50 protein-coding genes are annotated in these 56,995 nt (G+C 70.8%); 32 read left to right on the top strand and 18 right to left on the bottom strand.

Translation table 11 applies throughout. The features are described 5' to 3' along the window. Positions 1 to 177: 177 nt before the first annotated feature. The 8 genes from ACZ32T_RS30825 (at position 178) to ACZ32T_RS30790 (ending at position 5,888) form a co-directional block, all read left to right on the top strand. Positions 178 to 978, top strand: a complete 801-nt coding sequence (locus ACZ32T_RS30825; RefSeq protein WP_467270497.1) for a helix-turn-helix domain-containing protein — start codon at positions 178 to 180, stop codon at positions 976 to 978. A 156-nt stretch (positions 979 to 1,134) separates the two neighbouring features. Then, positions 1,135 to 2,613, top strand: a complete 1,479-nt coding sequence (gene rimO, locus ACZ32T_RS30820) for a 30S ribosomal protein S12 methylthiotransferase RimO (RefSeq protein ID WP_467270495.1) — start codon at positions 1,135 to 1,137, stop codon at positions 2,611 to 2,613. Beyond that, positions 2,610 to 3,452: a CDP-diacylglycerol--glycerol-3-phosphate 3-phosphatidyltransferase gene (pgsA, locus tag ACZ32T_RS30815; protein WP_467370294.1), complete on the top strand. Its 843-nt coding sequence runs from the start codon at positions 2,610 to 2,612 to the stop codon at positions 3,450 to 3,452. The genes rimO and pgsA overlap by 4 nt, the downstream gene beginning before the upstream one ends. Beyond that, positions 3,449 to 3,961: a CinA family protein gene (locus ACZ32T_RS30810; protein WP_467270492.1), complete on the top strand. Its 513-nt coding sequence runs from the start codon at positions 3,449 to 3,451 to the stop codon at positions 3,959 to 3,961. Before pgsA ends, ACZ32T_RS30810 begins: the two co-directional genes overlap by 4 nt. Positions 3,962 to 4,070: 109 nt before the next feature. Continuing rightward, complete coding sequence (locus ACZ32T_RS30805; RefSeq protein WP_356710124.1) at positions 4,071 to 4,445, top strand: helix-turn-helix domain-containing protein; 375 nt, start codon at positions 4,071 to 4,073, stop codon at positions 4,443 to 4,445. 250 nt (positions 4,446 to 4,695) lie between these two features. Then, on the top strand, positions 4,696 to 5,166 hold the full coding sequence (locus tag ACZ32T_RS30800; protein WP_467270489.1) for a Dps family protein: 471 nt from the start codon (positions 4,696 to 4,698) through the stop codon (positions 5,164 to 5,166). Between the two features lie 25 nt (positions 5,167 to 5,191). Further along, positions 5,192 to 5,383: a CsbD family protein gene (locus ACZ32T_RS30795; protein ID WP_467270487.1), complete on the top strand. Its 192-nt coding sequence runs from the start codon at positions 5,192 to 5,194 to the stop codon at positions 5,381 to 5,383. Between the two features lie 286 nt (positions 5,384 to 5,669). Next, positions 5,670 to 5,888, top strand: a complete 219-nt coding sequence (locus tag ACZ32T_RS30790) for a hypothetical protein (RefSeq protein ID WP_467270485.1) — start codon at positions 5,670 to 5,672, stop codon at positions 5,886 to 5,888. 93 nt (positions 5,889 to 5,981) lie between these two features. Here ACZ32T_RS30790 and ACZ32T_RS30785 read toward each other — a convergent pair whose 3' ends face one another. Together ACZ32T_RS30785 and ACZ32T_RS30780 are read right to left on the bottom strand one after the other, a co-directional pair. Continuing rightward, on the bottom strand, positions 5,982 to 6,788 hold the full coding sequence (locus ACZ32T_RS30785) for an Fpg/Nei family DNA glycosylase (protein ID WP_467370292.1): 807 nt from the start codon (positions 6,786 to 6,788) through the stop codon (positions 5,982 to 5,984). Between the two features lie 58 nt (positions 6,789 to 6,846). Next, positions 6,847 to 11,544 (bottom strand): Lhr family ATP-dependent helicase, encoded by a 4,698-nt coding sequence (locus ACZ32T_RS30780; protein ID WP_467370290.1) that lies wholly within the window; start codon positions 11,542 to 11,544, stop codon positions 6,847 to 6,849. A gap of 102 nt (positions 11,545 to 11,646) precedes the next feature. Between ACZ32T_RS30780 and ACZ32T_RS30775 the strand changes: the two genes are divergently transcribed. The 3 genes from ACZ32T_RS30775 to ACZ32T_RS30765 are packed head-to-tail and all read left to right on the top strand — an operon-like array spanning position 11,647 to position 13,602. Beyond that, positions 11,647 to 12,510, top strand: a complete 864-nt coding sequence (locus ACZ32T_RS30775) for an AraC family transcriptional regulator (RefSeq protein WP_467370288.1) — start codon at positions 11,647 to 11,649, stop codon at positions 12,508 to 12,510. 10 nt (positions 12,511 to 12,520) lie between these two features. Further along, positions 12,521 to 13,300 carry an AzlC family ABC transporter permease gene (locus tag ACZ32T_RS30770; RefSeq protein WP_467370284.1) on the top strand — a complete coding sequence of 260 codons (780 nt, stop codon included), beginning with the start codon at positions 12,521 to 12,523 and terminating at the stop codon, positions 13,298 to 13,300. After that, a complete protein-coding gene (locus tag ACZ32T_RS30765; protein ID WP_467270475.1) occupies positions 13,297 to 13,602 on the top strand; it encodes an AzlD domain-containing protein in 306 nt (101 codons plus the stop codon). The genes ACZ32T_RS30770 and ACZ32T_RS30765 overlap by 4 nt, the downstream gene beginning before the upstream one ends. A gap of 11 nt (positions 13,603 to 13,613) precedes the next feature. Here the strand turns inward: ACZ32T_RS30765 and ACZ32T_RS30760 are convergent, their stop codons facing one another. Continuing rightward, entirely contained in the window at positions 13,614 to 14,528 is a 915-nt protein-coding gene (locus ACZ32T_RS30760) for a hypothetical protein (protein WP_467370282.1), read from the bottom strand. 80 nt (positions 14,529 to 14,608) lie between these two features. On the opposite strand from ACZ32T_RS30760, the gene ACZ32T_RS30755 reads away from it, so the two are divergent. The 4 genes from ACZ32T_RS30755 (at position 14,609) to recX (ending at position 18,272) form a co-directional block, all read left to right on the top strand. Beyond that, positions 14,609 to 14,803, top strand: coding sequence for a DUF3046 domain-containing protein (locus ACZ32T_RS30755; protein ID WP_104789542.1), 195 nt, complete (start codon positions 14,609 to 14,611; stop codon positions 14,801 to 14,803). A 188-nt stretch (positions 14,804 to 14,991) separates the two neighbouring features. Next, positions 14,992 to 16,137: an AI-2E family transporter gene (locus ACZ32T_RS30750; RefSeq protein ID WP_467370306.1), complete on the top strand. Its 1,146-nt coding sequence runs from the start codon at positions 14,992 to 14,994 to the stop codon at positions 16,135 to 16,137. Between the two features lie 308 nt (positions 16,138 to 16,445). Then, positions 16,446 to 17,576 (top strand): recombinase RecA, encoded by a 1,131-nt coding sequence (gene recA / locus ACZ32T_RS30745; protein WP_467270470.1) that lies wholly within the window; start codon positions 16,446 to 16,448, stop codon positions 17,574 to 17,576. A 3-nt stretch (positions 17,577 to 17,579) separates the two neighbouring features. After that, complete coding sequence (gene recX, locus ACZ32T_RS30740) at positions 17,580 to 18,272, top strand: recombination regulator RecX (protein ID WP_467370280.1); 693 nt, start codon at positions 17,580 to 17,582, stop codon at positions 18,270 to 18,272. A gap of 190 nt (positions 18,273 to 18,462) precedes the next feature. Here recX and ACZ32T_RS30735 read toward each other — a convergent pair whose 3' ends face one another. The 9 genes from ACZ32T_RS30735 to ACZ32T_RS30695 form a co-directional block, all read right to left on the bottom strand. After that, positions 18,463 to 19,101 (bottom strand): DUF6197 family protein, encoded by a 639-nt coding sequence (locus tag ACZ32T_RS30735; protein ID WP_467370277.1) that lies wholly within the window; start codon positions 19,099 to 19,101, stop codon positions 18,463 to 18,465. A 293-nt stretch (positions 19,102 to 19,394) separates the two neighbouring features. Beyond that, positions 19,395 to 19,802: a rhodanese-like domain-containing protein gene (locus tag ACZ32T_RS30730; RefSeq protein WP_467270464.1), complete on the bottom strand. Its 408-nt coding sequence runs from the start codon at positions 19,800 to 19,802 to the stop codon at positions 19,395 to 19,397. Beyond that, positions 19,799 to 20,317: a cupin domain-containing protein gene (locus tag ACZ32T_RS30725; RefSeq protein ID WP_467270512.1), complete on the bottom strand. Its 519-nt coding sequence runs from the start codon at positions 20,315 to 20,317 to the stop codon at positions 19,799 to 19,801. The genes ACZ32T_RS30730 and ACZ32T_RS30725 overlap by 4 nt, the downstream gene beginning before the upstream one ends. A gap of 163 nt (positions 20,318 to 20,480) precedes the next feature. Then, positions 20,481 to 20,567: a putative leader peptide gene (locus ACZ32T_RS30720; protein ID WP_311605579.1), complete on the bottom strand. Its 87-nt coding sequence runs from the start codon at positions 20,565 to 20,567 to the stop codon at positions 20,481 to 20,483. Between the two features lie 32 nt (positions 20,568 to 20,599). After that, the gene (locus tag ACZ32T_RS30715) at positions 20,600 to 22,234 is read right to left on the bottom strand and encodes an FAD-dependent monooxygenase (RefSeq protein ID WP_467370275.1); all 1,635 of its coding nucleotides are present in this window, start codon (positions 22,232 to 22,234) and stop codon (positions 20,600 to 20,602) included. 301 nt (positions 22,235 to 22,535) lie between these two features. Continuing rightward, complete coding sequence (locus ACZ32T_RS30710; RefSeq protein WP_467270460.1) at positions 22,536 to 23,453, bottom strand: amino acid ABC transporter permease; 918 nt, start codon at positions 23,451 to 23,453, stop codon at positions 22,536 to 22,538. Continuing rightward, positions 23,450 to 24,097 carry an amino acid ABC transporter permease gene (locus ACZ32T_RS30705; protein WP_403998127.1) on the bottom strand — a complete coding sequence of 216 codons (648 nt, stop codon included), beginning with the start codon at positions 24,095 to 24,097 and terminating at the stop codon, positions 23,450 to 23,452. Before ACZ32T_RS30705 ends, ACZ32T_RS30710 begins: the two co-directional genes overlap by 4 nt. Positions 24,098 to 24,238: 141 nt before the next feature. Continuing rightward, a complete protein-coding gene (locus ACZ32T_RS30700; RefSeq protein WP_467270456.1) occupies positions 24,239 to 25,162 on the bottom strand; it encodes a glutamate ABC transporter substrate-binding protein in 924 nt (307 codons plus the stop codon). Between the two features lie 32 nt (positions 25,163 to 25,194). Beyond that, positions 25,195 to 25,980 (bottom strand): amino acid ABC transporter ATP-binding protein, encoded by a 786-nt coding sequence (locus ACZ32T_RS30695; protein WP_356710160.1) that lies wholly within the window; start codon positions 25,978 to 25,980, stop codon positions 25,195 to 25,197. A gap of 422 nt (positions 25,981 to 26,402) precedes the next feature. Between ACZ32T_RS30695 and ACZ32T_RS30690 the strand changes: the two genes are divergently transcribed. Together ACZ32T_RS30690 and ACZ32T_RS30685 are read left to right on the top strand one after the other, a co-directional pair. After that, positions 26,403 to 27,095 (top strand): response regulator transcription factor, encoded by a 693-nt coding sequence (locus ACZ32T_RS30690; RefSeq protein ID WP_393761949.1) that lies wholly within the window; start codon positions 26,403 to 26,405, stop codon positions 27,093 to 27,095. Positions 27,096 to 27,111: 16 nt separating this feature from the next. Continuing rightward, complete coding sequence (locus ACZ32T_RS30685; RefSeq protein WP_467270454.1) at positions 27,112 to 28,506, top strand: sensor histidine kinase; 1,395 nt, start codon at positions 27,112 to 27,114, stop codon at positions 28,504 to 28,506. A gap of 16 nt (positions 28,507 to 28,522) precedes the next feature. Here ACZ32T_RS30685 and ACZ32T_RS30680 read toward each other — a convergent pair whose 3' ends face one another. Together ACZ32T_RS30680 and ACZ32T_RS30675 are read right to left on the bottom strand one after the other, a co-directional pair. Continuing rightward, entirely contained in the window at positions 28,523 to 29,521 is a 999-nt protein-coding gene (locus ACZ32T_RS30680; RefSeq protein WP_467370271.1) for a TAXI family TRAP transporter solute-binding subunit, read from the bottom strand. A 130-nt stretch (positions 29,522 to 29,651) separates the two neighbouring features. Beyond that, positions 29,652 to 30,563, bottom strand: coding sequence for a YceI family protein (locus ACZ32T_RS30675; protein WP_467270450.1), 912 nt, complete (start codon positions 30,561 to 30,563; stop codon positions 29,652 to 29,654). 164 nt (positions 30,564 to 30,727) lie between these two features. Between ACZ32T_RS30675 and miaB the strand changes: the two genes are divergently transcribed. Together miaB and ACZ32T_RS30665 are read left to right on the top strand one after the other, a co-directional pair. Then, the gene (gene miaB / locus ACZ32T_RS30670; protein ID WP_467270448.1) at positions 30,728 to 32,248 is read left to right on the top strand and encodes a tRNA (N6-isopentenyl adenosine(37)-C2)-methylthiotransferase MiaB; all 1,521 of its coding nucleotides are present in this window, start codon (positions 30,728 to 30,730) and stop codon (positions 32,246 to 32,248) included. Positions 32,249 to 32,277: 29 nt separating this feature from the next. Then, the gene (locus ACZ32T_RS30665; protein WP_467370268.1) at positions 32,278 to 32,997 is read left to right on the top strand and encodes a class III extradiol dioxygenase subunit B-like domain-containing protein; all 720 of its coding nucleotides are present in this window, start codon (positions 32,278 to 32,280) and stop codon (positions 32,995 to 32,997) included. 85 nt (positions 32,998 to 33,082) lie between these two features. Here ACZ32T_RS30665 and ACZ32T_RS30660 read toward each other — a convergent pair whose 3' ends face one another. Further along, entirely contained in the window at positions 33,083 to 33,331 is a 249-nt protein-coding gene (locus ACZ32T_RS30660) for an antitoxin (protein ID WP_467270445.1), read from the bottom strand. Between the two features lie 132 nt (positions 33,332 to 33,463). Here ACZ32T_RS30660 and miaA point away from each other — a divergent pair, with 132 nt between their 5' ends. The 6 genes from miaA to hflX all read left to right on the top strand — a co-directional run bounded on the left by miaA (position 33,464) and on the right by hflX (position 41,451). After that, positions 33,464 to 34,402 (top strand): tRNA (adenosine(37)-N6)-dimethylallyltransferase MiaA, encoded by a 939-nt coding sequence (gene miaA / locus ACZ32T_RS30655; protein ID WP_467270443.1) that lies wholly within the window; start codon positions 33,464 to 33,466, stop codon positions 34,400 to 34,402. A 107-nt stretch (positions 34,403 to 34,509) separates the two neighbouring features. Then, complete coding sequence (locus ACZ32T_RS30650) at positions 34,510 to 34,947, top strand: hypothetical protein (RefSeq protein WP_467270510.1); 438 nt, start codon at positions 34,510 to 34,512, stop codon at positions 34,945 to 34,947. A 96-nt stretch (positions 34,948 to 35,043) separates the two neighbouring features. Continuing rightward, positions 35,044 to 35,916 carry a diaminopimelate epimerase gene (dapF, locus tag ACZ32T_RS30645; protein ID WP_467270442.1) on the top strand — a complete coding sequence of 291 codons (873 nt, stop codon included), beginning with the start codon at positions 35,044 to 35,046 and terminating at the stop codon, positions 35,914 to 35,916. Between the two features lie 136 nt (positions 35,917 to 36,052). Further along, positions 36,053 to 38,200, top strand: coding sequence for a RelA/SpoT family protein (locus ACZ32T_RS30640; protein WP_467370266.1), 2,148 nt, complete (start codon positions 36,053 to 36,055; stop codon positions 38,198 to 38,200). 106 nt (positions 38,201 to 38,306) lie between these two features. Then, the gene (locus ACZ32T_RS30635; protein WP_467370264.1) at positions 38,307 to 39,797 is read left to right on the top strand and encodes a M1 family metallopeptidase; all 1,491 of its coding nucleotides are present in this window, start codon (positions 38,307 to 38,309) and stop codon (positions 39,795 to 39,797) included. A 133-nt stretch (positions 39,798 to 39,930) separates the two neighbouring features. After that, the gene (gene hflX, locus ACZ32T_RS30630) at positions 39,931 to 41,451 is read left to right on the top strand and encodes a GTPase HflX (protein ID WP_467270436.1); all 1,521 of its coding nucleotides are present in this window, start codon (positions 39,931 to 39,933) and stop codon (positions 41,449 to 41,451) included. A 98-nt stretch (positions 41,452 to 41,549) separates the two neighbouring features. Here the strand turns inward: hflX and ACZ32T_RS30625 are convergent, their stop codons facing one another. Then, complete coding sequence (locus ACZ32T_RS30625) at positions 41,550 to 42,761, bottom strand: trypsin-like serine peptidase (RefSeq protein WP_467270435.1); 1,212 nt, start codon at positions 42,759 to 42,761, stop codon at positions 41,550 to 41,552. A gap of 338 nt (positions 42,762 to 43,099) precedes the next feature. Between ACZ32T_RS30625 and ACZ32T_RS30620 the strand changes: the two genes are divergently transcribed. Genes ACZ32T_RS30620 through ACZ32T_RS30600 form a run of 5 tightly spaced genes read left to right on the top strand, consistent with a single transcriptional unit; the run spans position 43,100 to position 51,131 of the window. Continuing rightward, positions 43,100 to 44,491 carry a diaminobutyrate--2-oxoglutarate transaminase family protein gene (locus ACZ32T_RS30620; RefSeq protein ID WP_467370262.1) on the top strand — a complete coding sequence of 464 codons (1,392 nt, stop codon included), beginning with the start codon at positions 43,100 to 43,102 and terminating at the stop codon, positions 44,489 to 44,491. Between the two features lie 28 nt (positions 44,492 to 44,519). Then, positions 44,520 to 46,442 (top strand): IucA/IucC family protein, encoded by a 1,923-nt coding sequence (locus tag ACZ32T_RS30615; protein ID WP_467370260.1) that lies wholly within the window; start codon positions 44,520 to 44,522, stop codon positions 46,440 to 46,442. Between the two features lie 31 nt (positions 46,443 to 46,473). Beyond that, positions 46,474 to 47,193, top strand: a complete 720-nt coding sequence (locus ACZ32T_RS30610) for a GNAT family N-acetyltransferase (protein WP_467270430.1) — start codon at positions 46,474 to 46,476, stop codon at positions 47,191 to 47,193. A 60-nt stretch (positions 47,194 to 47,253) separates the two neighbouring features. Further along, the gene (locus ACZ32T_RS30605; protein ID WP_467370257.1) at positions 47,254 to 49,113 is read left to right on the top strand and encodes an IucA/IucC family protein; all 1,860 of its coding nucleotides are present in this window, start codon (positions 47,254 to 47,256) and stop codon (positions 49,111 to 49,113) included. A gap of 50 nt (positions 49,114 to 49,163) precedes the next feature. After that, a complete protein-coding gene (locus ACZ32T_RS30600) occupies positions 49,164 to 51,131 on the top strand; it encodes an ATP-dependent DNA helicase (RefSeq protein ID WP_467270427.1) in 1,968 nt (655 codons plus the stop codon). Positions 51,132 to 51,200: 69 nt separating this feature from the next. On the opposite strand, the gene lexA is transcribed toward ACZ32T_RS30600, so the two are convergent. Further along, a complete protein-coding gene (gene lexA / locus ACZ32T_RS30595; RefSeq protein WP_104789571.1) occupies positions 51,201 to 51,998 on the bottom strand; it encodes a transcriptional repressor LexA in 798 nt (265 codons plus the stop codon). A gap of 534 nt (positions 51,999 to 52,532) precedes the next feature. On the opposite strand from lexA, the gene nrdR reads away from it, so the two are divergent. Both nrdR and ACZ32T_RS30585 read left to right on the top strand, forming a co-directional pair. Then, entirely contained in the window at positions 52,533 to 53,048 is a 516-nt protein-coding gene (gene nrdR / locus ACZ32T_RS30590) for a transcriptional regulator NrdR (protein ID WP_467270424.1), read from the top strand. Between the two features lie 157 nt (positions 53,049 to 53,205). Then, positions 53,206 to 56,115 (top strand): vitamin B12-dependent ribonucleotide reductase, encoded by a 2,910-nt coding sequence (locus ACZ32T_RS30585; protein WP_467270423.1) that lies wholly within the window; start codon positions 53,206 to 53,208, stop codon positions 56,113 to 56,115. Between the two features lie 145 nt (positions 56,116 to 56,260). Here the strand turns inward: ACZ32T_RS30585 and ACZ32T_RS30580 are convergent, their stop codons facing one another. Further along, complete coding sequence (locus ACZ32T_RS30580; protein WP_467270421.1) at positions 56,261 to 56,794, bottom strand: TerD family protein; 534 nt, start codon at positions 56,792 to 56,794, stop codon at positions 56,261 to 56,263. Between the last annotated feature and the right edge of the window lie 201 nt (positions 56,795 to 56,995).

Raw genomic sequence — 56,995 nt, 5'->3', positions numbered from 1 at the left:
CAAGTTGAAGAAAGGAGCAGCGGGATGGTCCGTCCGGTGCTCCGCCCTCCGCCCTGCCCGAGGGGCTCCCCGGCGAACCCGATGGCGTACAAAGTCGTCGCTCCCGGTTGCCCCACCCTTTCGTACCACCCCTAGACTGAACGTCCAGCAGGTGGCTCACGCTCGAAAGGCGCCCCCGTGTCCATCGGCAACTCCCCCGAAGACGACCGCCCTTCGATCGGTCGCGCGCTTCAGCAGGCTCGCATCGCCGCAGGTCTGACGGTCGAGGAAGTCAGCAGCTCCACCCGGGTGCGCATCCCCATCGTGCACGCGATCGAGGAGGACGACTTCTCCCGCTGCGGCGGTGACGTGTACGCCCGCGGCCACATCCGCATGCTCGCCCGTGCCGTCCGGGTCGACCCCGATCCACTGATCGCGGAGTTCGACGCCGAGCACGGCGGCCGCCCCGCCCCCACGCCCGCCGCGCCACTGTTCGAGGCGGAGCGGATCCGCTCCGAACCCCGTCGGCCCAACTGGACCGCGGCCATGGTCGCCGCGATCGTCGCCGTGGTCGGCTTCGTCGGCTTCACGCTCTTCAGCGGCGAGGACGAGGGTTCGGGTTCGGCACAGGTGGCCGAGGGCTCGACTCCCGACAAGACGACTCCCGAGCCCACCACGACCAAGCCCGCCGACCCCAAGCCCGTCCCCTCCGAAAGCGCCATCGCCGCGGCCCCGCGGGACAAGGTGACCGTGAGGCTGAGTGCCGCCGAGGGCAAGAGCTGGATCTCCGCCAAGGATCACAACGGGCGGCTGCTCTTCGACGGCCTGCTCGCCCAGGGCGACACCAAGACCTTCCAGGACAAGGAGCGGGTCGACCTCGTCCTCGGAGACGCCGGAGCGATCGATCTCTTCGTGAACGGCAAGAAGGTCGACGACCAGTTCGAATCGGGACAGGTCGAACGGCTTTCGTACACCAAGGGTGACCCCGAGGTCGGCTGACCTCTCTCCACCCGTGTCTTCCCGACGGTGAGTGCCCGGCAGGAACCGGCACTCACCGTCGTGCTTTCCCTCGTCTTCACCGGCTGTTCGGTCACTCCCCGTAGCGGTCAACCCTGCTCGGCAAGGTGAGTGCCGGGACAAAGTAGTCTTGAGCCCATGCCCGAACGCCGTACCGTCGCCCTTGTCACTCTTGGCTGCGCCCGTAACGAGGTGGACTCGGAGGAGCTCGCAGGCCGCTTGGCAGCGGACGGCTGGGAGCTCGTCGAGAACGCCACGGACGCGGATGTCGCCGTCGTCAACACCTGTGGGTTCGTGGAGGCCGCCAAGAAGGACTCCGTCGATGCCCTGCTCGAAGCCAACGATCTGAAGGATCACGGCAGAACCCAGGCCGTCGTGGCCGTCGGCTGCATGGCCGAGCGCTACGGCAAGGACCTAGCCGAGGCGCTCCCGGAAGCGGACGGAGTCCTCGGATTCGACGACTACGCCGACATCTCCGACCGCCTGCAGACCATCCTCAACGGTGGCATCCACGCCTCCCACACCCCGCGTGACCGGCGCAAGCTGCTGCCGATCAGCCCGGCCGAGCGTCAGGACGCCGCCGTCGCGCTGCCCGGGCACGCCCAGGAGATCGCACCGGCTCCCGCGGACCTCCCGGAAGGTGTCGCGCCGGTCTCCGGACCGCGGGCACCGCTGCGCAGGAGGCTGGGGACCAGCCCGGTCGCCTCGGTGAAGCTCGCCTCGGGCTGCGACCGGCGCTGCTCGTTCTGTGCCATTCCGTCCTTCCGCGGCTCGTTCATCTCCCGGCGCCCCTCCGACGTCCTCGGCGAGACCCGCTGGCTCGCCGAGCAGGGCGTCAAGGAGGTCATGCTCGTCTCCGAGAACAACACCTCGTACGGCAAGGACCTCGGGGACATCAGGCTGCTGGAGACCCTGCTGCCCGAGCTCGCCGACGTCGACGGGATCGAGCGCATCCGCGTCAGCTATCTGCAGCCCGCGGAGATGCGGCCGGGGCTGATCGACGTACTCACCTCGACGCCCAAGGTCGCCCCCTACTTCGACCTCTCGTTCCAGCACTCCGCCCCCGGGGTCCTGCGCGCGATGCGTCGCTTCGGCGACACGGACCGCTTCCTCGAACTCCTGGACACCATTCGGTCGAAGGCGCCGCAGGCCGGTGCGCGTTCCAACTTCATCGTGGGGTTCCCCGGTGAGACGGAGGCCGACCTCGCCGAGCTGGAACGCTTCCTCTCCGGCGCACGCCTGGACGCCATCGGAGTCTTCGGCTACTCCGACGAGGAGGGCACCGAGGCCGTCGGTTACGAGAACAAGCTGGACGCCGACGTCATCGCGGAGCGTCTCGCCCACATCTCGCAGCTCGCCGAGGAGCTGACCTCGCAGCGGGCCGAGGAGCGGATCGGGGAAACCCTCCAGGTCCTCGTCGAGTCCGTGGAGTCCGAGGAGGACGGGCCCGTGGCGGTGGGCCGGGCGGCCCACCAGGCGCCGGAAACGGACGGACAGGTCGTCTTCACCGCACGCGAAGGGCTCGTGCCGGGCCGTATGGTCGAAGCGAAGGCAGTGGGCACCGAGGGAGTGGACCTCGTGGCCGAACACCACGAGCTTGCGGAGGCGGCCAGATGACGGGAGCCCCGGCATCCGCGGCAGGCGGCTCCGGCGCGACGCCGGCGACCCGGGGCGGCAATCTGGGCGGGGCGGCCGTCAACCAGGCGGGGCTGTGGAACATCGCGAACATCCTCACGATGGTGCGGCTGCTGCTCGTCCCGGGCTTCGTCATGCTGCTCCTGCACGACGGTGGCTACGACCCCGTCTGGCGGTCGTTCGCCTGGGCGGCCTTCGCGATCGCCATGATCACCGACATCTTCGACGGTCATCTGGCACGCGCGTACAACCTGGTCACCGACTTCGGCAAGATCGCCGACCCGATCGCGGACAAGGCGATCATGGGCGCGGCACTGATCGGTCTGTCCTCGCTCGGTGATCTGCCCTGGTGGGTCACGGGCGTGATCCTCTTCCGTGAGCTCGGCATCACACTCATGCGTTTCTGGGTCATCCGGCACTCGGTGATCCCCGCCAGCCGCGGCGGGAAGGTGAAGACCCTCGCGCAGGGCATCGCCGTGGGGATGTATGTCCTGGCGCTGACCGGCCCCCTGGCGACTCTGCGCTTCTGGGTGATGATGGTCGCCGTCGTCCTGACGGTCGTCACCGGCCTCGATTACGTGCGCCAGGCCGTCGTGCTGCGCCGCCGCGGGCTCGCCGCCGAGCGGGCCGCCGCCATGGAGGCGGTCGCGGCGGCAGCGGACACGAGGGCTCCCGCCGGGACGCGGATCGCGACCGACGGCGTCGGCGGAACGCCTGACGCCCCGGCGCAGCCCGGCCTGGAGCCGGCGGCGGAGTCCGCCGGAGAACCGGTCGCGGAACGCGTGGCAGGCAGCCGGGGCGCCGCGGAGGCGGAGCGGTGACCTCCGCAGCGGCCCAGGTGCTGCGACGGCTTCAGGAGCGCGGTGAGACGCTCGGGGCCGCCGAGTCCCTCACGGGCGGTCTGGTGGCCGCCGAGCTCACCTCCGTACCGGGAGCCTCGCGGAGCTTCCGCGGGTCCGTCACGGCGTACGCCACGCCCCTGAAGCGTGACCTCCTGGGCGTCGACGGCCTGCTCCTGGACGAGCGCGGCGCAGTGGACCCAGACGTCGCCCGGGCGATGGCCGCCGGCGCGCGCCGGGTTCTCGGAGCGGACTGGGGCGTTTCGACCACGGGTGTCGCCGGTCCCGAGCCGCAGGACGGCAAACCTGTCGGAACGGTCTACATAGCCGTTTCCGGGCCGGGTGGCGTGCAGAAAGTCGCCGAGCTGAGGTTGAACGGCGGGAGGGCGGACATCCGTAAGGAGAGTGTACGGAGCCTGCTCGAACTGCTCTCCGGCGAACTCGGCGAAAATGCGAGGGCACAGGATACGGAACAGAACGGGGGGAATTGATGTTTGCAGCCCTGAGTGAACACGACATCGCTCCCCGCACGGCCGCGGCGCAAGGCGGTACGGTGGGGCGTGAAGGATGCGGCTACGCGGTCCGAGGAGGGAGCCACCGATGATTCTGCTCCGTCGCCTGCTTGGTGACGTGCTGCGTCGGCAGCGCCAGCGCCAAGGCCGTACTCTGCGCGAAGTCTCCTCGTCCGCCCGAGTCTCGCTCGGCTATCTCTCCGAGGTGGAGCGGGGGCAGAAGGAGGCATCCTCCGAACTGCTCTCCGCCATTTGCGACGCGCTGGACGTACGGATGTCCGAGCTCATGCGTGAAGTGAGCGATGAACTGTCCCTGGCCGAGCTGGCCGCTTCGGCAGCAGCCAGTGATGCGGTGCCTGTGCCAGTACGCCCGATGCTCAATTCCGTCTCTGTCGCCGGTGTGCCGACGGGACGGGTGACCATCAAGGCGCCCGCAGAAGCGGTGGATGTCGTCGCCGCCTGACCGCACGGTTCATGGTGAACGAAAGCCCCGGCTGCCCTTCGAAGGGCAGCCGGGGCTTTCGCATGCCCGGTGTGTGCCGGGCACGTTCGCGGGGCAGGCGCGCAGTGAGGCCGAAGGGTGTTTCTCCGGGCCTCCGGCTCCGGACCGTCGGCGTCGGATCCCCGGAACAACCACCCGGATGCCCCTTTCGACCCATATGTGACATCGTGGACCAATGGTAGGTCGAACAGCTATCTGAACGGAGAAGTGCATGTCCGTCGTGAAGAGCGCCCTGTCCGAAGGCGACCTCAAGGTAGTGGGGGACGCGTTGCAAGGCGCGCTGGTCGACCTGGTCGACCTCTCCCTGGTGGCCAAGCAGGTCCACTGGAACGTTGTCGGCCCGCGCTTCCGCTCCGTACACCTGCAGCTCGACGAGGTCGTCGACACCGCGAGGCAGCACTCGGACACGGTCGCGGAGCGAGCCTCCGCGATCGGCGTCAACCCGGACGGGCGGTCCCGGACCCTCGCGAAGACCACCGCGATCGATGCCGTGCCCGACGGCTGGATCAAGGACGTCGACGCGGTGCGTGTGCTCGTCGACGCTCTGCGCGTGGTCATCGACCGCATGCGTGAACGGATCGAGGCGACCGACGATCCGGATCCCATCAGCCAGGACATCCTGATCACGCTCACCGCGGATCTCGAGAAGCACGCATGGATGTTCCAGGCGGAGAGTGCCTGAACCCGAACTCGAGGAAGGAATCGCCGTGACGGACAAGAAGGCCATGGACAAGCTCAAGGGCAAGGCCAAGGAAGCGACCGGCAAGGTCACCGGAGACCGTCGCAAGGAAGCCGAAGGCAAGTCCGACCAGGCCAAGGCCAAGACGGAGGGCGCCCTGGGCGCCACGGGCGACCGCGCCAAGGGCGTCAAGGATTCCCTCACCGACGACGACAGGTAGGAGCAGCGGCCCCCCGGTGTGCCCCCGCGGATCACGGTCCCGGGGGCACCGGCATGCCCGGGCGCACCGGCATGGCCGGAGCACCGGTATGCCCGGGGCCGTGGGATGCAGTCGGCGCCGACCCGGGGGAAACTGCGGGGGAGAGCCGGGCCACATCTCTCCCGTCATCGGCCCGAGGAGAGAGCGCACACTGTCGTTCCGCTCGCGCCGTGCACGCCGGCAGTGCACCGATGCGCTCTCCCGCCAGGAGATCGTGCCGTACTAGCGTCGGCCGGAGGAGGCAGCCATGGTGCGGCGATGGGTGCCGGTGCTCGTCCTCGGTGGTGTGTGGTGGTGGGCGGTGCTGCGGCTGCTCCTGGAGCCACAGCACACCGGAGTGGTGGAGGGGGCGGTGGCGGCCGGCGGTTGGGGGCTGAGTCTGCTGCCGGTTCATGTGGCGTCCTCGGGGCGGCCGGAGAAGGCTGCCGATGAGCCTGCGGTGGACCGGAGGGACATACCCTCCTAGTTCCTCCCTCGGCAGAGAGCGGCCGTCCCGTCGGGTATTGCCTGATGGCATCTGTCTCCCCGTGCGTGCGGGGGCGCCGCCCAGGCACGGATCTCAGCCGGTGGGCCCGGACTGGCAGTGCGGACACCAGTAGGTGGGGCGGTTGTCACGGTCCGCGACGCGGATGGGCGTACGGCAGCGAAGACAGGGCCGGCCGGCCCGCCCGTAGACGAAGAGACGCTCCCGTGTACGACTGCGGGACATGGCCGCCGTCGCCCTGGTCGTGGTCCGCACAGGCCGGTCGCGATTGGCCTCCAGCAGCTGTCCGGCCGTACTGACCAGACGGGTGACGACGGGCAGGGGGAGCTCGCCCACCGGGAGCCACGGCGTCGCGCGGGCCATGAAGCAGAGCTCGCACATGTAGACATTGCCGATACCGGCCAGGTTGCGCTGGTCCAGAAGCGCGTCCCCGATCCGGCGTCCGGGGTCGGCGAGCAGATTGCGCAGCGCGGTGTCCGCATCCCAGTCCGGCCCCAGCAGATCGGGTCCCAGATGGCCTACCACCTGAGCCTCGTCCTCGGTGCGGAGGAGTTCGAGGACTGGCAGGCGGTAACCGACGGCGGTGTGCTCCGCGGTGGCGAGCACGGCCCGGATCTGATGGGCGGGGCCGCCTCGCCAGCGCTCGCCGGGGTCGTACACGCGCCAGGAACCCTCCATGCGCAGATGGCTGTGAAGGGTGAGTCCGCCCTGGAACCGGGTGAGCAGGTGCTTACCGCGCGCCGTGACGTCCAGGACGGTCCGGCCGGTCAGGTCCGCTGTGGCGAACCGGGGGACCCGCAGGTCGGAGACCGTCAGGGTCTGGCCGGCGAGTGCCGCGTCGAGCCGCCGGGCGGTCTGTAGGACGGTGTCACCTTCGGGCATGTGTCCATGATGCGCGGACGGAGCGGCGCGCGGTTCCCCGGCCGCGCCGAAGCCGTCCTCAGGCGCGCAGCCGCAGACCCCGTGGCGTGGCGAGGAAGCCTGCGGCCTCCAGGGTGCGGCCCAGCGGGGAGGTGAGGGAGGAGGCGCCGTTGGTGCGCTCCACCGTGACCGTGCCGAGCGTCCCCGCGCGGGCGGCCGATGCGAGCGCCTCCGCGGCGGCCCGGAGCGCCGGGTCGTCCGGATCGGTGGGCCATGCGAGGAGGGACTTGCCGCCGCGCTCCATGTAGAGCGTCAGCTCGCCGTCCACGAGCACCACCAGCGACCCCGCCTTGCGGCCGGGCTTGTGCCCCGCCCCGTCCGGAGACTCGGGCCAGGGCAGGGCGGCACCGTACGCGTTGGCGGGATCGGCCGCCGCGAGGACCAGGGCACGGGGGGCCGACCCGGGGTCCGCGCGGTCGCGTGCGGTGGAGGCTGCCCTGAGCCGGTCCACGGCGCCGTCCATGGCGAACTGAGCCGCCCCCAGCCCCTCGACGACGTACCCACGGCGGGCCTGCCCGCTGTCCTCGAAGGCGGCAAGGATGCGGTAGACCGCCGAGAAGCCGCCCTCGACGCCCTCGGCCTGCACCGCGCCGCGGGTCACCACGCCGTGGCGGTCGAGGAGCGTCCGGGCGAGGGCGTGTGCGCGATGGGTCGGCTCGGGCTCGGCCGGGGGCAGCAGCGACCAGCGTCCCGACACGGTCGGCGGTCCGGTCCGGGACGCGGGACGGGCTGCCGCGGTCAGCGACCCGTAACGGCCGCGCGGCACATTGCGCCGCGCGCGGTGCGCGGTGGAGCCCGCCGTGCGCCCCGAACCGAGGAGCGAACGCAGGGGCGCAAATGTGTCGTTGGTGAGACGGCCGGACCAGACCAGGTCCCAGAGTGTGTCGGCCAGCTGGGGATCGGTGCAGTCCGGGTGCGTGGTGGCCCGCACCTCATCGGCGATCTGCCGGAAGAAGAGCCCGAACCCGCCGGAGAGCACGGTGAGAACCGACTCGTGCAACGCGGTCTCCTCCAGCGGAAGAGGCGGCGGCAGGAGCAGCGGAGCGCTGTCGGCCAGGTAGACCGAGAGCCAGCCGTCCTTCCCGGGGAGGGCCCCCGCGCCTGCCCAGACGACCTCGCCCGTGGTCGTGAGCTCGTCGAGCATGGCAGGGGTGTAGCCCGCCACTCGGCTCGGCAGGATCAGCTTCTCCAGGGCGGACGCCGGAACCGGGGCGCCCTGCAACTGCTCGATGGCACGGGCCAGTCCGTCGATCCCCCGCAGGCTGCTGTCGCCGAGATGCTGCCACTGGGGGAGGAAGCCGGCCAGCGCGGCGGGTGGCACAGGCTCCAGCTCCTGGCGGAGCGCGGCGAGCGAACGGCGGCGCAGCCGCCGCAGGACCGTGGCATCGCACCACTCCTGGCCGATGCCCGCGGGGTGGAACTCGCCCTGGACGACACGGCCCGACGCGGCGAGTCGCTGCAGTGCCCCGTCCGTGACGGCGCTGCCGAGCCCGAAACGGCTCGCCGCCTGGGTGGTGGTGAACGGGCCGTGCGTACGGGCGAAGCGCGCGAGGAGGTCGCCGAGCGGGTCCTTGACCGGCTCGGTGAACGCCTCGGGGACCCCCACCGGAAGTGCGGTGCCGAGAGCGTCGCGCAGCCGTCCCGCGTCCTCGACAGCCGCCCAGTGGGAGGATCCACCGATGCGGACCTGGATGGCGCGCCGGGACGTCGCCAGCTCCGGGGCCCACCCGGACTCCGCGCCGCGCTCAGCCAGCTCGGCATCGGTGAGGGGACCGAGCACACGCAGCAGATCGGCGACCCCCTCGACGTCCTTGATCTTCCTGTCGTCGGTCAGCCACTGGAGCTCCCGCTCCAGTTCGCCGAGGACATCGGCGTCGAGCAGCTCCCGCAGCTCCGCCTGGCCGAGCAGCTCGGCCAGGAGATGGGAGTCGAGCGAGAGTGCCGCCGCCCGGCGCTCGGCGAGGGGCGAGTCGCCCTCGTACAGGAACTGCGCGACATAGCCGAAGAGCAGGGAGCGGGCGAACGGCGACGGCTCGGGCGTGGTCACCTCGACCAGGCGGATGCGGCGCGCCTCCAGGTCGCCCATCAGCTCGGTGAGACCGGGGACGTCGAACACGTCCTGAAGGCATTCGCGGACGGCTTCGAGGACGATCGGGAACGAACCGAACTCGGAGGCCACCTGGAGCAGCTGGGACGCGCGCTGACGCTGCTGCCACAGAGGGGTGCGCTTCCCGGGGCTGCGCCGGGGCAACAGCAGGGCACGCGCGGCGCATTCGCGGAACCGCGAGGCGAACAACGCGGATCCGCCGACCTGTTCGGTGACGACCTGGCTGATCTCGCCCTTGTCGAAGACCACGTCGGTGGCCCCGACGGGAGGCTGCTCGCTGTCGAAGCCCTGGGCGGGGAATCCCGGGCCCGCACCGCCCGCTGCCTCGCCGCCCGCACCGGCCTGGACCGGATCGAAGTCGAGGAGGTCGAGGCCCATCAGGTCGGCGTCGGGCAGCCGCAGCACGATGCCGTCGTCCGCGTGCATGACCTGCGCGTCCATGCCGTACCGCTCACCCAGCCGGGCGGACAGGGCGAGTGCCCAGGGGGCGTGGACCTGGGCGCCGAACGGCGAATGCACCACGATCCGCCAGTCGCCCAGCTCGTCCCGGAACCTCTCGACCAGCACCGTCCGGTCGTCGGGGACGTGCCCACAGGCCCGACGCTGCTCGTCGAGGTACGACAGGAGGTTCTCCGCGGCCCAGGCATCGAGCCCGGCGGCGACCAGCCGGAGCCTGGCGTCCTCGGCGGACAGCCCGCCGAGCTCCCGGAGGAACGCGCCCAGGGCGCGGCCCAGCTCCAGCGGGCGGCCCAGCTGGTCGCCCTTCCAGAACGGCAGCCGGCCAGGGACTCCGGGGGCGGGCGAGACGAGGACCCTGTCCCTGGTGATGTCCTCGATCCGCCAGGACGTGGTGCCGAGGGTGAAGACGTCGCCGACCCGGGACTCGTAGACCATCTCCTCGTCCAGCTCGCCGACGCGTCCGCCGCCCTTCTTCGGGTCGGCGCCCGCGAGGAAGACGCCGAAGAGCCCGCGGTCGGGAATGGTGCCGCCCGAGGTGACGGCGAGCCGCTGGGCCCCGGGGCGGCCCGTGACCGTGCCCGTGACGCGGTCCCACACCACACGCGGCCGCAGCTCCGCGAAGGCGTCGGACGGATAGCGCCCGGCGAGCATGTCGAGCACGGCGGTGAACGCGGATTCGGGGAGAGACGCGAAGGGAGCCGCGCGGCGTGCGAGGGCGAGCAGGTCGTCGGCCTGCCAGCTGTCGAGCGCGACCGTGGCGACGATCTGCTGGGCCAGCACGTCCAGGGGGTTTGACGGGATCCGCAGAGCCTCGATGGCACCCTGGCGCATCCGCTCGGTGACGACGGCCGCCTGCACCAGGTCGCCGCGGTACTTGGGGAAGACCACCCCCGTGGACACCGCGCCGACCTGGTGCCCGGCGCGGCCCACCCGCTGCAGGCCGGAGGCCACGGAGGGAGGCGACTCGACCTGGATCACCAGGTCGACCGCGCCCATGTCGATCCCCAGCTCCAGGCTGGAGGTGGCGACCACGGCCGGCAGCCGGCCCGCCTTCAGGTCCTCCTCGACCTGGGAGCGCTGCTCCTTGGACACCGAGCCGTGGTGCGCCCGGGCTAGGACGGCCGGTGCCCCTTTCGCCGCCCCGGACTGGGCCATGATCTCGGCGGGGGAGTGGGCTTCGGGCAGCGGACCGCCCACCCCGGGCCGCTCCTCCGACGCCGCGGCCGCCCGCTCGTGAGCGATCTCGTTCAACCGGTTGCAGAGGCGCTCCGCCAGCCGCCGGGAGTTGGCGAAGACGATCGTGGACCGGTGTGACTGCACGAGGTCGGCGATGCGCTCCTCGACATGGGGCCAGATCGACGGCTTCTCCGCCTGACCGCCCTCGTCACCCGTGGCGGGTGAGCCGCCCAGCTCGCCGAGATCCTCCACCGGAACCACGACGGAGAGGTCGAACTCCTTGGTGGACGGGGGCTGGACGATCTCCACCTTCCGCTGCGGGGAGAGGAACCGCGCGACCTCGTCGACGGGGCGGACCGTCGCCGACAGTCCGATGCGCCGCGCCGGCCGCGGCAGCAGCTCGTCCAGACGCTCCAGGGACACGGCGAGATGGGCACCGCGCTTGGTGCCCGCGACGGCATGCACCTCGTCCACGATCACCGTCTCGACCCCGCCGAGCGCGTCCCTGGCCGAGGACGTGAGCATCAGGAACAGGGACTCGGGAGTGGTGATCAGGATGTCCGGGGGCCTCGTCGCCATCGAACGCCGCTCGGCCGGCGGGGTGTCGCCTGAACGGATCCCCACCCGCACCTCTGGCTCGGGCAGGCCCAGACGGACCGACTCCTGACGGATCCCGGTCAGGGGGGAACGCAGATTCCGCTCCACGTCCACGGCGAGCGCCTTCATCGGCGACACGTACAGCACCCGGCAGCGCTTCTTCGTCTCGGCGGGCGGCGGCAGGGCCGCCAGCCGGTCCAGGGAGGCGAGGAAGGCGGCGAGCGTCTTACCCGATCCGGTCGGTGCGACGACCAGCACGTCCGAACCCTCGCCGATGGCCCGCCAGGCACCTTCCTGCGCGGCGGTGGGCGCGTCGAAGGCGGCGGCGAACCAGCTGCGGGTCGCGGGTGAGAACGAATCGAGTGCGGAACCGGCCATGCCCCCCATCGTGCACCCCGCCACCGACAACGGCCGGTGGACGTGCGCGCCGCTCACCTTCCTGGCCTTCGGCCACCGCCCCGGACCTGCGAGAATGCGAGCATGGCGGAGGTGGACACGACACGGGAATGGGCGAGGTTCTGGCAGTACGCGGAGCTACCCCACCTCGATCTGCTGCGTGCCCGCTACGTCCGCCACACCTTTCCGCGCCACAGCCACGAGGGCTACGTCTTCGGCACGATCACCAGCGGTGTCGAGGACGTCGGCCTCCCCGGCGGCACCGTGCACGCCGGGCCCGGAACCGTGGTCATGATCAACCCTGAGGTGCCGCACACCGCCCGCGCCGGAGTGCCCGAAGGGTGGGTGTACGCCACGCTCTATCCCTCCGCCCAGGTGATCAACGACATCGCGGCCGACCTGACGCACCTGCGCGGCACAGTCGGCTTCACGGAGACCGGCGTGCGGGACCCGCACGCCGCCCGTCTGATCACCGAGGTCCACCGGGCCGCCGAGGAGGGCAACGCCCTGGCCGCCGACAGTGTCCTGCGCGTCCTGGTCGCCCGGCTGCTCGACCGCCACGGCAGCGTGCTGCCGGCCGGAACCCCGCCTCTCGCCGGTGCCCGGGACGCCGTCCGCGCGCGGGCCGTACTGGAGGAACGGATGGAGCGGCCGCCCACCCTGGAAGCGCTCGCGGCCGAGCTGGGCACCAGCCCGTTCGCGCTGCTGAGAGCCTCCAAGAAGCAGTACGGAATGCCCCCGCACACCTGGCTCACCGACGCCCGGGTGCGCCGTGCGCGACGCATGCTCGACGCGGGGACCGCGCCCGCCGAAGCCGCCGCCGCCGTCGGCTTCACCGACCAGCCCCATCTCAACCGTCACTTCACCCGGATCGTCGGGGTGCCCCCGGGCGCCTACCAGCGCGAACGCGCAAGAACGTACAAGACCGGCGGGGGTCCCGCCCCGTAGCGTTCCGGGCGTGGCAGAACAGACAGCACCCCTTCAGAGCTCCGGCGCCCTCGGCGCCCAGGGCACGGATACGGAAAAACCGGACGCCGCCGTCGTCCGGGACGCACTCGGCGTGGGCATAGCCGTGGGCCTCTCCGGGTTCGCCTTCGGTGTGACCTCGGCGGGGTCCGGACTGACCCTTCTCCAGACCTGCGTGCTGAGCCTTCTTGTCTTCACGGGGGCTTCCCAGTTCGCCCTCGTCGGTGCCCTCGCCGCCGGCGGCAACCCCTACACCGCCGCGGCCGGAGCGTTCTTCCTGGGCACCCGCAACGCCTTCTACGGGCTACGTCTGTCGCAGCTCCTCGCTCTGCCGCGCTTCGTGCGCCCCCTCGCCGCCCACTGGGTCATCGACGAGACGACCGCTGTCACGCTGCCCCAGCCCACCCGGCGTGCCGCGCGCATCGGCTTCACCGTCACCGGGCTCACCCTCTACGTCCTGTGGAACCTGACCACGCTGGTGGGCGCGCTCGGGGCGAAGGCGCTCGGTGACACCGCCGCCTGGGGGCTGGACGCGGCAGGCCCCGCCGTGTTCCTCGCGCTGCTCGCGCCGATGCTGAAGAGCACCACGGAGCGCGTCACGGCGGGACTGGCGGTCCTGCTGGTGCTGGGCCTCCTTCCGGTGCTGCCCGCGGGCGCGCCCGTACTGGTGTCCGCGCTGGCCGCTCCGGTCGTCCTGTTCCTGAACGGCCGGGGCACCAAGGGCCCGTACGACCCCGCCACCGAAGGCACGGCGCCCGGGGAGGGCCGATGAACATCTGGATCGCCATCGGACTCACCGCCGTCGGCTGCTATCTCGCGAAGCTCCTGGGGCTCCTGGTCCCCGCGGGAGTCCTGGAACGCCCCCTCGTGCAACGGCTGGCAGCGCTCATGCCGGTGGCACTGCTCGCGGCCCTCACCGCTCAGCAGACCTTCGCCGACGGGCAGCAGCTGGTGCTGGACGCCAGAGCGGCAGGGCTCGCCGCGGCGGCGCTCGCCCTCGTCCTGCGGGCGCCCTTCCTCGTCGTCGTGGCCACCGCCGTCGTGGTCACCGCCGCCGCGCGCGCCCTGTCCTGAAGCGGGACGGATCAGGACAGGGCGCGGCCGTAGGCCCGGAGGGTCTGCAGGGCCTTGAGCGTCACGATCGGGCGGCCCTCCAGGGCCGTCCCAGGGGCCCACTGCCGCCAGGTGACCGGCCAGCCGCCGTCCTCCTCCTGCCCGGCCGCGAGATGGTCCAGAGCGCACTCCAGCTCGCCCTCGCTGAACCAGCGACGGGCGAGCGACCCGGGTGTGCGTGCGTAGTCGTAAGGGAAGTGATGTTCCCCCGGGGCGTAGCCAGGAGCCACCGGGTACTCCGCGCGGCGCCGGGGATCAAGCACCACCAGCCGTTGCTCACGCACCAGTTGCCCAAGCCGGTCGGCGGCCGATTCGGCACGCGCACGGTCGGGAACGCCATCCAGGAAAGCCACGGCGGCCTCGATCTCGTACGGATGGGACTGCTCCAGGGCGTCGACGGCTGCCCAGCAGAAGTCGGTGGCCCGGAACAGCCAGGCGTGCCACACCTGATTGCGGTGCAGTAGTCCGACCACCGGGCCCGTCGCCAGCAGTTCGGCGGGCGGGTCGTCGATGACGGGGATGAAGGGCGCCGCGGGATAGCCACGCTGAGAGGGGTGGAGCGCCGGCAGAGCGCCTTCCTTGGTCGACACGTCCGTCAGATAGCGGCAGATCCGTTCCACGCGCATCCCGCCGCAGCGGCCGATGGAGTCGAGCACGCTCAGTGCGTGAGCGGTGTGGAGCGGCTGACTCACCGGTCCGCGGAGATCGGGTTCGAGCGCGTGACCGTAGCCACCGTCCTCGTTGAGATAGGCGGCGAGCGCGGTTTCGACGGTGTCCGCGCTTCCTCCCAGAAAGAGATGGGCGAACCGCCGCTGTTCGAGGACGCGTGCGGTGAGCCAGATGAACTGCTCGGCGCGGGCGAGGGGATTTGCTCCGGTTCCAGCCATGGAACCGACCGTAGAGGGGAAAACGTCGCCGGCAGGGCCCTCCGGCCCGGCTGCACTCTCAGGAGCGGGATACTGAGGGCATGCGGTTGACGATTTTCTGGGAACGGATGGCGGATCACTTCGGCGAGGCCTACGCCGACTCCTTCGCCCGCGATCACGTCATGGCGGAGCTCGGCGGCCGTACGGTGCACGAGGCCCTGGCCGCGGGGTGGGAGGCCAAGGACGTCTGGCGCGGGGTCTGCTCCGCGGTCGGTGTGCCTCCGGACAAGCGCTGAGCGGCGCGGGCCCCGTCCGCCGGCACGCCCGCGGCGCCCGCATCGGTCCCCGCCGGGCCGGGGGACCGGCCGTCACCGCGGTGAGCGAGACTGGTCCCGTGGCACCGACAGACGAGACCGCCCAGACCCAGCCGCCCGCCTCGCCGCCCGCACCACCGAATCCGCCGCCAGGCACCGGCCCCGTCCGCATGCCCGGCTGGCTGCCGCGCGCGATGGTCTTGGCTCTGGCGCTCTACGGGTGCTTCCAACTGAGCAGCTGGGCTTTCTACCAGCTCATCGGACTGCTGACCAACATCCTCATCTCCTTCTTCCTGGCGCTGGCCATCGAACCGGCCGTGAGCCGCATGGCCGAGCGCGGGATGCGCCGGGGACTCGCCACCTTCCTGGTCTTTCTCGCCGTGCTGATCGCCGGGGTCGGCTTCGTCGTCCTGCTCGGCTCGATGCTCGCCGGCCAGATCGTCGACATGGTCGATGAGTTCCCCAAGTACCTCGACTCGGTGATCAACTGGGTCAACCAGACCTTCCACACGGAGCTCTCCCGGGTCGAGGTGCAGGACAGCCTGCTGCACTCCGACTGGCTCCAGAAGTACGTGCAGAACAGTGCTACCGGCGTGCTCGACGTCTCGACCACCGTCCTCGGCGGGTTGTTCCGGCTGCTGATGATCTTCCTGTTCTCGTTCTACTTCGCGGCCGACGGCCCCCGGCTGCGGCGCGCGCTGTGCTCCGTGCTGCCGCCCTCCCGGCAGACGGAGGTGCTGCGCGCCTGGGAGATCGCGGTCGACAAGACCGGCGGCTACATCTACTCGCGCGGACTGATGGCCCTGATCTCCGGCGCGGCGCACTACGTCCTGCTGGTGGTCCTCGGAGTGCCCTACGCGCCGGCGCTCGCGGTCTGGGTCGGACTCGTCTCGCAGTTCATCCCCACGATCGGTACGTATCTGGCCGGCGCGCTGCCCATGCTGATCGCCTTCACGGTCAATCCCTGGTATGCGCTGTGGGTGCTCGGTTTCGTCGTGGTCTACCAGCAGTTCGAGAACTACGTGCTGCAGCCGAAGCTCACGTCCAAGACGGTCGACATCCATCCCGCGGTCGCCTTCGGCTCGGTGGTCGCGGGTACCGCGCTGATGGGAGCCGTCGGAGCGTTGATCGCCATTCCGGCCGTCGCCACGCTCCAGGCGTTCCTGGGCGCGTACGTGAAGCGCTACGACGTGATGGACGACCCGCGGGTGCAGGGCGGACACCGCTGGCGTCGTGGCGAGCCGGTGCTGTCGAGGATCCGCCGTGCCGCGCAGGGCGGCGGGCGCGACGGTGGCCCGGCCGACGGCAGCCCATGACACCGGCCGCGAGGCCCGGGGTCCGGGCCTCGCGAGAGCCGTCACCCGAACCCTGTGTGAGGCGCGTCGCAGTTCATTGACTTGTTCGATGTCGACTGCTATAAGCGGCTACCCTCGGCCATGTCGGCCCCGCGTGGTGCGCTTGACACTGAAATCGAACATCCATTCTCATGGGATTCCGGCCGGGTTTTGCCGGACCCGACCGTGGAGTTGTCCACAGGCCGGGAGGACGTCGAGGCCCATTGTCAGTGGCAGGGGTTAGCGTCTGTGACGTGAAGCGATCGACTCAAGCAAATCGGGTGGAACCCATGGCAGGAACCGACCGCGAGAAGGCGTTGGACGCCGCACTCGCACAGATTGAACGGCAATTCGGCAAGGGCGCGGTGATGCGCCTCGGTGAGCGGCCGAACGAGCCGATCGAGGTGATCCCCACCGGGTCCACCGCGCTCGACGTCGCGCTCGGCGTCGGCGGGCTGCCGCGCGGCCGCGTGGTGGAGGTGTACGGACCGGAGTCCTCCGGCAAGACGACGCTGACGCTGCACGCCGTGGCGAACGCGCAGAAGCTCGGCGGCTCGGTGGCGTTCATCGACGCGGAGCACGCTCTGGACCCGGAGTACGCGAAGAAGCTCGGCGTCGACATCGACAATCTCATCCTCTCGCAGCCGGACAACGGCGAGCAGGCGCTGGAGATCGTGGACATGCTCGTCCGCTCCGGCGCGCTCGACCTGATCGTCATCGACTCCGTCGCCGCCCTGGTGCCGCGAGCGGAGATCGAGGGTGAGATGGGCGACTCGCACGTGGGTCTGCAGGCCCGTCTGATGAGCCAGGCGCTCCGGAAGATCACCAGCGCGCTCAACCAGTCCAAGACCACCGCGATCTTCATCAACCAGCTGCGCGAGAAGATCGGTGTGATGTTCGGCTCGCCGGAGACCACGACCGGTGGCCGGGCGCTGAAGTTCTACGCCTCGGTGCGTCTGGACATCCGCAGGATCGAGACGCTGAAGGACGGCACCGACGCCGTCGGCAACCGCACGCGCGTCAAGGTCGTCAAGAACAAGGTGGCGCCGCCGTTCAAGCAGGCCGAATTCGACATCCTCTACGGCCAGGGCATCAGCCGTGAGGGAGGTCTGATCGACATGGGCGTGGAGCACGGCTTCGTCCGCAAGGCCGGAGCCTGGTACACGTACGAGGGCGACCAGCTCGGCCAGGGCAAGGAGAACTCCCGCAACTTCCTCAAGGACAACCCCGACCTGGCCAACGAGATCGAGAAGAAGATCCTCGACAAGCTGGGTGTCGGTGTCCGTCCGGAGGACCCCGCGGCGGAGCCCGCAGCCGATGCCGCGGTCACCACGGGTTCCGCGGCTGACGGTGCGGCCAAGTCGGTGCCGGCTCCCGCGACCAAGGCCAAGCCCGCCAAGGCCGCGGCGGCCAAGAGCTAGGCCGTGACGCGACGCACGGAGTGGCCGGGCACCGACGCAGGTGCGGCCCCCGGCCCCGAGTACGCCGCAGAACCGTCCGGGGGATCCCCGGAGCCCGGCCGGGGGGCCGGGTTCGGTGAGGGGGCGGGCCGTCGTTCCCGCTCCCGCTCCAGAGGCAGCGGTTCCCCTTCCTCGTCGAGGGCCGAGAAGGGGGAACCGCGAGACCCGGTCGAGCAGGCGCGCAACATCTGTCTCAGGCTGCTGACCGGGACCCCGCGCACCCGTAAGCAGCTGGCCGACGCGCTGCGCAAGCGGGAGATCCCTGACGAGGCCGCGGAAGAAGTCCTCTCGCGGTTCGAGGACGTGGGGCTGATCGACGACGCCGCGTTCGCGGACGCGTGGGTCGAGTCCCGGCACCACGGGCGAGGGCTGGCCCGGCGTGCCCTCGTGAGGGAGCTGCGCACCAAGGGGGTGGACCCGACAGTGATCGACGAGGCCGTCGGGCAGCTCGACCCCGAGCAGGAGGAGGAGACCGCCAGGGAGCTCGTGGCACGCAAGCTCCGCTCCACCCGGGGGCTGGACCGCGACAAGCGTCTGCGCCGGCTCGCGGGCATGCTCGCGCGCAAGGGGTACGGCGAGGGGATGGCCCTGCGCGTGGTGCGTCAGGCGATCGAGGCGGAGGGGGAGGACATGGAAGGGCTGGACGAGCCCTTCTGACCGGTGGGACGGGAGCGGGGGGAAGCGGGGGAGCACGCAGCCGGCCCGGCGTGGGGGTCGGGTGTCCGGCAGTCGTGGGCGGATCGGGGCGTGAGCGCGCAGGCCAGGAGACGGTCTGCTGAGGTGGCGGAGGGGGACACCGCAGCGGGCCGTATCTGGCGGCGGAGAGGGGCGGGCGGAAGTCCGGCGCTCAGTGTCCTGCGAGGGACGCGCGGCGGATCGTGGCGTCGATCAGGGCCAGTGCGTGGGCGGCGGTGCGGCCGGGATGCCGGTTCCAGGGGCCGATCAGACCGGCCCAGCCCTGTGAGCGCAGCTCGGTGATCATCCACGCACCGGCTCGGTCGACGGTGTCGAGCGACCCGTAGCCGAGCCGGTGGGCCGTCAGCATGGCCCCGCAGAGACAACGAGCGCCCCGGGCGTTGCGCAGGCGATAGGGGGTGTTCTGCCAGCCCCACTCCATGAGGATCTGCCGGGCGTAGCCCAGATGGGTGGACGGGCGCACATCGGGCTGCCCGATGCGGCGCCACGCGTGCAGACGCTCGGGCATGACAGCGCCGAGGCGCCCGGGGAGCGGGCGCTCGCGCGGCCCTCGCGGAGGCAGGGCCCGCAGGGAGTCCTCGACGAGCCGGTCGACAGGCACGGTCAGCAGGTCCCGCCAGTCCGCCGGGGGTGATGGCCGCGCCTTGTCGTCCGGTACGGACGTCGGGGGTGTGGGCTTCCGGGCGGCGGTCTGCTCCCAGCCTGTGACGATGCGCTGCCACGCGTCGGTGTCATGGAGCCGGGAGGCCTGTGCGTCGAGCTGGTCGGGGGTGAGCTGAGCGGTTTCCATCGGCGCGACATCTCCGTACATTCCGATCCTCGGTGATGAGGCGAATGTCCGTCGCGCACGGCGATTGCTCCACCGGGGAGCAGCGTTCGGGTGGAGCGGAGCGTCGTTCGGTCCAGTGAGCGGCCGGATGACGGATGACTGCCCCACCGGCCGCCGGCCCCCGATCGGCGGCCGTTGATCACCGGCCCCGATCGGCGGCCATCGGAAAGGGCATCGGAAGTGACGGGGCCACCGGTACGGACCGGTGGCGGCTGCCAGGCCGGGAGGCCAGGTGTGCCCGAGTGCGCCTCCGGTCAGAGAGCGACCGGGAGCCCGGCCGCGCGCCAGGCCTGGAAGCCGCCGGTCAGATCCGTGGCCCGGTGCAGCCCCAGCTGTCGCAGGGAGGCGACCGCGAGACTCGAGGCGTAACCCTCGTTGCAGATCACCACGACCCGCAGATCGTGGCTCACCGCCTGTGGGGCACGGTGGCTTCCCTGCGGATCGAGCCGCCACTCCAGCTCGTTGCGCTCGACGACCAGAGCCCCGGGGATCAGGCCGTCCTTCTCGCGCAGCGCCGCATAACGGATATCGACCAGCAGCGCGCCTCCGGCAGCCTCGGCTGCGGCCTCCTCGGGTCCGATCCGCTCGTAGCCCGCTCGTATCCGTTCGAGCAGTTCGTCGATGCCCACCGGGTTCCCGGGGCCCTGCTCCGCCTCGCTCACTGCCAGTCCTCCGGGCGTTCGGTCTGCTCGAGGCGCAGCACCGCTCCCGTGCGGCTGTAGCGGCGGATCTGCGGGAGGGGCGGGTAGTACGCGTGGACCGATACGGCGTGTTCGTCACCGGACTCGTTGAGCACCTCGTGGACGTGGTGCCGGCCGAAAGCCCTGCCCTGCCCGGTCGCCAGGAGCCGGTCCCGGTCGATGCCCTCGCTCACTTCGAGGGTCTTCCAGCCGTCCGTGGGCAGTCGCGCGGCCAGCGAGTGTTCCCTGAGGGCGCCGGCCGCGACGGTGAAGGCCCCCGTCGACTCGGCGTGGTCGTGCCAGCCCGTGCCCGTACCGGGCGGCCAGCCGATCAGCCACGCCTCGCTGCCGCCGGGGCCCTCGAGCCGGAGCCAGGTGCGGCCCTCGGGGTCGAGCGGCAGCGAGGCGACGAGCGCGGCGTCCTGCGCGGTCCGGCGGACGAAGTCGAGCAGTTCCGGGGCGGTCGGGGCCGTGGCCGTACCGGCGACGGCGGACACCCTCGCGTCGTCGGCAGCGGGGGTCGACGGGCCCGCTCCTACGGCGGAGCCGGACGTGGGCGTGGGCGGAGTGGGAAACGATGCAGACACAGGGACCGTCCTGAGAAGTTCGCGTGGACGCACAGCCGCGCGCGAAACAGCACGGCGTGCGGGGAAGGGCGATTCAGCAGGACGGGCGACACACGCAGCCCGCATAGCGGACCAGGTCCATATGGACCCTCCGCCACAGGCGCACATCGGTGTCGGTCATGATCTGGAGTACACCATGTGTGCCTGCGACGGTCAATTGACGTCCGCTGTCCGGTCGGAGCTCGTGGTGGCGCGCCCCCGGTCGCCGTGCGCCGTGTCCGGGCCACCCCCGCGCGCCGCGTCCGCCGCCGCGAACAGTTCGGCGGGCCGCACCCCGTTGAACGCCGCGACGAGATGCCCGTCCGGCCTGACCAGCAGCACCGTATGGGCCGTCGCGCCCGGGTAGCTCTCGGTCACCAGCAGCTCGGCGTTCACGGGGAGGGAGTCCACGGCCTCGACCAGCCGGGGCATGACACCCGCGGTCATCCAGTGCCGCCTGTCCCACACCCCCGTGCCCGGTGCGACCAGGATCACCAGCAGATGCCCCAGACCCAGCCGGTCGCGCAGCCGCACCGTCTTCCCGTCGGGCGCGGTCACCCGCACATCGGCGACCGGAGCGCCGGGGTCGGTCCCCACCGGCGCGTGCGCCTCGGCGTGTTGAGGCGAGAGAGGGGAGTGCGTGTACGCGGGGGGCGCGCCCAGAGGGCCGCACCCCAGATGGCCATCGGCCAGCAAGGTGTCGTGCCCGCGCGCGGCACCGGGTACGAGCGTCCGGAGACCCGCGCCGCCCCGCAGTATCGGCAGTGACTGGTCGGCGGCGCGCAGCCGGGAGGCGACGGCGGCCCGGCGCTCGGCCTGGTAGCTGTCGAGCAGGAGCTCCGAGCCACCCTGGTGCCAGGCCTGCGCCAGCTTCCAGGCCAGGTTCTCGGCGTCCCGCAGCCCCTCGTCCAGGCCCTGGGTGCCGAGCGCGCCCAGCAGATGGGCGGCGTCGCCGGCGAGGAAGGCGCGCCCAGACCGCCAGAGCCTGGCCAGCCGGTGGTGGAGGGTGTACACACCCGTGTCCAGCAGCTCGTAGGCCGGAGTCTCACCGCACCAGCCCTCAAGGGTGTCGCGGATCCTGGTGATCAGGGCTTCGGGTGTGACCAGTTCACCGCGCGGCGGAAGGAGCCAGTCGAGCCGCCAGACGCTGTCGGGCAGCGGTCGCGCGGTGACCTCGGCCCCACCGGTGCGCCACGGAGGGGACCGGTGCAGCATCGCCTCGCCCGGCCAGGGCAGTTCGGCGCGGAGCGCGGCGACGGCGTGCCGCTCGACCGCCGTACGACCGGGGAACCTGATGTCGAGGAGCTTGCGTACGGTGGACCGCGCGCCGTCGCAGCCCACCAGGTAACTCCCGCGCCACCAGGTCGATCCGGGGTCCCGGGTGTGCACCGTGACCCCGTGGGCGTCCTGCTCCAGGGTGTCGATCCGGCTGAAGGGCACCATGGTGACCAGGTCCTGCGCGGCGACCGCGGCCCGCAGACCGCCTGCGAGGGCGTGCTGGGGCAGATGGACGGGCGAGGGCAGCGGTACGGTGCCCTCCTCCTCGCCCAGCGGCACGGCCCGCACCAGTTGCTTGCGCCGCACCGAACGCCAGCCGGCCCACCGCAGCCCTACGCCGTGGAGCGCCGGGCAGCCGAGCCGTTCCACCAGGTCCGCGGTGTCCTCGCGCAGCACGACAGTGCGGGCGGGGCGCGGTTCGTCCTTCCCGGGGCCCTCGTCGAGCAGCACGGACGGAACGCCCTGCGCCGCGAGGGCGAGCGACAGCGCGAGCCCGACCGGGCCCGCGCCGACGACGATCACCGGGTCCACGGTGTGAACCCTCCGGCGCCGGTGGGAGTGGCCGTGGAGGTCCTGGAGGCCGAGGGGGAGGGTGGGGGTCCGGCGGCGGTGGTTCGGGGCGCGATCACAGAACGAATGCAACCCACTGCCGGTGCCTGCGTCAAGCGACGGCGGGACCGGGCGCCCGCGTTGCCGCCCCACGCAACCCATGCAGCTCCCGCGCCTCAGCACTCGGGAAAACCGTGACAGCCCGCCGGCGGGCCGGCGGGCTGTCACGAAGGGGAGGGGCGGACGGCGCGACCCCTTACGGGATGCCCGAACGCCGGTTCCGTCAGTCTGTCTTGCCGATCCCCTCGGCCGGCCCCGGCCCGCCTGCCGGTCCGTCCTCGGCGCGGGGCGCCGCCAGGCTGCCCGGGGTCTCGGCGGCGGCGGCCATCGCGATACCGGTCTTGGCCCGCCGGCCACGCTTCTCGATCCAGGTGGCCAGCGCCGACAGGAGCAGACACATCGCCACGTAGATCGTGCCGATGACCGCGATCGTCGAGACGTACGGGTACTGGCCATTGACCTGGGTGTTGGAGGCGATCAGACGCGCCGTCTGCAGCAGCTCCGGGTACAGGATGATGAAGCCGAGCGACGTGTCCTTGAGGGTCACCACCAGCTGGCTGATGATCGTCGGCAGCATCGCACGCACCGCCTGCGGGATCAGCACGCTGACCATGACCTGGGTCTTGCTCATCCCGAGGGCGTACGCCGCCTCGCTCTGGCCCTTGGGCACCGAGTTGATACCGGCGCGCAGCACCTCGGCCTGGACACAGCCGTTGTAGACCGACAGCCCGAGCGCCAGGGCCCACATCGAGTAGTCGGTGAGGAAGCCGACCCAGATGGCGTAGATGGTGATCAGCAGCGGGATCGAGCGGAAGAGCTCGATGAAGGTGGTCGCGACCCAGCGGACCGGCTTGTGGTCGGAGAGCCGGCCGACGGCGAGCAGGACGCCGAGGATCAGTGAACCGACGGCCGCCAGACCGAAGGCCTTGAGCGTGGCGAGCACGGCGTCGGCGATGTTCTGCCGGATGCCCGAGTAGTTGAAGATGTCCCACATCTCGGGGGCGAGGTGCCCCTTGTCGGACAACCGCACCAAGCTGACGGCGATCAGCGCCAGGATGGCGAGGCTTCCGGCCACGGCGTAGATCCGGTTACGGACGGCGGCCTTGGGACCCGGGGCGTCGTAGAGAACGCTGGCACTCATCGGGCGACCTCCATACGACGCTCCAGCAGCCGGAAGAGACCGCTGATGGCAAAGGTGACGACCAGGTAGCCGAGGGCCACCCAGATGAAGACGGGCATGATCTCGTAGCCCCGGTCACTCATCAGCTTCTGCCACCCGAAGAGTTCGGTGACGCTGAAGGCCCCGGCGATCGCCGAGTTCTTCGTGAGGGCGATGAAGATGCTGCTCAGCGGTGGGATGACGGACCTGGTGGCCTGCGGGAGCACCACGATCCGCAAGGTCTGGGCGAACGTCATACCGATGGAGCGGGCGGCCTCGGCCTGCCCCAGGGGGACGGTGTTGATACCCGAGCGGACCGCCTCGCACACGAAGGAGGAGGTGTAGAAGCCGAGTGCCAGCGAGCCGAGCAGGAAGGGGCTCATGCCCGGGAAGAGGATCTCCGGCACCACGAAGAAGAAGATCAGGAAGAGAAGCGTCAGCGGGGTGTTGCGCAGCAGGGTCACCCAGGCGGTGCCGAAGAAGCGCAGCGGCGGCACGGGCGACACACGGAAGCCGGCGATGGCGACGCCCAGGACCAGAGCGATGACCGAGCTGATGGCGGTGATCGACACGGTGCCTATGAAGCCGTCGCGGTATTCCGGGAAGTTGTCGAGCAATACGTTCATGGGGTCTCCGCGTCGGCGGTCAGCGGCATCTGGGCAGGGGAAGGGGCGCCCCGCACACCGCCGTCGTCGAGGACGGCGGCGTACGGGACGCCTCACTCACGCGTGTGGCGTCAGTGACAGGACGTCAGCGACGGAGCTGCGTCAGTAACGCTCGATGGCCGGCGGCTCGGTGTAGTCCGAACCGGACAGGCCCAGGGTCGCCTCGTAGATCTTCTTGTAAGTGCCGTCCTCGACGCGGGTCTCCAGCGTCTTGTTGAGCGCCTCGCGGAGCACCTTGTCGTCCTTGTTCAGGCCGACGCCGTAGGGCTCGTCGGTGAACGGCTTGCCGACGACCTTGAGCTTGCCGGAGTTGGCGGCGGCGTAACCCTTGAGGATCGAGTCGTCGGTGGTGACGGCGTCGACCTGCTTGGTCAGGAGTTGCTGCACACAGTCCGAGTACTTGGCCAGCTCGACGACGTTCGCGCCGTACTCGGGCTTCTTGATCTCCTGGAGCGGGGTCGAACCCACGATCGAGCAGACCTTCTTGTCCTTCACCGACTCCTTGCCGGTGATGGAGGTCTCGTCCGAGCGCACGAGCAGGTCCGCGCCGGCCTTGTAGTACGGGCCCGCGAAGCCGACCTGCTTCTTGCGCTCGTCGTTGATCGTGTAGGTACCGACGTAGTAGTCGACCTGGCCCTTGGAGATGGCCGTCTCACGGATACCGGAGTCGACGGTCTTCCACTCGATCTGCTTCTCCGGGAAGCCCAGGTCGGCCGCGATCATGCGGGCGATCTCGACGTCGAAGCCGGAGCGCTCCTTCGTCGACTGGTCCTCGAAGCCGAGGTACGGCTGGTCTGCCTTGACACCGATGACCAGCTTGCCGCGCTTCTTCGCCTCCTTGAAGGTCGGCGAGTCGAGGTCGACACCGGTGGCGACGGTGTACTTCGGCAGCTCGGGGGCCTCGGACGAACCGGGCTTGACGCCCGACGGCTTGTCGCCGGCGGAGCCTTCCTTGCCGCCACAGGCGGTCGCGGTCAGGGCGAGCACAGCGATGGCCGCAACGGCGGCCGACTTGCGGAGCTTCATGTGAACAATCCTCGTGTCGTGGGTCGTCGGTATCAGTGGTGCAGAATCTTCGACAGGAAGTCCTTGGCCCGGTCGCTGCGCGGATTGCTGAAGAACTGGTCGGGAGTCGCCTCTTCGACGATCTTCCCGTCCGCCATGAACACCACACGGTTGGCGGCCGAACGGGCAAAGCCCATCTCGTGGGTGACGACGACCATGGTCATCCCCTCCCGGGCCAGCTGCTGCATGACCTCGAGCACCTCGTTGATCATCTCCGGGTCGAGAGCCGACGTGGGCTCGTCGAAGAGCATGACCTTGGGGTCCATCGCCAGCGCGCGTGCGATCGCGACGCGCTGCTGCTGACCGCCCGAGAGCTGCGCCGGGTACTTCTCCGCCTGCACGCCGACGCCCACCCGGTCGAGCAGGGTCCGGGCCTTCTCCTCGGCGGCCTTCTTGTCGGTTCCGCGGACCTTGACCTGGCCCAGCATCACGTTCTCGAGCACCGTCTTGTGCGCGAAGAGATTGAACGACTGGAAGACCATGCCGACATCGGCACGCAGCCTCGCCAGCTCCTTGCCCTCCTGGGGCAGGGGCTTGCCGTCGATCGCGATCGCGCCCGAGTCGATCGTCTCCAAGCGGTTGATCGTGCGGCACAGCGTGGACTTCCCGGACCCGGAGGGCCCGATGACTACGACGACCTCGCCACGGGCGATGGTCAGATCGATGTCCTGGAGCACATGCAGCGCGCCGAAGTGCTTGTTGACGTTGCTCAGTACGACAAGGTCGTCTCCCGCAGGTGCGGCATCCTCGGCGGCCTTGGTCACTGAAACTCCGCTCATCGGCTTCTTGCTCCGTCCTCCTCGGTTAGGCAAGGACCCTAGTGACGCAGTGCTACCAGCGTCATTACATCTGAGCGGAAATTGAGCATAACGATCCGGCCGCAACCGGACACACCGCGTGAACGGGACGCCACGGGGCGCTCGACGGCATACCGGGTGGGTAACGGAAACCTGGTGGTAACCGGCAGGGACTTGACTGACCCACCTGTCATCGGCGTGGATGCCCTGGTACGCGGATGACGTGAACCGACGCCGTACGGAGAGGTTCGCCGGGCGGAACACCTGCGGACCGTCACACACGGTTCGCGGCCGTCGCGAAGAGCACCGCGTCGCGAAGAGCACCGCGTCGCGAAGAGCACCGCGTCGCGAAGAGCACCGAATCGTGAAGAACACCGAGAAGACATGAGGCGGAGAGGGGGGCCATGAGACTGCTGCTCGTCGAGGACGACGACCACGTCGCGGCCGCCCTGTCCGCCGTGCTGTCGCGTCACGGCTTCAAGGTCGTGCACGCCCGCAGCGGCGAAGAGGCCCTCCAGGCGCTGCTGCCGGCCGAGAAGGAGCCCTTCGGGGTCGTGCTCCTGGACCTCGGGCTGCCCGACCAGGACGGCTACGAGGTGTGCGGCAAGATCCGTAAGCGCTCCGCGATCCCGGTGATCATGGTGACCGCGCGGTCCGACGTCCGCTCGAGGATCCACGGCCTCAACCTCGGCGCCGACGACTACGTCGTGAAGCCGTACGACACCGGAGAGCTGCTGGCCCGTATCCACGCCGTGGCCCGGCGCAGGACGGCCGGCGAGGACACCGGGCCGACCCCGCTCGCGGCGCTGCGGATCGGGCCGGTCCACATCGAGCTGCCGACCCGCAGGGTCAGCGTCGACGGCCAAGAGGTCCAGCTCACCCGCAAGGAGTTCGACCTGCTCGCGCTGCTCGCCCAGCGTCCCGGCGTGGTCTTCCGCCGGGAGCAGATCATCAGCGAGGTGTGGCGGACGAGCTGGGAGGGAACGGGGCGCACCCTGGAGGTGCACGTCGCCTCGCTGCGCTCGAAACTGAGGCTTCCCGCACTGGTCGAGACCGTGCGAGGCGTCGGCTACCGGCTCGTCCCGCCGCCGGCCTGAGGACGTATCGGCCCCCGTGCGCACCCGTCTGCTCCCCCTGCTCATCGTCCTGATGGCCGCCGTGCTGCTCGCCCTCGGCTTCCCGCTGGCCGTACGCGTGGCCGCCGCCGAACAGCAGAGGGTCGTCATCGACCGGATCGACGACACGGCACGCTTCGGCGCGCTCGCCCAGTTCGTCGACGAACCCGTCCGGGGTACCGAGGAGCGGCAGCGCACCCTTCAGACCGAACTCGAGGCGTACGACTCGGTCTACGGGATCCGGGCCGGCGTCTTCTATCGCGACGACAGAGCCCTCGCCAGGGCACCGGCGTCCTGGACCCTCCCCACCGAGGGAGAAGGGCGTGAGGCCTTCGCTGAGGCCCTTCTCGGCCGTCGCTCCCACGACCCGCCCCAGGTCTGGCCCTGGCAGAACGGCCGGATCGTCGTCGCCTCCCCTGTCGTACGCGACGGGGACGTGGTCGCCGTCGTCGTGACCGACTCGCCCACGGGGGACATGCGGTCCCGGACACTGCGCGGCTGGCTGCTCATCGCCCTCGGCGAGGCCATGGCCATGCTCGTGGCGGTCGGCGCCGCGTTCCGCCTCACCGGATGGGTGCTCCTGCCCGTACGGACCCTCGACGCCGCCGCCCACGACATCGCGAGCGGCCGGATGAGATCCCGCGTCGTCGCGTCCGGCGGCCCTCCGGAGCTCCGCCGCCTGGCGCGCTCGTTCAACGAGATGGCCGACAACGTCGAGGACGTGCTGGAGCAGCAGCGCGCCTTCGTCGCCGACGCCTCGCACCAGCTGCGCAACCCGCTGGCGGCGCTGCTGCTCCGCATCGAGCTGCTCGCACTCGAACTCCCCGACGGCAACGAGGAGATCGCCTCGGTCCGCACGGAGGGCAAGCGCCTCGCCCAGGTCCTCGACGACCTGCTGGACCTGGCGCTTGCCGAGCACACCGCGGCGGACCTCCAGCTCACGGACATCGCCGCACTCGCCGGTGAACGGGTCGCCTCATGGCGTCCGATGGCCGAGGAGAAGGGCGTACGGCTGACCCTGGACGGGGTGCCCGCGGTGACCGGCTGGGCGGACCCGATCGCCCTCTCCAGCGCCCTGGACGCCGTCATCGACAACGCGCTCAAGTTCACCCCGGGGGGCCAGGAGGTCCGGGTCACGGCCGGGACCGAGGGCGAGGGCGCGACGGTCGTCGTCGCCGACCGGGGGCCCGGCCTCACCGAACAGGAGCTGGAGCGCGTCGGCGACCGCTTCTGGCGCAGCGGGCGCCACCAGAACGTCAAGGGATCCGGCCTCGGGCTGTCCATCTCGCGCGCCCTGCTCGCGGCGGGCGGCGGGACGATCCGTTACGGGACGCACGAACCGCACGGCCTGCGCGTGACGGTCACCGTGCCGCGCGATTCCCCGCACGCGTGAGCGCGGCCGCGGACCGTCAGGGCTTGGCCGAACGGTAGTAGCGCCTGGCGCCCTCGTGCAGCGGCAGCGGATCGGTGTAGATGGCCGTCCGCAGGTCCACCAGCTGCGCCGAGTGCACTTCGCGGCCGATCCGGTCCCGGCTGTCGATCACGGTCCGGGTGAACGCCTCGGTCGTCAGCGGATCCGTACGGTCCGTGGTGACCAGCAGGTTGGAGACGGCTACGGTGCGCACCGCCTGGCCCTGCTGTGCGTGCAGGTAGGCGTCGGCCGGCATCACGGCCGAGCGGTAGTAGCGCGTGGACCCGCCGGCCGCCTGGAGCTGGGTGATCAGCGCGTCCTGGAGGGGCACCAGCCGGATCGCGAACTTCTCCGACAGCTCCTGGACCGCCCCGGTCGGCAGCCCGCCCGACCAGAAGAAGGCGTCCAGGCCGCCGTCCGCCAGCCGCGCCGGCATCGTGTCGATCCCGGCCTGGACGGGAGTGATGTCCTCCACCGGATCGACGCCGGCCGCCTTCATCAGCCGGTCCGCGACGAGCAGCACCCCCGACCCCTTCTGCCCTACGCCCACCCGCTTGCCCCGCAGGTCGGCGACCTCACGGATCCCGGAGTCGCGGGGCACGATCAGCTGGATGTAGTCGTCGTAGAGGCGGACGCAGCCGCGCAGCCGGCCCGCGCCCGGTTTCCCGCTCGCGAGGTAGGTGGCGACGGCGTCGGCGGTGGCGATGGTGAAGTCGGCCTTCCCCGTCGCGACCCGTTCGATGTTCTGCTGCGAGCCCTCGCTGGTCTGCAGCCGTATCGACACCTTGGGCATGTCCTTGGCCAGCGCCCCCTCCAGCCGCTGTCCGTAGCGCTGGTAGACCCCGCTCCGCACGCCCGTGGAGAACGTGAGCGAACCGCTCGGCTCCTCCTCCCCGATCGGGAGCACCCACCACAGGAGCAGTCCGAGCACGACCACGGCGGCGGCGCCTCCCTGAAGGGTGCGTCGCCGGCCGAACCGGGACAGTGCGTGCAGCATGGCGCGATCCTGCCATTTCCGTGGCCGTGACGGCCAGGGCGGGGGTGAGTCGCACGCTTCGGCCGGACGGAGACCGCCCCGCCCCGCGGATCGGACTGTCTCCGCCGGGGAAGGGCGGCCTCACCGGCCGTCACTCCGGAGGCGTCGGAGTGTCGGGGCCCTGGAACATGGTCTGGATGTCCAACTCCAACTGGATCGTCGGCCCGACGATGGCGATGCCGCGGGCGAGCATGTTGCGCCAGTTCAGCGTGTAGTCCTCGCGGTGCAGTTCGGCGGTTGCGCGTGCCGCACACCGCAGCTCCTCGCCGTAACCGCCGTTGACGGCCCCCAGGTACTGCGTGTCCAGGGAGACGGAGCGGCTGACCCCGTGCATCGTCAGCCCTCCTTGGACGGTCCAGTTGTTGCCGCCCCGGTAGGTGAAGCGCCTGCTGACGAAATGGAGGTGGGGGTAGTTCTCCACGTCGAGGAAGTCGGCCGACCGCAGATGGTTGTCCCTGGTCTTGTTGCCCGTCGTGATGCTCGAAGCATCGATGCGTATCTCGACCTGGGAGTCCTCGACGGAGGGTGCGATCCGGATACCGCCTTCGAAGGCGGTGAAGCGGCCGTGCACATTGGCCATGCCGACGTGCTTGGCGATGAAGCGGATCGCGGTGTGCGGAGGATCGAAGAGCCAGGTTCCGGGTGCCGGGGGCTCCAGCTGCCGGGCGACGTCCAGCTGCACGCGGCCCATCGACAGGGTCTCGCCCACGGCGATGTCGAAGGCCCAGCTGGCCGGCTGCATGCCTTCGGCCGTCATGAGCAGGCGGTACTCATCGGGGGGCAGAGCCGCGACGAACATGCCGAACAGGTCGGTGCTCCCCTTCGCCACCGTCCGGGCCGACTTCTGGGACGTGACCGTGATCTCGGCGCCGCCGAGCGGTTGCCCCATGGGGTCGACGACCTCGCAGGTGACGGTTCCGGCCCCGGGCGGCACGGGAAGAGCGAATCTCGCACCACCGGAGGCCGTCTTGGATCGCCTGCCGCGGAGGAGAGAGAGGACCATGACATGAACCTTTCGATGAGCGCGAAAAGCTCAGCATAGAAACCAACCGGAACGCTTCGTTCAACGGCCCTGGCCCCGGCTCTCCCCGGGCGGCGTGCGCCCGCCCTCAGCCGCGGCTCCGGCGAGCGGCAAGGCCCCGGCGCGTCACCACCTACCCTTGTCCCATGACCAGCGGCAACCGGAGCGAAGCAGTGGACGTCCAGAAGAGCTACGAGGTACGCACTTACGGGTGCCAGATGAACGTCCACGACTCCGAACGCTTGTCGGGGCTTCTGGAGGGCGCCGGCTACGTGCGCGCCCCCGAGGGCTCCGACGGCGACGCCGACGTCGTCGTCTTCAACACCTGCGCGGTACGTGAGAACGCCGACAACAAGCTGTACGGCAACCTCGGCCGCCTCGCCCCCATGAAGACGAAGCGCCCCGGGATGCAGATCGCCGTCGGCGGCTGTCTTGCGCAGAAGGACCGCGACACCATCGTGAAGCGCGCCCCATGGGTGGACGTCGTCTTCGGTACGCACAACATCGGCAAGCTGCCGGTCCTCCTGGAGCGAGCACGGGTCCAGGAGGAGGCGCAGGTCGAGATCGCCGAGTCGCTGGAGGCGTTCCCCTCGACGCTGCCCACTCGCCGTGAGTCCGCGTACGCCGCGTGGGTGTCGATCTCGGTCGGCTGCAACAACACCTGCACCTTCTGCATCGTCCCCGCACTGCGGGGCAAGGAGAAGGACCGCCGCACCGGCGACATCCTGGCCGAGATCGAGGCCCTGGTCGCCGAGGGGGTCAGCGAGATCACCCTGCTCGGCCAGAACGTCAACGCGTACGGCTCCGACATCGGTGACCGGGAGGCCTTCTCCAAGCTGCTGCGGGCCTGCGGCACGATCGAGGGCCTGGAGCGCGTCCGCTTCACCTCGCCCCACCCGCGGGACTTCACCGACGACGTGATCGCGGCGATGGCCGAGACACCGAACGTGATGCCCCAGCTGCACATGCCCATGCAGTCCGGCTCGGACACGATCCTCAGGGCCATGCGCCGCTCGTACCGCCAGGAGCGCTTCCTCGGGATCATCGAGAAGGTGCGCGCCGCCATGCCGGACGCGGCGATCTCCACCGACATCATCGTCGGCTTCCCCGGGGAGACCGAGGAGGACTTCGAGCAGACCATGCACGCCGTGCGCGAGGCCCGCTTCGCGAACGCCTTCACCTTCCAGTACTCCAAGCGCCCCGGGACGCCCGCCGCCGACATGGACGGACAGATCCCCAAGGAGGTCGTACAGGAGCGCTACATGCGCCTCTCCGCCCTCCAGGAGGCGATCTCCTGGGAGGAGAACAAGAAGCAGGTCGGCCGCACCCTGGATGTCATGGTCGCGGAGGGCGAAGGCCGCAAGGACGGCGCCACGCACCGGCTCTCCGGCCGCGCTCCCGACAACCGTCTGGTGCACTTCACCAAGCCGTCCGAGGACGTACGCCCCGGGGACGTGGTGACGGTCGGGATCAGTTACGCCGCCCCGCACCACCTGCTCGCCGAGGGAACGCCCCTGGGCGTCAGGCGCACCCGGTCGGGCGACGCCTGGGAGAAGCGCAACGCGACTCCCGCCGAGCGTCCCGCCGGAGTCATGCTCGGGCTGCCCGGGATCGGCGCCCCCGCCCCGCTCCCCGCGGCCGCCACCCCGGGATGCGGCTGCGACTGAGACCGGCCGGCCTGAGTACGCTGACCGGCATGCTTGCCGCCGCCGCCGTCTGCCCCTGCCCGCCGATCCTGGTCCCCGAGGTGGCGGCGGGAGCCGCGCCGGAGCTCGACGCCGCGAGGAGCGCCTGCCTCGACGCGCTGCGCGTGCTCGCCGCCGCGGAACCGGACCTGCTGGTCGTGACCGGGCCCGCAGGACCGGACGGCCGTGGGCCGTACCCCCCGGGCTCGGCGGGTACGTTCGCCGGATTCGGCGTCGACCTGGCCGTGCGGCTGGGTGAGGCGCCGGGCGGATCACCCGCCCCCGCACGGCCGCTCCCCGCGTCACTCGCCGTCGGCGCCTGGCTGCTGGGCGACGCCGGCTGGGACGGTCCCCCGGTCGAAGGGCTCGGCGTGGGGGAGTCACTCGCCGCCGACCGCTGCCTGCGGGCGGGAGCGGATCTGGCGGCCGGGCCGGAGCGGGTCGCCCTGCTGGTCATGGGCGACGGCAGCGCCTGCCGTACGGTCAAGGCGCCCGGTTATCTGGACGAACGGGCTGCGGACTTCGACGCGGCGGCGGCCCGTGCGCTGGGGAGCGCCGACGTGGCCGCGCTGAGCGCTCTGGACGAGTCGCTCGCGTACGAACTGAAGGCGGCGGGCCGGGCGCCCTGGCAGGTGCTCGCGGGCGCGGCCCGGGGGGCGGGCCTCGGCGGGCAGCTGCTGTACGAGGACGCCCCGTACGGCGTGGGATACGTCGTCGCCGCCTGGTCGTGACCCGCCGTCCCTGACTCCTCCCCGGCACGGACGAGGGCCGTGGAGCGATGTCGCTCCACGGCCCTCGGTTCCGACGGTGCCCGGATCAGTGCGCGGGCGGAGGCGGAGGAGGTGTACCGCCCTCGTTCTTCTGACCCAGACGGTCGACCGCGTCCTTGGCCTTCTGCGTGCCGGACACGATCTTGTCGCTGTACTTGCCCTTGGTCCTTTGGTCGACCGTGCGGGCGGCCTTGTCGATGCCCTGGTCGATCTTGCCCCCGTGCTGCTGCGCGAGGTCGCCGACCTTCTCCTTGGCCGGGGCCAGCTTGGCCTTCAGGTTGTCCAGGAAACCCATGGGTCACCTTCCGTGCTGGGGGACTGTGGTCATATTTTACTCGTCCGTGAGAAATCGCGCGTTACTCGCCGTGTCCGTCCGTGCCCGGTCCCTCCGGTCGGAAGCCATCGCGAAGTGCGGGAGACTGTTTCGGTGAGAAACCCAGCTCCCACCCCCCGCGTCATCACCGTCGTCGGCCCCACCGCCGCCGGAAAATCCGATCTGGGAGTGTTCCTCGCCCAGCAGCTCGGTGGTGAGGTGGTCAACGCCGACTCCATGCAGCTCTACCGGGGCATGGACATCGGCACGGCGAAGCTGACCCTCCCCGAGCGGGACGGCGTTCCGCACCGTCTCCTGGACGTCTGGGACGTCACCGAGGCCGCGAGCGTCGCCGAGTACCAGCGGCTCGCGCGCATCGAGATCGACCGACTGCTGGCCGAAGGGCGTACCCCCGTCCTGGTGGGCGGCTCGGGTCTCTACGTCAAGGGCGCGATCGACGCCCTCGAGTTCCCGGGCACCGATCCCGTCGTACGCGCCCGGCTCGAACAGGAGCTCACGGAGCTCGGCTCCGGCGCCCTGCACGCACGGCTCGCCGCCGCGGACCCCGAGGCTGCCCGCGCCATCCTGGCCGGAAACGGCCGCCGCATCGTCCGCGCCCTGGAGGTCATCGAGATCACGGGCAAGCCCTTCACGGCCAATCTCCCGAGCGGCGAAGCGGTGTACGACGCCCTCCAGATCGGTGTGGACGTCGAACGCCCCGAGCTCGACGAACGCATCCGTACCCGTGTCGACCGGATGTGGGAGGCCGGGCTGGTGGACGAGGTGCGTGACCTGGAGGCCCGGGGGCTGCGCGAGGGGCGCACCGCCTCGCGCGCGCTCGGCTACCAGCAGGTGCTCGCCGCTCTCGCGGGGGAGTGCACCGAGGACGAGGCCCGCGCGGAGACCGTGCGCGCCACCAAACGCTTCGCGCGACGGCAGGACTCCTGGTTCCGGCGCGACCCGCGCGTCCGGTGGCTGAGTGGTGCCGAGGAAGAGCGCGGGGAACTCCCGCGCCGGGCGCTGGCGTTGGTCGAACGAGCGGTTACAGCCTGATCACGTGATGGCATCGGGAAGCTCAGCCCGTCATTTCGGCGGCCGGGGCCGTGCCATCATCGAGCATCGATCGACCAGTGGAGTCCGAGTTGGGAGGGCGCGTGGCGATGGAGGCCGGCCCTCGCGACACAGACAGAGACGCACCGGACACGCAGCACGAGGCGGGACGTCTGAGCCCCGACGGGCCGGACGAGCTCGACGTGGCTCCCGAGGTCGAGGTCGAGCTCCGGCCCGCCCGCAGGCTGCGGATCTGGCAGCTCGCGCCCATCGTGGGCCTGGCGGCGGTCGGCTCCCTGATGTTCGCCTTCCCGCTCGCCTTCGAGTTCGGCGGCGGCGGTGCCGTCGTGGCGATGCTGGGCCTGCTGATCAGCGGCTGCGCCGCCGGCTGGGGCATGATGGCCGCCCGCCGTGTCGGCCACACCTGGCCCGGTCTGCCGGCCAGGGGATCGGGTGAACGGTCCGACTGGCGTGTGGTCACGCTGTACGTGGCCGTCTGCGCCGTGCTGGTGGCCCTCGCCGTCTGGCGTGTGGCCCGGCTCCGCTGACGGCCGGACCCCGGAGCACCGGCCGCGGGCGGCGTCGCGGGCCCGCGACGTGGCCCGGCGCCGCGGGCTGTCGGCGGAGCCTCGTACGATTGCTTCGTGAGCACTTCGCGGATCACCTTCCTCAAGGGACACGGCACCGAGAACGACTTCGTGATCGTTCCCGACCCGGACAACGCCCTGGACCTGCCGGTCTCCGTCGTCGCCCGGCTCTGCGACCGCCGGGCGGGCATCGGCGGCGACGGGCTGCTGCACGTCGTGCGGTCCGCCGCTCACCCCGAGGCACGGGACATGGCCGAGCAGGCCGAGTGGTTCATGGACTACCGCAACGCGGACGGCTCGGTCGCCGAGATGTGCGGCAACGGGGTGCGGGTCTTCGCCCGCTACCTCCAGCGCGCCGGGGCCGTCGCCGAAGGCGACCTGTCCGTCGCCACGCGGGGCGGCGTCAAGCGGGTGCACATCGCGAAGGACGGCGACGTCACGGTCTCCATGGGGCGTGCCCTGCTGCCCGACGACGGCGTCACGGTGACCGTGGACGGCCGCAGCTGGGAAGCGCGCAACGTGAACATGGGCAATCCGCACGCCGTCGCCTTCGTCGAGGACCTGGGCCACGCCGGAGAGCTCTCCTCCGTACCGCCGTTCAGCCCGCGGTCCGTCTATCCCGACGGGGTCAACATCGAGTTCGTCGTGGACCGCGGTCCACGGCACGTCGCGATGCGCGTCCACGAGCGCGGTTCCGGCGAGACCCGGTCCTGCGGCACCGGCGCCTGTGCGGTGGCCGTCGCCGCCGCACGCAGGGACGGTGTGGACCCCGCGGAGACCGGCGCCGCCGCGGCATACACCGTGGACCTGCCCGGAGGCACCCTGGTGATCACCGAGTACCCGGACGGCGGGATCGACATGACAGGGCCCGCCGTGATCGTCGCGGAGGGCGTGATCGACCCTGCCTGGCTCGAAACGATGATCGGTTAGAGCTTCGCTCGAATGGGTGATCCGTTTCACGCTGAGCGAGAGCTGGACTGCGCCACGTGGTGGGGTCGATAGCATCAAGCACCGGCTCGGGGGTGTAACCGCATCCACCGCCGGTCGACGTTGCCGGAGGTGCCCCATGAGCGCAGAGGCCACCAATCCAGGTGCTCCCCTTCGCAAGCGCGGTCGTCCACGGATCGACCTGCGCAGGCTGGGCCGTGTCGCCCTGCTCGGGCCGGTCTCCCGTGACCGGCTTCCCGACGCCATCGGGCACGTCGCGGAGGCCCATCGCGCGCACTACCCGGACGCCGACCTCGCCATCCTGCGCGAGGCGTACGTCCTCGCCGAGACCTCCCACCGCGGCCAGATGCGCAAGAGCGGCGAGCCCTACATCACCCATCCGCTGGCGGTGACCCTGATCCTCGCCGAACTCGGCGCGGAGACGACGACCCTGACGGCCTCGCTGCTGCACGACACGGTCGAGGACACCGAGGTGACCCTCGATCAGGTGCGCGAGCAGTTCGGCGACGAGGTCTGCTATCTGGTCGACGGCGTCACCAAGCTGGAGAAGGTCGACTACGGGGCCGCCGCCGAGCCCGAGACCTTCCGCAAGATGCTCGTCGCCACCGGGAACGACGTCCGTGTCATGTCGATCAAACTGGCCGACCGGCTGCACAACATGCGGACACTCGGCGTCATGCGCCCCGAGAAACAGGCCAGGATCGCCAAGGTCACCCGGGACGTACTCATCCCGCTCGCGGAACGGCTCGGCGTGCAGGCGCTCAAGACGGAGCTCGAGGACCTCGTCTTCGCGATCCTGCACCCGGACGAGTACGCGCGCACCCAGGCACTGATCTCCGCGTGGAGCGGCGCGGAGGACCCTCTCGTTGAGATCGCCGGCAGCGTCAGATCGACCCTGCGGGAAGCGGGTATCAGCGCCGAAGTGCTCATCAGACCGCGTCACTTCGTCTCCGTGCACCGGGTGAGGATCAAACGCGGCGAGATGCGGGGCACCGATTTCGGACGGCTGCTGGTGCTGGTCGGGGAGGACGCCGACTGCTACGCGGTCCTGGGCGAACTGCACACCTGTTTCACCCCGGTCATCTCCGAGTTCAAGGACTTCATCGCGGCACCCAAGTTCAACCTCTACCAGTCGCTGCACACGGCGGTCGTCGGACCCGAGGGAGCGGTCGCCGAAGTCCTGATCCGTACACACCGGATGCACAAGGTCGCCGAGGCGGGTGTCGTCGCGCTCGGCAACCCGTACACCCAGGACGGCACCACCACCACGCACCAGGCGGAACCCGCCGACGGGGAGCGCGCCGACCCGACCAGGCCCGGCTGGCTCTCCCGCCTCCTGGAATGGCAGGAGTCGGCGACCGACTCCGACACGTTCTGGGCCACGCTCCGTGCCGACCTGGCACAGGACCGGGAGATCACCGTCTTCCGCACCGACGGCGGGACCCTGGGGCTGCCCGCCGGCGCCAGCTGCGTCGACGCCGCCTACGCGCAGTACGGCGACGAGGCGCACGGCTGCATCGGAGCCCGCGTCAACGGCCGGCTGGCCACGCTGAGCACCGCCCTGAACGACGGCGACACCGTGCAGCTGCTGCTCGTCCAGGACGCCTCCTCCGGGCCCTCCCCGGAGTGGCTGGACCACGTCCGCACGCCTGCCGCCCGGATCGCGATCACGGCATGGCTCGACGCCCATCCGGACGGCGCGCAGAGCCCCCACAAGAGCAGGCCGGACGCACCGAGGCCGCAGGCCCAGCCCGCCGACGACGCGGCGGACAGCCGCGCCAGGGCGGCCGGCCGGGCCCCGATCGTGGCGGTCGGCGCACCGGGCGCACCGGTCCGCCTCGCAGGATGCTGCACCCCGGTCCCGCCCGACGGCATCATCGGATTCACGGTGCGCGGCGGCGCCGTCACCGTGCACCGCGAGGAATGTCCGGCGGTGGCACGGATGCGGGCGATCGGCCGGCCGGGCGTGGAGGCACGCTGGAACGACCCGGGCGACCGGAGCGGCACCCCCGACTACCGGGTCACCCTCGTCGCCGAGTCCTTCGGACGCCCCCGGCTCCTCGCCGACCTCACCGAGGCCATCGCGACCGCGGACGCCGCCATCGTCTCGGCGACCGTCGAGCCGCCCACCGAACAGCGCGTCCGGCACACCTACACGCTGCAACTGCCCGACGCGGCGGGACTGCCCGGCCTCATGCGGGCGATGCGCGACGTACCCGGCGTGTACGACGTGAGCCGCGCCCAGCAGCCCGCCGCCGCCGGCTGACAGCCGGCCCCTCCGGGACCACCTCCTGCCGCTCACCGGCGACCCGTTCGGGTGGTGCGGCGCGCGCCACCCCCGCGCGGACGGCGCGCGCTGGTAGCCGTAGTCCATGCCGCTCACCTCCCGCCGACTGCGTGCCGCTCTGCTGGCCACCGCGTCGGTCACCCTCGTCGCCGCCACGCTGCCCGCACCCGAACCGCTCGGCATCGGCGACCGACTCTTCCCCCACCTCGGCAACCCGGGCTACGACGTCCTCTCGTACGACATCGCTCTCACCTACAAGGGCCGCAACACAGAGCCCCTGGACGCCGTCACCACGATCGACGCGCGGACCACCGCCCCGCTGGAGCGGATCAACCTCGACTTCGCGCGGGGCGCCGTCCGCTCCGTCGAGGTCGACGGGCGCGACTCGGAGTTCGCCACCGCCGGTGAGGACCTGATCGTCGACGCGCCCTCCCGGATCCCGGCCGGAGTGCCCGTGCGGATCACCGTCAGGCATACGAGCGACCCCTCGGGGGACCGGGCCAACGGCGGCTGGGTGCCGACCGCCGACGGCCTCGCCATGGCCAACCAGGCCGACGCCGCCCACCGGGTCTTCCCCGGCAACGACCACCCCGCCGACAAGGCGTTCTTCACCTTCCGGGTGACCGCGCCGAAGGACCTCACGGTCGTGGCGGGCGGCGTTCCCGCCGGGAGGCGGGACCACGCCGGCGTGACCACCTGGACGTACCGCACGGAGCACCCGATGGCGACGGAACTCGCCCAGGTGTCCATCGGCCGCTCCGCGGTCCTCCGCCGCACCGGGCCCCGTGGCCTGCCGGTACGCGACGTGGTGCCCACGGCCGACCGCGCGAAGCTGGAGCCCTGGCTGGAGAAGACCCCGGCGCAGCTGGCCTGGATGGAGAAGCAGGTCGGCCCGTACCCGTTCGAGACGTACGGACTCCTCGTCGCGGACACCGAGACGGGCTTCGAGCTGGAGACGCAGACACTCTCGTTCTTCGAGCGCTCCCTGTTCACCGGAGACGGATATCCCGAGTGGTACGTCGACTCGGTCATGGTGCACGAGCTCGCCCACCAGTGGTTCGGCAACAGCGTCTCCCCGCGGTCCTGGTCCGATCTGTGGCTCAACGAGGGACACGCCACCTGGTACGAGGCCCGCTACGCCGAGGAACACGCGCGGAAGCCGATGGAACGCCGGATGCGCGAGGCCTACGCCCGCTCCGACACCTGGCGCGCGGCGGGCGGTCCGCCCGCACGCCCCGACGTGCCCACCCCGGACCACAAGATCAGCCTCTTCAGGCCGGTCGTGTACGACGGGAGCGCGCTCATCCTGTACGCGCTGCGCGAGGAGATCGGCGAGGCCGCGTTCGACCGCCTGGAGCGGACCTGGGTGCGCGTCCACAGAGACGAATCGGCGACCACCCGGCAGTTCACGGACCTGGCGTCGAGGATCGCGGGACGGGACCTGACCGCGTTCTTCGACGGGTGGCTGTACGGGGAGAAGACCCCGCCCATGCCGGGGCACCCGGACTGGCGCAGCGAGACGCCCCGCGACGCCGCGGGCGGGCAGAGCCCCGCGCGGGCGCCGAAACCCGAGTGACGGCCCGGGCGGGGACATGCCACTATCGACGCGTCGGCACGGCGGCCGGCCGGTGGATCCCCTCCATGGGAATCTTCCGGCGGGGTCACGCGTTGTGACTGACGTATCGGACTTCTATCGACGTAAGGATCCAATGACCTCCTCTTCTTCCCTTCCCCAGGACGCGCAGGACGCGCAGAGCGCCACGGAAGCCAACTCCGAGAGCCTCACCGAGAGCCTTCGGGCCGACGCCCTGATGGAAGAGGACGTCGCCTGGAGCCACGAGATCGACGGAGAGCGGGACGGCGAGCAGCTCGACCGTTCCGAGCGTGCGGCGCTGCGCCGCGTGGCAGGCCTTTCCACCGAGCTCGAGGACGTCACCGAGGTCGAGTACCGGCAGCTGCGCCTGGAGCGCGTGGTTCTCGTCGGTGTCTGGACCTCCGGGACCGTCCGGGACGCGGAGATCTCCCTCGCGGAGCTCGCGGCCCTTGCCGAGACCGCGGGAGCCCAGGTGCTCGACGCCGTGTTCCAGCGGCGGGACAAGCCCGACCCGGCCACCTACATCGGCTCGGGCAAGGCGCTCGAACTGCGTGACATCGTTCTCGAATCCGGGGCCGACACCGTGGTCTGCGACGGTGAGCTCAGTCCCGGCCAGCTGATCCACCTGGAAGACGTCGTCAAGGTCAAGGTGGTCGACAGGACCGCGCTGATCCTCGACATCTTCGCCCAGCACGCCAAGTCCCGGGAGGGCAAGGCGCAGGTGTCGCTGGCACAGATGCAGTACATGCTCCCGCGCCTGCGCGGCTGGGGACAGTCGCTGTCCCGGCAGATGGGTGGCGGCGGTTCCAGCGGTGGTGGCGGCATGGCCACCCGTGGTCCCGGTGAGACCAAGATCGAGACGGACCGGCGACGGATCCGCGAGAAGATGGCGAAGATGCGCCGGGAGATCGCGGAGATGAAGACCGGCCGGGAGATCAAGCGCCAGGAGCGCAAGCGCAACAAGGTGCCCTCGGTGGCGATCGCCGGGTACACCAACGCCGGGAAGTCATCGCTGCTCAACCGGCTCACCGGCGCGGGTGTCCTCGTGGAGAACGCCCTGTTCGCGACCCTCGACCCGACCGTGCGCCGGGCCGAGACGCCGAGCGGCCGTGTCTACACCCTGGCCGACACCGTCGGGTTCGTGCGGCACCTGCCGCACCACCTGGTCGAGGCGTTCCGCTCCACCATGGAGGAGGTCGGCGAGTCCGACCTGATCCTGCACGTGGTGGACGGGTCCCATCCGGTGCCCGAGGAGCAGCTCGCCGCCGTGCGCCAGGTGATCCGGGAAGTCGGCGCGGTCGACGTACCCGAGGTCGTCGTGATCAACAAGGCGGACGCGGCGGACCCGCTCGTGCTGCAGCGTCTGATGCGCGCCGAGAAGCACGCGATCGCGGTGTCGGCGCGGACCGGAGCCGGTATCGACGAGCTGCTCGCGCTCATCGACGCCGAGCTGCCGCGGCCGGCCGTGGAGATCGAGGCGCTCGTGCCCTACATCCAGGGGGCGCTTGTCTCCCGGGTCCACACGGAGGGCGAGGTGATCTCCGAGGAACACACCCCGGAGGGCACCCTGCTCAAGGCGCGGGTCCACGAGGAGCTCGCGGCGGAGCTCGCGGTCTTCGTGCCGGTGGCTCACTGACGCGCGGCAGACACGGAGAAGGCCGGGCTCCCCTCGCGAAGGGGAGCCCGGCCTTCTCGTGTGCTCCGGCCGGCGGCCGCCGGCCGGAGCCTGCGGTCCTACCGTCCCGCGTACTTCTTGCTGACGGCCTCGTAGATGCCCTTGGCCTCCTCGCCCAGGCGGGGACCGGCCAGCCAGCCCGCCGTCACCGGGCCGATGGAGGTGTTGGAGACCAGGGCCGGCTTACCGTCCTGGCCCTTCGCCACCCAGCCGCCGCCGGAGGAACCACCGGTCATCGTGCACCCGATGCGGTACATCGTCGGCTGCTCCTCGAAGACGGCCAGGCGGCCCGGCTCGTCGGTGCACCGGAACGCCTTCTGACCGTCGAACGGCGGGGCCGCCGGATAGCCGGTCGCCGTCATGCTGTCGATCTCAGGGACGGCCGGGGCGTTGAAATCGACCGGGAGCGCCGAACCGACGGTCTCCTCCAGGGACTTGCCCGTAGAGCCCTTCTCCGGGGCGACCTGCAGCACCGCGAAGTCGTACGGAGCTCCCTGGCCGCCGGTCGCGGCGCCCTGGTTGATCCACTGGTCGGAGGTCTGCGCCCACTGGCCCCACCACACGCCGTACGGAGCGATCTCCTCCTTCGTCGCGTTCTGCAGCTCGGCCGTCGACATGCCGCCGTCGTTGTACGAGGGAACGAAGGCGATGTTGCGGTACCAGCCGCCGTTCTTGCCCGCGTGCACGCAATGCCCGGCTGTCCAGACCATGTTGGACTTGCCCGGGTGGGCCGGGTCCTGCACCACGGTCGCGGAGCAGACCATCGAGCCCTCGGGGCCGTCGAACAGGAGCTTGCCGGACTCGGGCGCGCTCCCGTGGTACGGCGTCTGCAGGTTCGCGGCCTCGACCGGCGCGGGGGTCGGGTCCGTCACGCCCTCGTCGCCGGAGATGTCGTTGTCCACGGGGTTCTCCGGGGCCTTGTCGGCGTCCCGCATCCGCTCCGGGTCCCAGAGGTCCTCGATGATGGGGTTGACGTAATCCTTGGCCTCACGCAGCCACTTGTCCCTGTCCCAGTTCTTCCACTCGCCGTCCCTCCACTTGTCGAGGTCGATCCCGTGCTCCTTGAGCCGGTCCTTGAGGTCGTCCGGGATGACGACCTTTCCGTCGGAGGACTGGCCGGTGGAACTGCTCGGCTCGCTGATGGCGCCGTCCTCCTCCGGCCCGCAGGCCGTGGCGGAGAGCGTCAGGAGCGCGGCAAGGGCGGCCGCGGCGAACACCCGAGGGGCGCGGCGGGCGCTCCCCCCGCGGTGGGCGGTATCGGTCGGGCGCATGGGTCGCATCTGGTGATCCCCCTGGGACTTCGTCACTGACTTCGTTACCGCACTGCGGACTCGGCGTGCGCGGAAGGGCCGTGCGGCCACGTCGCGCACCCTCGGAGCGGCGGCTCCGTCCCGAGTGCGGCCCCTACTATGCCGGTGCCGTTGGGGACGGCGCGCGGCAGGGCCACGGTTCCGCCCGCGCAGGGATCTTCCGATTCACCCGTGATCTCCCGCCGTCCGCGTCGTTGGTACGTACGGGGGACACCCGGGCAGCGTTCATCCGCGCAGTCCGCTCCCGGGGACCGCACCGATGCGCAACGCAACTGTTACCGCAGGAGGACCGAACAGCCGTGGCCGTGACCGAACCAGCTCCGGTGGCGCTTTCCCCCGCGCACGAAGGGATTCTGCGGCGTCAGGCACTACGTGAATCGGCGGCCCGCACCTATGCGCGGTCCCTGCCGATCGTGCCGGTGCGCGCGCGGGGCATGACGATCGAGGGTGCGGACGGACGGCGCTATCTCGACTGTCTGTCAGGGGCGGGCACGCTGGCCCTCGGGCACAACCACCCCGTGGTGCTCGAGGCCATCCGAAAGGTCATCGACTCCGGCGCGCCACTGCATGTGCTCGATCTCGCCACCCCCGTCAAGGACGCCTTCACGACCGAGCTGTTCGCCACCCTGCCCCGTGAGCTGGCCGACAACGCCCGGATCCAGTTCTGCGGTCCGGCCGGGACGGACGCCGTGGAGGCGGCCTTCAAGCTGGCCCGGGCGGCGAGCGGGCGGTGTGAGCTCCTCGCCTTCACCGGCGCGTACCACGGAATGACCGCCGGTGCCCTGGCCGCTTCGGGCGGAGCCACGGACGTCCGGGTGACGCGACTGCCCTTCCCGCAGGACTATCGCTGCCCCTTCGGAACCGGCGGGGAGCGGGGCGCGGACATCGCCGCGCGCTGGACGGAACACCTCCTGGACGACCCCAAGGGCGGAGTGCCCGCTCCGGCCGCCATGATCGTGGAGCCGGTCCAGGGCGAGGGCGGGGTGAACCCCGCCCCGGACGGCTGGATGCGACGGATGCGGAAGATCACCCAGGAGCGTTCCATCGCCCTGATCGCGGACGAGGTGCAGACGGGAGTCGGCAGGACCGGCACCTTCTGGGCGGTCGAGCACAGCGGTATCGTGCCCGACGTGATGGTGCTCTCGAAAGCCATCGGCGGCTCGCTGCCCCTCGCGGTGATCGTCTACCGCTCCGAGCTCGACCTCTGGCAACCGGGCGCCCACGCCGGTACCTTCCGGGGCAATCAGCTGGCCATGGCGGCCGGCTCCGCGACCCTCGCGTACGTACGGGAGAACCGGCTCGCCGAACGCGCGGGGACACTCGGCGCGCGCATGCTCGCCCGGCTCCAGGCGCTCGCCGCGGACCATCCGAGCATCGGTGACGTCCGTGGCCGCGGCCTGATGATCGGTATCGAACTCGTCGACCCCGAGGCCGAGCCGCAAACCGTCACGGCCGAGAGCGGCTCCGTGCCGCCGCCCGATCCGGCCCTCGCCGCGGCGGTGCAGCAGGAGTGCCTGCGCCGCGGCCTCATCGTCGAACTCGGCGGACGTCACAGCGCCGTGGTCCGACTGCTCCCTCCCCTGACTCTCACCGACGAACAGGCGACGGCGGTCGTCGACCGTCTCGCCGACGCGCTGAGAGCGGCCGAGCGCTCTCCGTACCGCCGGGCCGCTGCCGGGCCGACCCGCTGATCCCGGACCCCTCACAAGGAAGACCGCCGTGAACCCCACCCCTGCGCCCGAGGCCGACGGCCCCCTCACCAGCCAGCAGCGAGGACTTGACCTGCCGGAGGGCTCCCTCGCCGTCGAGTCGACGACCGTGCCGCGCCAGAAGGCCGGTCCGCACGGCACCCCGCGAGCCGGATCGGACGGCCTCACCGGCACCGCCCCGGCGGACCGCCCCGGCGACACGGTGCGGGACCCGCTCGACCATCCGGACCCGCTCCGGGCCGCGGACTCGGCGGGTACGGAGAACCTGCTGCGCTGCTGGACCAGGGAGAACGACCTGCCCCGGCCCCGGGGGAACACCCTGCGCGTGCCGCTCCCCGCGAGCGGCACCGCCCTGCTCGTCCCGGTCGCCCACTGGTCCGCGACGGGCTGGCACCGTTTCGGGACACCGTCGTTGGAGAACGCCCCCGACGGCGCTCCGGGCGTCGACGCCGTCACCGTGGCCGCGCTGCTCAGCAGGGAGAGCGAGCGGAACGCCGGCGCCGACCTGGTGGCCAGGGTGGCCGACTCCGTACGGCACACTGCGGCCTTCATCGCCGACCGGCGCCGGTCACCCGACGCACCGCCCGAGGCCGATCTCTTCCTCGCCGCCGAGCAGTCCCTCGTCCTCGGCCACCCCCTGCACCCCACGCCCAAGAGCCGTGAAGGACTCTCCGAGAGCGAGACGCTGCTCTACTCGCCCGAGCTGCGCGGCTCCTTCCCGCTCCACTGGATGGCCGTGGACCGTTCCGTGCTGGCCACGGAGTCGGCGTGGACGAAGGCCGGCCGGCCGGTCCCGGCGGAGGCGCTCCTCGCACCGCACGCCGAAGGGCTGGACCTCCCGGAAGGAACCACGGCCCTCCCGCTCCACCCCTGGCAGGCCGCCGAGGTCCTGCGCCGCCCCGAGGTCCTCGCACTGTGCGAGAAGGGCCTCCTGCACGACCTCGGCCCGCATGGCGAACGCTGGCACCCCACCTCGTCCGTCCGCACCGTGCACCGCCCGGGCTCCGACCTCATGCTGAAGCTGTCCCTGGGCGTACGCATCACCAACTCCCGCCGGGAGAACCTCCGTAAGGAGCTCCACCGAGGAGCCGAGGTGCACCGACTGCTGCGCACCGGCCTCGCGGACCGGTGGCGGGAGGCGCACCCGGGCTTCGACATCGTCAGGGACCCGGCCTGGCTCGCCGTCGACCAACCGGACGGCAGTCCCGTCCCCGGCCTCGACGTGATGCTCCGCCACAATCCGTTCGGTCCAGCCGACGACGCCGTCTGCATCGCCGGACTCACCGCCCCCCGGCCGTGGCCCGGCCGTCCCGGCACGCACTCACGGCTCGCCGACACGGTCCTCTCGCTGGCCGCGCGCACGGGCAGGACGACCGGGGCGGTGTGCGCCGAGTGGTTCCTGCGCTACCTCGACCGCGTCGTCCTCCCCGTCCTCTGGCTCGACGCCGAGGCGGGCGTCGCCCTTGAGGCCCACCAGCAGAACACGCTCGTACTCCTCGACCCGGCCGGCTGGCCCGTCGGCGGCAGGTACCGCGACAACCAGGGCTACTACTTCCGGGAGTCCCGCCGGGACGCACTCGAGCGCCGGCTCCCGGGCATCGGTGCCGTCAGCGACACCTTCGTCACCGACGACGTCACGGACGAACGGCTCGCCTACTACCTCGGCATCAACAACGTGTTCGGGCTGATCGGAGCCTTCGGTGCCCAGCGGCTCGCCGACGAACAGCTGCTCCTCGCCGCGTTCCGCCGCTTCCTCGAAGGCACTGTCGCGCTGGGCTCCTCCCTGCCCGCCTATCTCCTGGAGACCGGCCAGCTCCGTTGCAAGGCCAACCTGCTGACCCGGATGCACGGCCTCGACGAACTCGTCGGCCCGGTCGACACCCAGTCCGTGTACGTCACCATCGCCAACCCGCTCACCGGCGGCAAGGCATGACGGTCTGAACCATCGAGAGGAGAGCGTCACGGTGCACCGAGCCGATGCCCGCACCGGGACCGGTGCCGTCCCGCCCGACGGCACCGGCACCGAGGACACCCTGGAGCTGCGGCTCACCGAGGAGCTCCTCGCCCTGCTCGGCGACGGATCCGCGGCGGCCACCGCGAGGGCCGACGCCTCCGCTCTCGTGGGCGACCCCGGCGCGTGGAGCCCGGTCACCACCCCTGCCGGGGTGTTCCGACTCGTCGCAGTGGAACCCGGACGAGATCTGGCGGTGATCAGCCGCTGGATGAATGATCCCGCGGTCGCCGCCTTCTGGGAGCTCGCAGGACCGGAGGCGGTCACCGCGGCGCACCTCGGCCGGCAGCTCGAAGGGGACGGCCGCAGCGTCCCCTGCCTCGGCGTCCTCGCCGGCACCCCCATGAGCTACTGGGAGATCTACCGCGCGGACCTGGACCCGCTCGCCCGCCACTACCCGGCCCGGCCCCACGACATGGGGATCCACCTCCTGATCGGCGGTGTGGGCAACCGGGGGCGGGGCATCGGCGCCCTACTGCTCAGGGCCGTCGCCGATCTCGTACTCGACAACCGGCCGCTCTGCGGACGGGTCGTCGCCGAGCCGGATCTGCGCAACACCCCGTCCGTGTCCGCCTTCCTGACCGCCGGCTACCGCTTCTGCGCGGAAGTGGACCTTCCCGACAAGCGAGCCGCCCTGATGGTCCGCGACCGAGCCCACCGTGACCGCCTGTGAACAACTCGCCGCACCGAACAGCCTGCTCGAACCCCATCGGTCCCACCCGGAGGAGTCACCGTGCCGACATATCCTGCGAGCCATCATCCGGCGAAGCCTCATACGCCGCTCGACACTCCGGAACTCAACCGGACCGTCTGGGACCGGGTCGCGGCGAGGCTCCTCGCCAAGACGCTCGGTGAGTTCGCCTACGAGGAAGTCATCGAACCCGTACCCAGGACGGACGACGGAGAGGGGCGGAGCGGCGACTACACCCTGACGCTCGACGACGGCGCGACCCTGAGCTTCCACGCCCGGCGCGGTGTCTACGGCAGCTGGCGTGTCGACCCGGCGACGATCACCGAGCTCCCCGCCGGGGTCACGGCGGACGGCAGCACCGACGGCACACCCTTCCGGGACCCCCTGCGATTCCTCGCCCGAGGCCGACGCCTCCTCGGCCTCGACGGTGCCACGCTCGGCCACCTCATCCGCGAGCTCACCGCCACCCTCACCGCCGACGCCCGCCTCGACCACACCGCGCTCACCGCGGCGCAGCTCGCCGAGCTCCCGTACGCCGAGCTCGAAGGCCACCAGACAGGCCACCCCTGGCTCGTGGCGAACAAGGGCCGTCTCGGATTCTCCGCCACCGACGCCGCCCGCTTCACCCCGGAAGCCCGGTCCGCGACCGCGCTGCCCTGGATCGCCGTCAGCACCCGGATAGCGGGCTACCGGGGAGTGGGCCCTGTCGCCGTCCCCGGAGACCTCTACGATCAGGAACTGGACCCGGCTGTAAGGCAATCCTTCGCCGCGATCCTGCGCGGACGCGGGCTCGACCCCGTGGACTACCTGTTCCTCCCCGTGCATCCATGGCAGTGGGACGAATGGATCGTCCCCCTCTTCGCCCCCGCGATCGCGGACGCCGAGATCGTCCCCCTGCACACCGACGACGACCTCCGGCTGCCCCAGCAGTCCATCCGCACCTTCACCAATGTGCGGCGGCCCGACCGGCACACGGTCAAGCTGCCCCTGTCGATCCTCAACACCCTCGTCTGGCGGGGCCTGCCGACCGAACGCACGCTCGCCGCCCCCGCCGTCACCGCCTGGGTCCAAGGGCTGTGCGACGGTGATCCGTTCCTCCGGGACACCTGCGGCGTCATCCTGCTCGGCGAGGTCGCGTCGGTGGCGGTCGAGCACCCGCTCTACGACCACCTCCCCGAGTCTCCGTACCAGTTCAAGGAGATCCTCGGGGCGATCTGGCGGGAGCCCCTCCAGCCGAGGCTGGCGCCCGGCGAACGCGCCCGTACGCTCGCCTCGCTGCTGCACACGGACCCCGACGGCCGCTCCTTCACCGCCGAGCTCGTCGCCCGCTCGGGGCTGCCCCCGGCCGTCTGGCTGACCCGGCTCTTCACCGCGCTGCTGCCACCGCTGCTGCACTTCCTGTACCGCTACGGAACGGTCTTCTCCCCTCACGGGGAGAACGCCATCGTCGTCTTCGACGAGCACGACGTGCCCGTGCGGCTCGCGATCAAGGACTTCGTCGACGACGTGAACGTCAGCGCCCGGCCGCTGCCGGAGCACGACACGATGCCCGCGGACGTCCGGGAGATCCTGCTCACGGAGGAACCCTCCTTCCTCACCCAGTTCATCCACTCCGGGCTCTTCGTGGGCGTCTTCCGCTATCTGTCCCCGCTGTGCGAGGAGCAACTGGACGTCCCCGAGGGTGAATTCTGGTCACTCGTCCGTGCCGAGATCCTGAGGCACCACGCCCGGTTCCCCGGTCTCAAGGAACGGTTCGAGATCTTCGACATGCTGACACCGACGATCGAGCGCCTGTGTCTCAACCGCAACCGTCTGCATCTGGACGGTTACCGCGACCGCCCGCAGCGCCCGCACGCCGCCGTCCACGGCTCCGTCCCCAACCCGCTCCACCCCTCCGCGTGAGTCCGGGAGCGACCGACGGTGTCAGTGGGGCGCCGTAGGGTGGACGCGCTATGACGAAGCCATCTCTTCCCGAGCTCCTCCATGCCGCCGTCACCGCCGTCGGCGGTACGGAGCGTCCCGGCCAGGTCTCCATGGCCGAGGCCGTCGCCGAGGCTGTCGACGACAACGCCCACCTGCTCGTGCAGGCCGGCACAGGCACCGGCAAGTCCCTCGGCTACCTCGTGCCGGCGCTGGCCCACGGCGAGCGGGTCGTGGTGGCCACGGCCACCCTGGCCCTCCAGCGCCAGCTGGTGGAGCGGGACCTTCCGCGTACGGTCGACGCGCTGCACCCGCTGCTGCGCCGCCGGCCGCAGTTCGCGATGCTCAAGGGCCGGTCGAACTACCTCTGCCTGCACCGCCTCCACGAGGGGGCGCCGCAGGACGAGGAGGAGGGGCTCTTCGACCAATTCGAAGCGGCGGCGCCGTCGAGCAAGCTGGGCCAGGACCTGCTGCGTCTGCGGGACTGGTCGGACGAGACGGAGACCGGCGACCGGGACGACCTGACGCCGGGTGTCTCGGACCGGGCCTGGTCCCAGATCTCCGTCTCCTCGCGTGAGTGTCTCGGCGCCACCAAGTGCGCGTACGGGGCCGAGTGCTTCGCGGAGGCGGCCAGGGAGAGGGCCAAGCTCGCCGATGTCGTCGTCACGAACCACGCCCTGCTCGCGATCGACGCGATCGAAGGCGCCCCGGTGCTGCCCAAGCACGAGGTGCTCATCGTGGACGAGGCCCATGAGCTGGTCTCCCGGGTCACCGGGGTGGCCACCGGTGAGCTCACCCCGGGCCAGGTCAACAGGGCGGTGCGCCGTGCGGCGAAGCTGGTCAACGAGAAGGCGGCCGACGCTCTGCTGACCGCGTCCGAGGGGTTCGAGCGGGTCATGGAGCTGGCGCTCCCGGGGCGCCTCGAAGAGGTGCCCGAAGACCTCGGCTACGCGCTGATGGCCCTGCGCGACGCCGCGCGTACGGTGATCTCCGCCCTCGGAGGCACCCGCGACAAGAACGTCCAGGACGAGGACGCGGTGCGCAAGCAGGCGATGGCCTCGGTCGAGTCCATCCACAGCGTCGCGGAGCGCATCACCCAGGGCTCGGAGTACGACGTGGTCTGGTACGAGCGCCATGACCGCTTCGGGGCGTCGGTCCGGGTCGCCCCGCTGTCCGTGTCCGGGCTGCTGCGGGAGAAGCTGTTCGCCGATCGCTCGGTGGTGCTCACCTCGGCCACCCTCAAGCTCGGCGGCGATTTCAACGGGGTGGGGGCCTCGCTCGGTCTCGCGCCGGAGGGCACAGCGGGTGACGACATCCCGCAGTGGAAGGGGCTCGACGTCGGCTCGCCCTTCGACTACCCGAAGCAGGGCATTCTGTACGTCGCCCGGCATCTGGCCACGCCCGGCCGGGAAGGCTCCCGCACCGACATGCTCGACGAGCTCGCGGAGCTGGTGGAGGCGGCGGGCGGCCGCACCCTGGGCCTGTTCTCGTCCATGCGGGCGGCCCAGGCGGCTGCCGAGGAACTGCGGGGCAGGCAGGACAAGCCGATCCTGCTGCAGGGCGAGGAGACGCTCGGCGAGCTGATCAAGAATTTCGCGGCGGACCCCGAGACATGCCTGTTCGGGACGCTGTCCCTCTGGCAGGGCGTCGATGTCCCCGGCCCGAGCTGCCAGCTCGTGATCATGGACCGGATTCCGTTTCCCCGGCCGGACGACCCGCTGATGAGCGCCCGGCAGAAGGCGGTCGAGGAGGCCGGCGGCAACGGTTTCATGGCTGTGGCGGCGACCCACGCGGCGCTGCTGATGGCACAGGGCGCGGGCCGGCTCGTCCGGGCCATGGGCGACAAGGGCGTGGTCGCGGTCCTCGACCCCCGGCTGGCGAACGCGCGGTACGGAAGCTATCTCCGCGCCTCGCTGCCCGACTTCTGGTACACCACGGACCGCAACCAGGCGCGGCGCTCGCTCGCGGCCATCGACGCGGCGGCCAAGACCGCTCAGTGAGCAGCGTGGACGCGCCAGGGCCCCGGGATCGGCGCAGGGATCCCGGGGCCCGGTCCGAACCGGCGGAGCTCACACCCGCCGCAGCACCGCCACGACCTTGCCGAGGATCGTCGCCTCGTCACCGGGGATCGGCTGGTAGGCGGAGTTGTGCGGGAGCAGCCACACATGGCCGTCCTCGCGCTTGAAACGCTTGACCGTGGCCTCGCCGTCCAGCATGGCTGCCACGATGTCGCCGTTCTCCGCGACCGGCTGGCGCCGGACCGTGACCCAGTCCCCGTCCATGATCGCCGCCTCGATCATCGAGTCACCGACGACCTTCAGCACGAAGAGCTCGCCGTCACCGACGAGCTGGCGGGGGAGCGGGAAGACGTCCTCGACGGACTCCTCGGCGAGGATCGGCCCGCCGGCGGCGATCCGGCCGACCAGCGGCACGTACGACGCCGCGGGCTTGCCGGTGGTGTCGGTCGGCTGGGTGCTGGGCTGGTCCGAGCCCCGGACCTCGTAGGCGCGCGGCCGGTGAGGGTCGCGGCGCAGGAAGCCCTTGCGCTCCAGAGCCATCAGCTGGTGGGCGACGGACGAGGTGCTCGACAGCCCCACCGCCTGGCCGATCTCACGCATCGACGGGGGATAGCCCCGCCGCTGCACGGAATCCCGGATCACCTCGATCACGCGCCGCTGCCGGTCCGTGAGCCCGGAGCTGTCCGCCCGGATGCCAGGAGGTCGGCCGGGCAAGGAGCGCGCGGGGCGTGTGGGCTCCGGCCCCTCCGCGTTCATGACTGAGTCATTCATGGCATGCACCGGCTCAAGTCGGCTCTGGGAGCGGTGGTCCTGGGCAGTGATGGTGGCACTGTCTGCGGTGGTGGTCACGTCGGCCCCTCTCGAATGGTCTCCCTAGTTAGGCAACGGTAGTAGCTTTCGAAAGGTTGCGCCAAACACACGTTCGAGTGAAAAACAAATAAAGGGCTGTCACGCGCTTACCGAGAGGTGTATGAGCTGAATGCGGCGGACCGGAATCGAGCGCGGTTCCCGGGGTCCACGCTAGCGTTCCGCCGGCCCCTTCCCGTGCGCGGGGGTGCGTCCCCGGTGTGCCGTGATCGCGCCCTCCGCGGCCCCTCCCGGGCTGCCCGCCCGGCGGCCCCCGCGACTCGGGCGCGTGTGCGTTTCCCGTACCCTCGTGCCGGGCCGTAGGCTGCCACCCGCCCCCGGGGAAGCGCGACACGCGCGGTGGTGGAAGTGCCGCAAAACCCTAGATGTAGTGGTTGCCCTGCTGTCGCCACCCATAAGTAGTGGTCCCCGGTCCGTCAGGGTCGAGTTCATCGCCTATGCTGGTGACCGTCCTCAGGGGCCCTGAACAGGGCACGGAGGGCTATTCAGTCGTGCTGTGAGGGAGGGTTCGGAGACATGCACTGCCCCTTCTGCAGGCACCCCGACAGTCGGGTCGTGGACAGTCGCACCACGGACGACGGGACGTCGATCCGACGGCGCCGTCAGTGCCCCGACTGCTCCCGTCGCTTCACGACGGTGGAGACCTGCTCGCTGATGGTGGTCAAGCGCAGCGGCGTGACCGAGCCCTTCAGCCGCACCAAGGTCATCTCGGGGGTCCGCAAGGCATGCCAGGGCCGGCCCGTCACCGAGGACGCACTGGCGAAGCTCGGCCAACGGGTCGAGGAAGCCGTGCGGGCCACGGGGAGTGCCGAGCTGACGACGCACGACGTGGGTCTGGCCATACTCGGCCCCTTGCGGGAGCTCGATCTCGTCGCGTACCTGCGTTTCGCATCGGTGTACCGGGCGTTCAACTCCCTCGAAGACTTCGAGACCGCGATCGAGGAGCTCCGTGAGGAGCGGCCCCGCGCAGAACAATGCGGGAGCGGCGGGGCCGTGGAGGTCCCCGCGCCCGCCGCAGTCGCCGCCGACTGAACCGCCGGGCCGGCCCCAGGGGGCGGCGGAACCGGCGGCAGGCGGCACCAGACCTGTTCCGAGACGTCCTGCGTGACGTCCGGAGCATCAGACACACACTGTGCCCTGGGAAGAACTGGGCACTTCAGGGCGTTTTTGCCCACATATGGGAGGCGGCATGACAGAGACGGCGAGCGGCCCGGCACGAGGTTCCCGAACCAAGGGAGCCAAGTCGACTGCGACCAAGCAGGGCCTGCGCATCGAGCGCATCCACACGACTCCCGGCGTGCATCCGTACGACGAGGTCGCGTGGGAGCGCCGTGACGTCGTCATGACCAACTGGCGCGACGGCTCGATCAACTTCGAGCAGCGTGGCGTCGAGTTCCCCGACTTCTGGTCGGTGAACGCGGTCAACATCGTCACCAGCAAGTATTTCCGGGGGGCTGTCGGCACGCCGCAGCGCGAGACCGGTCTGCGACAGCTCATCGACCGGATCGTGAAGACGTACCGGAAGGCCGGCGAGGACTACAACTACTTCGCTTCCCCCGCCGACGCCGAGGTCTTCGAGCACGAGCTGGCGTACGCCCTCCTGCACCAGATCTTCAGCTTCAACTCGCCGGTCTGGTTCAACGTGGGGACGCCCCAGCCGCAGCAGGTCTCGGCCTGCTTCATCCTGGCCGTCGACGACTCCATGGAGTCGATCCTCGACTGGTACAAGGAAGAGGGCATGATCTTCAAGGGCGGCTCCGGAGCCGGCCTGAACCTGTCCCGCATCCGTTCCTCCAAGGAGCTGCTCTCCTCCGGCGGCAACGCCTCCGGCCCGGTCTCCTTCATGCGGGGCGCCGACGCCTCCGCGGGAACGATCAAGTCGGGTGGCGCCACGCGCCGCGCGGCCAAGATGGTCATCCTCGATGTCGACCACCCGGACATCGAGAACTTCATCGAGACCAAGGTGAAGGAGGAGGAGAAGATCCGCGCCCTGCGCGACGCGGGCTTCGACATGGACCTGGGCGGCGACGACATCACGTCCGTCCAGTACCAGAACGCCAACAACTCGGTCCGCGTGAACGACGAGTTCATGAAGGCCGTCGAGGCCGGCGGAAAGTTCGGTCTGCGGGCGCGCATGACCGGTGACGTCATCGAAGAGGTCGAGGCCAAGTCCCTCTTCCGCAAGATGGCGGAGGCCGCCTGGGCCTGCGCGGACCCCGGCATCCAGTACGACGACACCATCAACAAGTGGCACACCTGCCCGGAGTCCGGCCGCATCAACGGCTCGAACCCCTGCAGCGAGTACATGCACCTGGACAACACCTCGTGCAACCTGGCCTCGCTGAACCTGATGAAGTTCCTCAAGGACGACGGCGAGGGCCACCAGTCCTTCCAGGCCGAGCGCTTCGCCAAGGTCGTCGAGCTGGTCATCACCGCGATGGACATCTCGATCTGCTTCGCGGACTTCCCGACCCAGAAGATCGGCGAGAACACCCGCGCCTACCGCCAGCTGGGCATCGGCTACGCCAACCTGGGCGCCCTGCTGATGGCCACCGGGCACGCGTACGACAGCGACGGCGGCCGTGCGCTCGCCGGCGCGATCACCTCGCTGATGACGGGTACGTCCTACCGGCGCTCCGCCGAGCTCGCCGCGGTCGTCGGCCCGTACGACGGCTACGCCCGCAACGCCGAGCCGCACCAGCGCGTCATGAAGCAGCACTCGGACGCCAACGCCGTGGCCGTCCACGTCGACGACCTGGACTCGCCGGTCTGGGCCGCCGCCACGGAGGCCTGGCAGGACGTGATCCGCCTCGGCGCGAAGAACGGCTTCCGCAACGCCCAGGCGTCGGTCATCGCCCCGACCGGCACCATCGGTCTCGCGATGTCCTGCGACACCACCGGCCTCGAGCCCGACCTCGCCCTGGTCAAGTTCAAGAAGCTCGTCGGCGGCGGCTCGATGCAGATCGTCAACGGCACGGTCCCGCAGGCCCTGCGCCGGCTCGGCTACCAGCCGGAGCAGATCGAGGCGATCGTCGCCCACATCGCCGACAACGGCAACGTGATCGACGCCCCCGGCCTGAAGACCGAGCACTACGAGGTCTTCGACTGCGCCATGGGCGAGCGCTCCATCTCGGCCATGGGTCACGTCCGGATGATGGCGGCCATCCAGCCGTGGATCTCCGGCGCGCTGTCCAAGACGGTGAACCTGCCGGAGACGGCCACCGTCGAGGACGTCGAGGAGGTCTACTTCGAGGCGTGGAAGATGGGCGTCAAGGCGCTCGCGATCTACCGCGACAACTGCAAGGTCGGCCAGCCCCTCTCCACCAAGAAGTGGGAGGAGAAGAAGGACGAGGTGACCGCGAAGACCGAGGACACCATCCGTGCCGCGGTCGAGAAGGTCGTCGAGTACCGTCCGGTCCGCAAGCGTCTGCCCAAGGGCCGTCCCGGCATCACCACCTCCTTCACGGTGGGCGGCGCCGAGGGCTACATGACCGCCAACTCCTACCCGGACGACGGTCTCGGTGAGGTCTTCCTGAAGATGTCCAAGCAGGGTTCCACCCTCGCGGGCATGATGGACGCCTTCTCGATCGCCGTCTCGGTCGGTCTGCAGTACGGCGTGCCGCTGGAGACCTACGTCTCCAAGTTCACCAACATGCGTTTCGAGCCGGCCGGTATGACGGACGACCCGGACGTGCGGATGGCGCAGTCGATCGTCGACTACATCTTCCGCCGCCTGGCGCTCGACTTCCTGCCCTTCGAGACGCGCTCCGCGCTCGGCATCCACTCGGCCGAGGAGCGTCAGCGTCACCTCGACACCGGTTCGTACGAGCCCGCCTTCGGGGACGACGAGCTCGGGCCGGAGAGCCTGGCCCAGTCCGCTCCCGCGCCCGTGGAGCCGCTGAAGGCCGTCGCCTCCCCGGAGGAGAGCGCCGCGGAGAAGCCGGCTCCCAAGACCGCGCACACCTCGGCCGAACTGGTCGAGATGCAGCTCGGCATCAGCGCGGACGCGCCGCTGTGCTTCTCGTGCGGTACGAAGATGCAGCGCGCCGGGTCCTGCTACATCTGCGAGGGCTGCGGCTCGACCAGCGGCTGCAGCTGAGGGTGGGCGGAGCCGTACCGGACAGGGCGTCCGGTACGGCCCGCCCGGGCAGCTGACCAGCAGCCCACGAAGGGGACCGGCCGGTGGCCGGTCCCCTTCCGGCTGCCGGTCCGCCGGACGGCCGGCCGCGGCGAGCGGAACCCCGTCACGCGCCCGGGCGGTTCCCCATCTCCGTGGCGAACGCTCCGGGGTCGCCGTCGAACCCGCGCACCGAACCGTGGAAGCCCCAGGCCCCGGAGGTGTCCCGGACGAATTCCGCGACGACCGCGGCGGTGGCTGCGGACACCGCGGCGAAGTCGTCCTCCGCGAGGTTGGTGTAGCCCTCGCGGACCTGTACGGCCGTGTGCTCTATCTGGCCGAAGGTCTTGTGGCCGTCACGCTGCTGGATGGCCACGCCGACCACCACCCTGGAGTACGCGTCCGACAACCGGTCCAGTTCGAGGGTCATGACCTCGTCGAAGCCGAAGCCCTGTCCCGTCCGGCTGTCCCGGTTCAGCGTGATCGTCCCGTCCGGTGACCTGCTGTCGAAGTGCACGAGATAGACGGGACTGCCGTAGGGCGCTTCCGTCCCGTAGGTGGCCGCGATGATGTCGAGGTCGTTGGCGGGCTCACCGGCGTCGCTGGGGTCCCATTTGACCCTCACCTCGACCTTCTCGATGTCCTTGTTGGGAGTGCTCATCGGACGTGCCTCCTCGCTGCTGGACCGACGGACCGCTTGCCTCCTCAGATCATGTCCGTAACTGTCCGTGGATCCAACCGCGTTGGAAACGGACGTCGGATTCGGGCCATCGTGTGGCCGGAGTTGGGCGTTGCGAGATGCCGACGGGCCCCCGGCCGCCCGGAGCGTGACCCGCGCCACGCCGGGCGCCGTACGATGGCG

This window comes from Streptomyces sp. NPDC023573 (assembly GCF_055559735.1).
This window is presented reverse-complemented; position numbering and strand designations above follow the sequence as displayed.

Excerpts from the sequence above, each read along its gene's own strand:
- rimO (WP_467270495.1), top strand. The coding sequence starts at position 1,135 with ATGCCCGAACGCCGTACCGTCGCCCTTGTCACTCTTGGCTGCGCCCGT.
- pgsA (WP_467370294.1), top strand. The coding sequence starts at position 2,610 with ATGACGGGAGCCCCGGCATCCGCGGCAGGCGGCTCCGGCGCGACGCCG.
- ACZ32T_RS30805 (WP_356710124.1), top strand. The coding sequence starts at position 4,071 with ATGATTCTGCTCCGTCGCCTGCTTGGTGACGTGCTGCGTCGGCAGCGC.
- ACZ32T_RS30800 (WP_467270489.1), top strand. The coding sequence starts at position 4,696 with ATGTCCGTCGTGAAGAGCGCCCTGTCCGAAGGCGACCTCAAGGTAGTG.
- ACZ32T_RS30790 (WP_467270485.1), top strand. The coding sequence starts at position 5,670 with ATGGTGCGGCGATGGGTGCCGGTGCTCGTCCTCGGTGGTGTGTGGTGG.
- ACZ32T_RS30785 (WP_467370292.1), bottom strand. The coding sequence starts at position 6,788 with ATGCCCGAAGGTGACACCGTCCTACAGACCGCCCGGCGGCTCGACGCG.
- ACZ32T_RS30780 (WP_467370290.1), bottom strand. The coding sequence starts at position 11,544 with ATGGCCGGTTCCGCACTCGATTCGTTCTCACCCGCGACCCGCAGCTGG.
- ACZ32T_RS30775 (WP_467370288.1), top strand. The coding sequence starts at position 11,647 with ATGGCGGAGGTGGACACGACACGGGAATGGGCGAGGTTCTGGCAGTAC.
- ACZ32T_RS30765 (WP_467270475.1), top strand. The coding sequence starts at position 13,297 with ATGAACATCTGGATCGCCATCGGACTCACCGCCGTCGGCTGCTATCTC.
- ACZ32T_RS30760 (WP_467370282.1), bottom strand. The coding sequence starts at position 14,528 with ATGGCTGGAACCGGAGCAAATCCCCTCGCCCGCGCCGAGCAGTTCATC.
- ACZ32T_RS30755 (WP_104789542.1), top strand. The coding sequence starts at position 14,609 with ATGCGGTTGACGATTTTCTGGGAACGGATGGCGGATCACTTCGGCGAG.
- ACZ32T_RS30750 (WP_467370306.1), top strand. The coding sequence starts at position 14,992 with ATGCCCGGCTGGCTGCCGCGCGCGATGGTCTTGGCTCTGGCGCTCTAC.
- recA (WP_467270470.1), top strand. The coding sequence starts at position 16,446 with ATGGCAGGAACCGACCGCGAGAAGGCGTTGGACGCCGCACTCGCACAG.
- ACZ32T_RS30735 (WP_467370277.1), bottom strand. The coding sequence starts at position 19,101 with ATGGAAACCGCTCAGCTCACCCCCGACCAGCTCGACGCACAGGCCTCC.
- ACZ32T_RS30720 (WP_311605579.1), bottom strand. The coding sequence starts at position 20,567 with ATGACCGACACCGATGTGCGCCTGTGGCGGAGGGTCCATATGGACCTG.
- ACZ32T_RS30710 (WP_467270460.1), bottom strand. The coding sequence starts at position 23,453 with ATGAGTGCCAGCGTTCTCTACGACGCCCCGGGTCCCAAGGCCGCCGTC.
- ACZ32T_RS30705 (WP_403998127.1), bottom strand. The coding sequence starts at position 24,097 with ATGAACGTATTGCTCGACAACTTCCCGGAATACCGCGACGGCTTCATA.
- ACZ32T_RS30700 (WP_467270456.1), bottom strand. The coding sequence starts at position 25,162 with ATGAAGCTCCGCAAGTCGGCCGCCGTTGCGGCCATCGCTGTGCTCGCC.
- ACZ32T_RS30695 (WP_356710160.1), bottom strand. The coding sequence starts at position 25,980 with ATGAGCGGAGTTTCAGTGACCAAGGCCGCCGAGGATGCCGCACCTGCG.
- ACZ32T_RS30690 (WP_393761949.1), top strand. The coding sequence starts at position 26,403 with ATGAGACTGCTGCTCGTCGAGGACGACGACCACGTCGCGGCCGCCCTG.
- ACZ32T_RS30680 (WP_467370271.1), bottom strand. The coding sequence starts at position 29,521 with ATGCTGCACGCACTGTCCCGGTTCGGCCGGCGACGCACCCTTCAGGGA.
- ACZ32T_RS30675 (WP_467270450.1), bottom strand. The coding sequence starts at position 30,563 with ATGGTCCTCTCTCTCCTCCGCGGCAGGCGATCCAAGACGGCCTCCGGT.
- miaB (WP_467270448.1), top strand. The coding sequence starts at position 30,728 with ATGACCAGCGGCAACCGGAGCGAAGCAGTGGACGTCCAGAAGAGCTAC.
- ACZ32T_RS30665 (WP_467370268.1), top strand. The coding sequence starts at position 32,278 with ATGCTTGCCGCCGCCGCCGTCTGCCCCTGCCCGCCGATCCTGGTCCCC.
- ACZ32T_RS30660 (WP_467270445.1), bottom strand. The coding sequence starts at position 33,331 with ATGGGTTTCCTGGACAACCTGAAGGCCAAGCTGGCCCCGGCCAAGGAG.
- ACZ32T_RS30650 (WP_467270510.1), top strand. The coding sequence starts at position 34,510 with ATGGAGGCCGGCCCTCGCGACACAGACAGAGACGCACCGGACACGCAG.
- ACZ32T_RS30640 (WP_467370266.1), top strand. The coding sequence starts at position 36,053 with ATGAGCGCAGAGGCCACCAATCCAGGTGCTCCCCTTCGCAAGCGCGGT.
- ACZ32T_RS30635 (WP_467370264.1), top strand. The coding sequence starts at position 38,307 with ATGCCGCTCACCTCCCGCCGACTGCGTGCCGCTCTGCTGGCCACCGCG.
- hflX (WP_467270436.1), top strand. The coding sequence starts at position 39,931 with ATGACCTCCTCTTCTTCCCTTCCCCAGGACGCGCAGGACGCGCAGAGC.
- ACZ32T_RS30625 (WP_467270435.1), bottom strand. The coding sequence starts at position 42,761 with ATGCGCCCGACCGATACCGCCCACCGCGGGGGGAGCGCCCGCCGCGCC.
- ACZ32T_RS30600 (WP_467270427.1), top strand. The coding sequence starts at position 49,164 with ATGACGAAGCCATCTCTTCCCGAGCTCCTCCATGCCGCCGTCACCGCC.
- nrdR (WP_467270424.1), top strand. The coding sequence starts at position 52,533 with ATGCACTGCCCCTTCTGCAGGCACCCCGACAGTCGGGTCGTGGACAGT.
- ACZ32T_RS30585 (WP_467270423.1), top strand. The coding sequence starts at position 53,206 with ATGACAGAGACGGCGAGCGGCCCGGCACGAGGTTCCCGAACCAAGGGA.
- ACZ32T_RS30580 (WP_467270421.1), bottom strand. The coding sequence starts at position 56,794 with ATGAGCACTCCCAACAAGGACATCGAGAAGGTCGAGGTGAGGGTCAAA.